The organism is Streptosporangium sp. NPDC048047, assembly GCF_040653115.1.
GTDB lineage: Bacteria > Actinomycetota > Actinomycetes > Streptosporangiales > Streptosporangiaceae > Streptosporangium.
Genome location: NZ_JBEZNH010000020.1, coordinates 57,672 through 111,002 on the forward strand (window position 1 = coordinate 57,672; position 53,331 = coordinate 111,002).

Annotated in this window: 59 protein-coding genes (1 of these 59 cut by a window edge); 32 read left to right on the forward strand and 27 right to left on the reverse strand. The window is 71.3% G+C overall.

The genetic code is table 11. The features are described 5' to 3' along the window. Nucleotides 1–800, reverse strand: partial view of an MFS transporter gene (locus AB0D67_RS19160; protein WP_362936876.1) — the 5' portion only. 448 nt of this gene lie to the left of the window's left edge; the window shows 800 of its 1,248 coding nt (coding positions 1–800); its start codon is at nt 798–800; its stop codon lies off the left edge, out of view. A gap of 58 nt (nt 801–858) precedes the next feature. After that, nucleotides 859–1,512 (reverse strand): pyridoxamine 5'-phosphate oxidase, encoded by a 654-nt coding sequence (gene pdxH, locus AB0D67_RS19165; protein WP_362936879.1) that lies wholly within the window; start codon nt 1,510–1,512, stop codon nt 859–861. Nucleotides 1,513–1,681: 169 nt separating this feature from the next. On the opposite strand from pdxH, the gene AB0D67_RS19170 reads away from it, so the two are divergent. Further along, complete coding sequence (locus AB0D67_RS19170) at nt 1,682–2,788, forward strand: citrate synthase 2 (protein WP_362936882.1); 1,107 nt, start codon at nt 1,682–1,684, stop codon at nt 2,786–2,788. 170 nt (nt 2,789–2,958) lie between these two features. After that, nucleotides 2,959–4,068, forward strand: coding sequence for a phosphoserine transaminase (gene serC, locus AB0D67_RS19175; RefSeq protein WP_362936885.1), 1,110 nt, complete (start codon nt 2,959–2,961; stop codon nt 4,066–4,068). Between the two features lie 47 nt (nt 4,069–4,115). On the opposite strand, the gene AB0D67_RS19180 is transcribed toward serC, so the two are convergent. Further along, nucleotides 4,116–4,778, reverse strand: coding sequence for a response regulator transcription factor (locus AB0D67_RS19180; protein ID WP_362936888.1), 663 nt, complete (start codon nt 4,776–4,778; stop codon nt 4,116–4,118). Beyond that, a complete protein-coding gene (locus AB0D67_RS19185; protein WP_362936891.1) occupies nt 4,775–5,902 on the reverse strand; it encodes a histidine kinase in 1,128 nt (375 codons plus the stop codon). The genes AB0D67_RS19180 and AB0D67_RS19185 overlap by 4 nt, the downstream gene beginning before the upstream one ends. Before the next feature lie 218 nt (nt 5,903–6,120). Between AB0D67_RS19185 and AB0D67_RS19190 the strand changes: the two genes are divergently transcribed. Continuing rightward, nucleotides 6,121–6,531 carry a DUF6223 family protein gene (locus tag AB0D67_RS19190; RefSeq protein ID WP_362936894.1) on the forward strand — a complete coding sequence of 137 codons (411 nt, stop codon included), beginning with the start codon at nt 6,121–6,123 and terminating at the stop codon, nt 6,529–6,531. Between the two features lie 93 nt (nt 6,532–6,624). Here AB0D67_RS19190 and AB0D67_RS19195 read toward each other — a convergent pair whose 3' ends face one another. The 9 genes from AB0D67_RS19195 to AB0D67_RS19235 all read right to left on the reverse strand — a co-directional run bounded on the left by AB0D67_RS19195 (nt 6,625) and on the right by AB0D67_RS19235 (nt 15,012). Beyond that, nucleotides 6,625–7,233 carry a UTRA domain-containing protein gene (locus AB0D67_RS19195; RefSeq protein WP_362936897.1) on the reverse strand — a complete coding sequence of 203 codons (609 nt, stop codon included), beginning with the start codon at nt 7,231–7,233 and terminating at the stop codon, nt 6,625–6,627. Between the two features lie 187 nt (nt 7,234–7,420). After that, nucleotides 7,421–8,074, reverse strand: a complete 654-nt coding sequence (locus AB0D67_RS19200; RefSeq protein ID WP_362936900.1) for a rhomboid family intramembrane serine protease — start codon at nt 8,072–8,074, stop codon at nt 7,421–7,423. Nucleotides 8,075–8,411: 337 nt separating this feature from the next. Continuing rightward, nucleotides 8,412–9,176 (reverse strand): crotonase/enoyl-CoA hydratase family protein, encoded by a 765-nt coding sequence (locus tag AB0D67_RS19205; RefSeq protein WP_362936903.1) that lies wholly within the window; start codon nt 9,174–9,176, stop codon nt 8,412–8,414. A 25-nt stretch (nt 9,177–9,201) separates the two neighbouring features. Beyond that, nucleotides 9,202–9,975: an SDR family NAD(P)-dependent oxidoreductase gene (locus AB0D67_RS19210; protein ID WP_362936906.1), complete on the reverse strand. Its 774-nt coding sequence runs from the start codon at nt 9,973–9,975 to the stop codon at nt 9,202–9,204. A gap of 37 nt (nt 9,976–10,012) precedes the next feature. Further along, nucleotides 10,013–10,360, reverse strand: a complete 348-nt coding sequence (locus AB0D67_RS19215; protein ID WP_362936909.1) for an STAS domain-containing protein — start codon at nt 10,358–10,360, stop codon at nt 10,013–10,015. 114 nt (nt 10,361–10,474) lie between these two features. After that, on the reverse strand, nt 10,475–11,278 hold the full coding sequence (locus AB0D67_RS19220) for an ABC transporter ATP-binding protein (protein ID WP_362937121.1): 804 nt from the start codon (nt 11,276–11,278) through the stop codon (nt 10,475–10,477). 44 nt (nt 11,279–11,322) lie between these two features. Next, nucleotides 11,323–12,087 (reverse strand): cobalt ECF transporter T component CbiQ, encoded by a 765-nt coding sequence (cbiQ, locus tag AB0D67_RS19225; protein ID WP_362936912.1) that lies wholly within the window; start codon nt 12,085–12,087, stop codon nt 11,323–11,325. Continuing rightward, nucleotides 12,087–13,106: an energy-coupling factor ABC transporter permease gene (locus AB0D67_RS19230; RefSeq protein WP_362936915.1), complete on the reverse strand. Its 1,020-nt coding sequence runs from the start codon at nt 13,104–13,106 to the stop codon at nt 12,087–12,089. The genes cbiQ and AB0D67_RS19230 overlap by 1 nt, the downstream gene beginning before the upstream one ends. Nucleotides 13,107–13,176: 70 nt before the next feature. Continuing rightward, nucleotides 13,177–15,012, reverse strand: a complete 1,836-nt coding sequence (locus AB0D67_RS19235) for a glycosyltransferase family 2 protein (RefSeq protein WP_362936918.1) — start codon at nt 15,010–15,012, stop codon at nt 13,177–13,179. Between the two features lie 440 nt (nt 15,013–15,452). Between AB0D67_RS19235 and AB0D67_RS19240 the strand changes: the two genes are divergently transcribed. Both AB0D67_RS19240 and AB0D67_RS19245 read left to right on the forward strand, forming a co-directional pair. Beyond that, complete coding sequence (locus AB0D67_RS19240) at nt 15,453–16,127, forward strand: hypothetical protein (protein WP_362936921.1); 675 nt, start codon at nt 15,453–15,455, stop codon at nt 16,125–16,127. A gap of 234 nt (nt 16,128–16,361) precedes the next feature. Further along, nucleotides 16,362–17,108 carry a hypothetical protein gene (locus AB0D67_RS19245; RefSeq protein WP_362936924.1) on the forward strand — a complete coding sequence of 249 codons (747 nt, stop codon included), beginning with the start codon at nt 16,362–16,364 and terminating at the stop codon, nt 17,106–17,108. Nucleotides 17,109–17,141: 33 nt separating this feature from the next. On the opposite strand, the gene AB0D67_RS19250 is transcribed toward AB0D67_RS19245, so the two are convergent. Then, nucleotides 17,142–17,573: an anti-sigma factor antagonist gene (locus tag AB0D67_RS19250; RefSeq protein ID WP_362936927.1), complete on the reverse strand. Its 432-nt coding sequence runs from the start codon at nt 17,571–17,573 to the stop codon at nt 17,142–17,144. Between the two features lie 430 nt (nt 17,574–18,003). Between AB0D67_RS19250 and AB0D67_RS19255 the strand changes: the two genes are divergently transcribed. Beyond that, the gene (locus AB0D67_RS19255) at nt 18,004–19,254 is read left to right on the forward strand and encodes a glutamate--cysteine ligase (protein WP_362936930.1); all 1,251 of its coding nucleotides are present in this window, start codon (nt 18,004–18,006) and stop codon (nt 19,252–19,254) included. A 75-nt stretch (nt 19,255–19,329) separates the two neighbouring features. On the opposite strand, the gene AB0D67_RS19260 is transcribed toward AB0D67_RS19255, so the two are convergent. The 3 genes from AB0D67_RS19260 to AB0D67_RS19270 form a co-directional block, all read right to left on the reverse strand. Further along, complete coding sequence (locus AB0D67_RS19260) at nt 19,330–20,496, reverse strand: FAD-dependent monooxygenase (protein WP_362936933.1); 1,167 nt, start codon at nt 20,494–20,496, stop codon at nt 19,330–19,332. A 200-nt stretch (nt 20,497–20,696) separates the two neighbouring features. Further along, complete coding sequence (locus AB0D67_RS19265) at nt 20,697–23,909, reverse strand: BTAD domain-containing putative transcriptional regulator (RefSeq protein ID WP_362936936.1); 3,213 nt, start codon at nt 23,907–23,909, stop codon at nt 20,697–20,699. A 63-nt stretch (nt 23,910–23,972) separates the two neighbouring features. Beyond that, the gene (locus AB0D67_RS19270) at nt 23,973–24,602 is read right to left on the reverse strand and encodes a CGNR zinc finger domain-containing protein (RefSeq protein ID WP_362936940.1); all 630 of its coding nucleotides are present in this window, start codon (nt 24,600–24,602) and stop codon (nt 23,973–23,975) included. A 47-nt stretch (nt 24,603–24,649) separates the two neighbouring features. On the opposite strand from AB0D67_RS19270, the gene AB0D67_RS19275 reads away from it, so the two are divergent. Beyond that, a complete protein-coding gene (locus AB0D67_RS19275; RefSeq protein ID WP_362936943.1) occupies nt 24,650–25,045 on the forward strand; it encodes a nuclear transport factor 2 family protein in 396 nt (131 codons plus the stop codon). Between the two features lie 111 nt (nt 25,046–25,156). Here AB0D67_RS19275 and AB0D67_RS19280 read toward each other — a convergent pair whose 3' ends face one another. Continuing rightward, nucleotides 25,157–26,023 (reverse strand): helix-turn-helix domain-containing protein, encoded by an 867-nt coding sequence (locus AB0D67_RS19280; protein WP_362936946.1) that lies wholly within the window; start codon nt 26,021–26,023, stop codon nt 25,157–25,159. Between the two features lie 160 nt (nt 26,024–26,183). Between AB0D67_RS19280 and AB0D67_RS19285 the strand changes: the two genes are divergently transcribed. Beyond that, nucleotides 26,184–26,840, forward strand: a complete 657-nt coding sequence (locus tag AB0D67_RS19285; protein WP_362936949.1) for an NAD(P)H-dependent oxidoreductase — start codon at nt 26,184–26,186, stop codon at nt 26,838–26,840. 43 nt (nt 26,841–26,883) lie between these two features. Further along, nucleotides 26,884–27,186, forward strand: coding sequence for a hypothetical protein (locus AB0D67_RS19290; protein WP_362936952.1), 303 nt, complete (start codon nt 26,884–26,886; stop codon nt 27,184–27,186). A gap of 30 nt (nt 27,187–27,216) precedes the next feature. On the opposite strand, the gene AB0D67_RS19295 is transcribed toward AB0D67_RS19290, so the two are convergent. Further along, nucleotides 27,217–27,774: a TetR/AcrR family transcriptional regulator gene (locus AB0D67_RS19295; protein ID WP_362936955.1), complete on the reverse strand. Its 558-nt coding sequence runs from the start codon at nt 27,772–27,774 to the stop codon at nt 27,217–27,219. A 57-nt stretch (nt 27,775–27,831) separates the two neighbouring features. On the opposite strand from AB0D67_RS19295, the gene AB0D67_RS19300 reads away from it, so the two are divergent. Then, nucleotides 27,832–28,809 carry a DsbA family oxidoreductase gene (locus AB0D67_RS19300; protein ID WP_362936958.1) on the forward strand — a complete coding sequence of 326 codons (978 nt, stop codon included), beginning with the start codon at nt 27,832–27,834 and terminating at the stop codon, nt 28,807–28,809. Nucleotides 28,810–28,876: 67 nt separating this feature from the next. On the opposite strand, the gene AB0D67_RS19305 is transcribed toward AB0D67_RS19300, so the two are convergent. Continuing rightward, the gene (locus AB0D67_RS19305; protein ID WP_362936961.1) at nt 28,877–30,553 is read right to left on the reverse strand and encodes a family 43 glycosylhydrolase; all 1,677 of its coding nucleotides are present in this window, start codon (nt 30,551–30,553) and stop codon (nt 28,877–28,879) included. On the opposite strand from AB0D67_RS19305, the gene AB0D67_RS19310 reads away from it, so the two are divergent. Then, the gene (locus AB0D67_RS19310; RefSeq protein ID WP_362936964.1) at nt 30,552–30,974 is read left to right on the forward strand and encodes a substrate-binding domain-containing protein; all 423 of its coding nucleotides are present in this window, start codon (nt 30,552–30,554) and stop codon (nt 30,972–30,974) included. The two genes, AB0D67_RS19305 and AB0D67_RS19310, sit on opposite strands and share 2 nt — an antisense overlap. Before the next feature lie 14 nt (nt 30,975–30,988). Here AB0D67_RS19310 and AB0D67_RS19315 read toward each other — a convergent pair whose 3' ends face one another. Next, entirely contained in the window at nt 30,989–31,645 is a 657-nt protein-coding gene (locus AB0D67_RS19315) for a hypothetical protein (RefSeq protein WP_362936967.1), read from the reverse strand. A gap of 144 nt (nt 31,646–31,789) precedes the next feature. Between AB0D67_RS19315 and AB0D67_RS19320 the strand changes: the two genes are divergently transcribed. The 7 genes from AB0D67_RS19320 to AB0D67_RS19350 all read left to right on the forward strand — a co-directional run bounded on the left by AB0D67_RS19320 (nt 31,790) and on the right by AB0D67_RS19350 (nt 35,252). Next, a complete protein-coding gene (locus AB0D67_RS19320; protein WP_362936970.1) occupies nt 31,790–32,227 on the forward strand; it encodes a MarR family transcriptional regulator in 438 nt (145 codons plus the stop codon). Next, a complete protein-coding gene (locus AB0D67_RS19325; RefSeq protein ID WP_362936973.1) occupies nt 32,224–33,069 on the forward strand; it encodes an alpha/beta hydrolase in 846 nt (281 codons plus the stop codon). The genes AB0D67_RS19320 and AB0D67_RS19325 overlap by 4 nt, the downstream gene beginning before the upstream one ends. A 139-nt stretch (nt 33,070–33,208) precedes the next feature. Next, the gene (locus AB0D67_RS19330; protein ID WP_362936977.1) at nt 33,209–33,487 is read left to right on the forward strand and encodes a CopG family transcriptional regulator; all 279 of its coding nucleotides are present in this window, start codon (nt 33,209–33,211) and stop codon (nt 33,485–33,487) included. Continuing rightward, nucleotides 33,484–33,906, forward strand: a complete 423-nt coding sequence (locus AB0D67_RS19335; protein ID WP_362936980.1) for a hypothetical protein — start codon at nt 33,484–33,486, stop codon at nt 33,904–33,906. The genes AB0D67_RS19330 and AB0D67_RS19335 overlap by 4 nt, the downstream gene beginning before the upstream one ends. Nucleotides 33,907–34,027: 121 nt before the next feature. Then, nucleotides 34,028–34,297: a hypothetical protein gene (locus tag AB0D67_RS19340; RefSeq protein ID WP_362936983.1), complete on the forward strand. Its 270-nt coding sequence runs from the start codon at nt 34,028–34,030 to the stop codon at nt 34,295–34,297. A gap of 92 nt (nt 34,298–34,389) precedes the next feature. After that, nucleotides 34,390–34,803: a ribonuclease domain-containing protein gene (locus AB0D67_RS19345; protein WP_362936987.1), complete on the forward strand. Its 414-nt coding sequence runs from the start codon at nt 34,390–34,392 to the stop codon at nt 34,801–34,803. Nucleotides 34,804–34,883: 80 nt separating this feature from the next. Continuing rightward, on the forward strand, nt 34,884–35,252 hold the full coding sequence (locus tag AB0D67_RS19350) for a barstar family protein (RefSeq protein ID WP_362936990.1): 369 nt from the start codon (nt 34,884–34,886) through the stop codon (nt 35,250–35,252). Between the two features lie 106 nt (nt 35,253–35,358). Here the strand turns inward: AB0D67_RS19350 and AB0D67_RS19355 are convergent, their stop codons facing one another. Further along, nucleotides 35,359–35,742, reverse strand: a complete 384-nt coding sequence (locus tag AB0D67_RS19355) for a DoxX family protein (RefSeq protein ID WP_362936993.1) — start codon at nt 35,740–35,742, stop codon at nt 35,359–35,361. A 179-nt stretch (nt 35,743–35,921) separates the two neighbouring features. Between AB0D67_RS19355 and AB0D67_RS19360 the strand changes: the two genes are divergently transcribed. From AB0D67_RS19360 to AB0D67_RS19380, 5 genes are all read left to right on the forward strand, one after another. Next, entirely contained in the window at nt 35,922–36,902 is a 981-nt protein-coding gene (locus AB0D67_RS19360) for an RNA polymerase sigma-70 factor (protein WP_362936996.1), read from the forward strand. Between the two features lie 278 nt (nt 36,903–37,180). Next, entirely contained in the window at nt 37,181–38,053 is an 873-nt protein-coding gene (locus AB0D67_RS19365) for an LLM class flavin-dependent oxidoreductase (protein ID WP_362936999.1), read from the forward strand. 133 nt (nt 38,054–38,186) lie between these two features. Then, nucleotides 38,187–38,900, forward strand: a complete 714-nt coding sequence (locus AB0D67_RS19370; RefSeq protein ID WP_362937002.1) for an ATP-binding cassette domain-containing protein — start codon at nt 38,187–38,189, stop codon at nt 38,898–38,900. A gap of 32 nt (nt 38,901–38,932) precedes the next feature. After that, entirely contained in the window at nt 38,933–39,715 is a 783-nt protein-coding gene (locus AB0D67_RS19375) for an ABC transporter permease (RefSeq protein ID WP_362937005.1), read from the forward strand. Between the two features lies 1 nt (nt 39,716). Next, a complete protein-coding gene (locus tag AB0D67_RS19380; RefSeq protein ID WP_362937008.1) occupies nt 39,717–41,006 on the forward strand; it encodes an erythromycin esterase family protein in 1,290 nt (429 codons plus the stop codon). A gap of 149 nt (nt 41,007–41,155) precedes the next feature. On the opposite strand, the gene AB0D67_RS19385 is transcribed toward AB0D67_RS19380, so the two are convergent. Beyond that, the gene (locus AB0D67_RS19385) at nt 41,156–41,746 is read right to left on the reverse strand and encodes a hypothetical protein (protein WP_362937011.1); all 591 of its coding nucleotides are present in this window, start codon (nt 41,744–41,746) and stop codon (nt 41,156–41,158) included. A 1,112-nt stretch (nt 41,747–42,858) separates the two neighbouring features. On the opposite strand from AB0D67_RS19385, the gene AB0D67_RS19390 reads away from it, so the two are divergent. Continuing rightward, entirely contained in the window at nt 42,859–43,335 is a 477-nt protein-coding gene (locus AB0D67_RS19390; protein ID WP_362937014.1) for a lamin tail domain-containing protein, read from the forward strand. Nucleotides 43,336–43,395: 60 nt separating this feature from the next. Here AB0D67_RS19390 and AB0D67_RS19395 read toward each other — a convergent pair whose 3' ends face one another. The 3 genes from AB0D67_RS19395 to AB0D67_RS19405 all read right to left on the reverse strand — a co-directional run bounded on the left by AB0D67_RS19395 (nt 43,396) and on the right by AB0D67_RS19405 (nt 44,773). Continuing rightward, complete coding sequence (locus tag AB0D67_RS19395) at nt 43,396–43,596, reverse strand: hypothetical protein (RefSeq protein ID WP_362937017.1); 201 nt, start codon at nt 43,594–43,596, stop codon at nt 43,396–43,398. A gap of 205 nt (nt 43,597–43,801) precedes the next feature. Then, nucleotides 43,802–44,317 (reverse strand): hypothetical protein, encoded by a 516-nt coding sequence (locus AB0D67_RS19400; RefSeq protein WP_362937020.1) that lies wholly within the window; start codon nt 44,315–44,317, stop codon nt 43,802–43,804. A gap of 216 nt (nt 44,318–44,533) precedes the next feature. Then, a complete protein-coding gene (locus AB0D67_RS19405; protein ID WP_362937023.1) occupies nt 44,534–44,773 on the reverse strand; it encodes a DUF2283 domain-containing protein in 240 nt (79 codons plus the stop codon). Nucleotides 44,774–45,491: 718 nt separating this feature from the next. On the opposite strand from AB0D67_RS19405, the gene AB0D67_RS19410 reads away from it, so the two are divergent. From AB0D67_RS19410 to AB0D67_RS19445, 8 genes are all read left to right on the forward strand, one after another. Beyond that, a complete protein-coding gene (locus AB0D67_RS19410; RefSeq protein ID WP_362937026.1) occupies nt 45,492–45,959 on the forward strand; it encodes a DIP1984 family protein in 468 nt (155 codons plus the stop codon). Nucleotides 45,960–46,248: 289 nt separating this feature from the next. After that, nucleotides 46,249–46,539 carry a hypothetical protein gene (locus tag AB0D67_RS19415; RefSeq protein WP_362937029.1) on the forward strand — a complete coding sequence of 97 codons (291 nt, stop codon included), beginning with the start codon at nt 46,249–46,251 and terminating at the stop codon, nt 46,537–46,539. A 12-nt stretch (nt 46,540–46,551) separates the two neighbouring features. Further along, nucleotides 46,552–46,884 (forward strand): tyrosine-type recombinase/integrase, encoded by a 333-nt coding sequence (locus AB0D67_RS19420; protein ID WP_362937032.1) that lies wholly within the window; start codon nt 46,552–46,554, stop codon nt 46,882–46,884. Nucleotides 46,885–47,196: 312 nt separating this feature from the next. Next, nucleotides 47,197–47,736 (forward strand): GIY-YIG nuclease family protein, encoded by a 540-nt coding sequence (locus tag AB0D67_RS19425; protein ID WP_362937036.1) that lies wholly within the window; start codon nt 47,197–47,199, stop codon nt 47,734–47,736. A 218-nt stretch (nt 47,737–47,954) separates the two neighbouring features. After that, on the forward strand, nt 47,955–48,617 hold the full coding sequence (locus tag AB0D67_RS19430; protein ID WP_362937039.1) for a hypothetical protein: 663 nt from the start codon (nt 47,955–47,957) through the stop codon (nt 48,615–48,617). Nucleotides 48,618–49,081: 464 nt separating this feature from the next. Continuing rightward, the gene (locus AB0D67_RS19435; RefSeq protein ID WP_362937042.1) at nt 49,082–49,609 is read left to right on the forward strand and encodes a DUF4145 domain-containing protein; all 528 of its coding nucleotides are present in this window, start codon (nt 49,082–49,084) and stop codon (nt 49,607–49,609) included. A gap of 223 nt (nt 49,610–49,832) precedes the next feature. Then, on the forward strand, nt 49,833–50,759 hold the full coding sequence (locus AB0D67_RS19440) for a hypothetical protein (protein WP_362937045.1): 927 nt from the start codon (nt 49,833–49,835) through the stop codon (nt 50,757–50,759). 650 nt (nt 50,760–51,409) lie between these two features. Beyond that, complete coding sequence (locus AB0D67_RS19445; RefSeq protein WP_362937048.1) at nt 51,410–51,910, forward strand: hypothetical protein; 501 nt, start codon at nt 51,410–51,412, stop codon at nt 51,908–51,910. A gap of 563 nt (nt 51,911–52,473) precedes the next feature. Here the strand turns inward: AB0D67_RS19445 and AB0D67_RS19450 are convergent. Beyond that, nucleotides 52,474–53,205 carry an XRE family transcriptional regulator gene (locus AB0D67_RS19450; protein ID WP_362937051.1) on the reverse strand — a complete coding sequence of 244 codons (732 nt, stop codon included), beginning with the start codon at nt 53,203–53,205 and terminating at the stop codon, nt 52,474–52,476. Nucleotides 53,206–53,331: the final 126 nt, after the last annotated feature.

Below are 53,331 nucleotides of genomic sequence, written 5' to 3' on the forward strand. Positions count from 1 at the left end.
AGCCAGCCGAACGCGATCGGCGAGCCGCCGAACCGCTCGGCCACGATCTGGGGGAACAGCGCCCGGGGCAGGGCGAAGGCCATGGCGATGATGTCCACGACGAACGACATCATCACGATGGGGTGGCCGGAGACGTAGCGCAGGCCGTCCAGGACGGACCGGAGGCCGGGGCGGGTCACCTCGCCGAGCGGCGCCAGGCCCGGCAGCCGCAGCGTGGCGTAGAAGCCGGCGGTGAACAGCACGGCGTCGGCCAGGTAGGCGGCGGCGAGGCCGCCCCGGGCGAGCACGACCCCGGCGACCAGCGGGCCCACGACGCTGCCGACGCCTCCGGCGAGGTAGTTGAGCGTGTTGGCGGCCGGGACCATCTCCGGCGGGACGAGCCTGGGGATGATCGCGCCGCGGGTCGGGCCGGTGATGGCGAAGCCGGTGGCGTGCACGGCCGTGGTCGCCAGCAGCAGCCCGACGTTCGCGGTGCCGAGGACGGCCTGGGCCAGCAGGGCGAGCGTCGCGGCCCAGGCGATGACCGATCCGGTCAGCAGCAGCCTGCGCCGGTCCACGGCGTCGGCGACGGCGCCGCCCCACAGCCCGAAGACGATCAGGGGGATGAGGTTGGCCGGGCCGAGCATGCCGACCCAGAACGAGGAGGAGGTGATGTCGTAGATCTGGGCGCTGACCGCCACCGCGGTGAGCTGGAAGCCGATGAACGACACGCCCTGCCCGGCCCAGAGCCGCCGGAAGGCCGGGACGGCGAGCGGACGGGTGTCCACCGCGAGCCGCCGCACCATGTCCCCGAACGCCACGATTCCCCCTCATCAAGGCTGATATATGCGGATATATCAGCAACGAGAGAGTAATGCGTCAGGGAGCCAGGCGTTCCACGACCCATCCGTCACCCGCGCGCCGGTACCGCAGGCGGTCGTGCATCCGGGAGACCTGGCCCTGCCAGAACTCCACCTCCACCGGCGCGACCCGGAACCCGCCCCAGAAGTCGGGCACCGGCGGATCCTCCGGCCAGCGCGCGGCCAGCTCGGCGTAGCGGGCGTCGAGCTCCTGCCGCGAGCCCACCACGGCCGACTGCCGCGACGCCCAGGCGCCGATGCGCGAACCGTAGGGGCGGGAGCGGAAGTAGGCGGCCGACTCCTCGCGCGGCAGCCGCGTCACCGTGCCCTCCACCCGCACCTGGCGGCGGATGGGGTGCCAGGGGAACAGCAGGCCGGCCCTGGGGTTCTCCCGGAGGTCGCGGCCCTTGCGGGACTCGTAGTTGGTGTAGAAGACGAACCCCCGTTCGTCGTAGCCCTTCAGCAGCACGGTGCGGGCCGTCGGCAGCCCGCCCGCCGAGCAGGTGGCGAGGATCATGGCGTTGGGTTCGGGGAGCCCGGCGTCCAGGGCCTCACCGAACCAGACGGTGAACTGCGTCACAGGATCGGGCGCGAGATCCCCCTCCGACAGAGGGTCGCCCTCGTAGGTACGGCGAAGGCCCGCGAGCGACGGCGGGCGCGAGGTGGCATCCACGGTTCGGTATTCTCCCGTGGTTGAACCAAGAGCATGCGCGCGCCCCCTACCTGGGACGATCGCGTTCCGGCGGGTCCGGGGCCACACCACTGTCCCCCACAGGGTTGAATATGACCCGCCGGTATCTCGACATCAAGGCTTTGACTTCAAGAAAGGGAGGCGGCCGAGAATGTCCGACTTCAAACCCGGGCTCGAAGGCGTCGTAGCTTTCGAGACGGAGATCGCGGAACCGGACAAAGAAGGGGGCGCCCTTCGCTACCGGGGCGTCGACATCGAAGAGCTGGTCGGCCGCGTCTCCTTCGGACACGTGTGGGGCCTGCTGGTCGACAACGAGTTCCAGCCGGGCCTGCCCCCGGCCGAGCCGTACCCCATTCCTGTCCACTCCGGTGACATCCGCGTCGACGTGCAGAGCGCGCTGGCCATGCTGGCCCCCGCGTACGGCTTCAAGCCGCTGCTCGACATCGACGACGACGAGGCGCGCGACAACCTCGCGCGCGCCAGCGTGACCGCCCTCAGCTTCGTCGCCCAGTCGTCGCGCGGCCTCGGCCAGCCGATGGTCCCGCAGAAGCGGATCGACGAGTGCGAGAGCATCGTCGAGCGGTTCATGACCCGCTGGCGGGGCGAGCCCGACCCCGCCCACGTCAAGGCCATCGACGCCTACTGGGTGTCGGCGGCCGAGCACGGCATGAACGCCTCCACCTTCACCGCCCGCGTCATCGCCTCCACCGGCGCCGACGTCTCGGCGGCGCTGAGCGGCGCCGTCGGCGCCATGTCCGGTCCGCTGCACGGCGGCGCCCCGGCGCGCGTGCTGCACATGATCGAGGGTGTCGAGCAGGTCGGCGACGCCAAGAAGTACGTGCAGTCCGAGCTCGACAAGGGCCAGCGCCTCATGGGCTTCGGCCACCGCGTCTACCGCGCCGAGGACCCCCGCGCCCGCGTGCTGCGCCGTACGGCCAAGGAGCTGAACGCGCCGCGCTACGAGGTCGCCGCCGCGCTGGAGAAGGCCGCGCTGGAGGAGCTGCACGCCCGCAAGCCCGACCGTGTGCTCGCCACCAACGTCGAGTACTGGGCCGCGGTCATCCTCGACTTCGCCGAGGTCCCCTCGCACATGTTCACCTCCATGTTCACCTGCGCCCGCACCGCGGGCTGGGCCGCCCACATCCTGGAGCAGAAGCGCACGGGCAGGCTCGTCCGCCCCAGCGCCAAGTACGTGGGTCCCGCGCAGCGTTCGATCAACGACGTCCCCGGCGCCGCCGAGGTCGTCCGCTCCGCCTGAGCCGTCGCGGCCGGCTTTCCGGACCGGGCTCCCCCGCCCGGCCCCGTCGGCCCTCCCCCGCGGCCGCCGCGCGATCCCCTCGCGCGGCGGCCGTTCCGCTTGTCAGACACGAATGTCTCATCATGCGGACCTCGTACGAGTCACGCGGCATGGCTCAGTAGTCTGGCGGGGTGGCTGACATCGTGATTCCCACTGACATCAAGCCCGCCGACGGCCGCTTCGGCTGCGGGCCCTCGAAGGTGCGCCCCGAGCAGCTGTCCGCTCTGGCCGCCTCCGGATCGGCCCTGATGGGCACCTCCCACCGCCAGAAGCCGGTCAAGTCGCTCGTCGGGCGGGTGCGCGCGGGCCTCTCGGAGCTGTTCTCCCTGCCCGAGGGGTACCAGGTCGTCCTCGGCAACGGCGGCACCACCGCGTTCTGGGACATCGCCGCCTTCGGGCTCGTCCGGGACAGGTCGCAGCACCTGCACTTCGGCGAGTTCTCCTCCAAGTTCGCCACCGTCACCGCCAGGGCCCCGTGGCTGGGCGACCCGACGGTGATCAAGTCGGACCCCGGCAGCCATCCGCAGGCCCGCGCCGAGGAGGGAGTGGACGTCTACGCCCTCACCCACAACGAGACCTCCACCGGCGTCGCCATGCCGATCCGGCGGGTCGGCGAGGACGGCTCGCTGGTCCTGGTGGACGCCACCTCCGGCGCCGGCGGCCTGCCCGTCGAGGCGGGCGAGTTCGACGTCTACTACTTCGCGCCGCAGAAGAGCTTCGCCTCCGACGGCGGCCTGTGGATCGCCCTGATGTCCCCGGCCGCGCTCGCGCGGGTCGAGGAGATCGCGGCGAGCGGCCGATACGTGCCCGACTTCTACAGCCTGCCGACGGCGATCGACAACTCCGCCAAGGACCAGACCTACAACACCCCGTCGGTCGCCACGCTGTTCCTGCTCGCCGAGCAGATCGAGTGGATGAACGGCAACGGCGGCCTGGCCTGGACCACCGCCCGCTCGGCCGAGTCGGCCCGCCGCCTGTACACCTGGGCGGAGAAGACCTCCTACACCATCCCGTTCGCGGGTCCGGAGTTCCGCTCCAACGTGGTCGGGACCATCGACTTCGCCGACGGGGTGGACGCCGCGCAGGTGGCCAAGGTGCTGCGCGCCAACGGCATCGTCGACACCGAGCCGTACCGCAAGCTCGGCCGCAACCAGCTGCGCGTCGCGATGTTCCCGGCCATCGACCCCGACGACGTCGAGGCCCTGACCGTCTGCATCGACCACGTGGTCGAGCGTCTCTAGGTTCCGTTCCCGCGGCCCGGCTAGGGGCCGGGCCGCGGGGGAAGACCTCAGGAGCCGTTCGGGACCACCAGGCCGGACTCGTAGGCGAGGACCACGAGCTGGGCGCGGTCGCGGGCGCGGAGCTTGGTCATGGCGCGGTTGACGTGGGTCTTCGCGGTCATCGGGCTGATCACCATGTGACCGGCGATCTCGTCGTTCGACAGTCCCCGCGCGACCAGGGCGACGGCCTCGCGCTCGCGGTTGGTCAGTTCCCCCAGCGCCGCGACGGCGCCGGTGCGGGGCGGCTGGGCGACGTACCGGTCGATCAGCCTGCGGGTGATCGACGGGGCGAGCAGCGCGTCGCCGCGCGCGGCGACGCGCACGGAGTGCAGGAAGTCCTCCGGCAGGACGTCCTTGACGAGGAACCCGGCCGCTCCGGCGCGCAGCGCCTCGAAGACGTGCTCGTCCAGGCCGTAGTTCGTCAGGATGACGACGTGCACCCCGGCCAGGGCCGGGTCCGCGGCGATGCGCCGGGTCGCCTCGATGCCGTCGAGGACCGGCATCCGGACGTCGACGAGCGCGATGTCGGGCAGGTGCTCCCTGGCCAGCTCCAGGCACTCGCTCCCGTCACCGGCCTCCGCCACCACCTCGATGTCGTCCTCCAGATCGAGGAGCGCGCGGAACCCGCTGCGGATGAGCGGCTGGTCGTCGGCCAGCAGGACACGGATCACGACACCCCGTCCACGGGAAGCTCGGCCTGTACGGTGAACCCGCCTCCGGCGCGCGGCTCCGCGCGCAGGCGGCCGCCGAGGGCGGTGACCCGCTCGCGCATCCCGAGCAGCCCGACGCCGGGCGCCGGGGCGTCGTCCGGCGTGGCCGCGCCGTCGTCGTCGACCCGGATGACCAGGGCGCCGGGACGGTAGTCGATGCGGACCGACGCCGTCGCGGCGGCGGCGTGCCGGGCGACGTTGGTCAGCGACTCCTGGACGATCCGGTAGGCGGTCCGGTCCACCGCGGCCGGCACGTCGTGCCGGCGTCCCCCGACCGTCAGTCTCGCGTCCAGGCCGGTCGCGCGGGCGCGCTCCACCAGTTCCGGGACGTGGCCCAGCCCGTGCGGCGGGGTCCTGGCGTCGTCGCGCAGCACCTCCAGGGTCGCGCGCAGCTCCCGGGCCGCCTCGCGGCCGGCCTCCCGGATCGCCAGCAGGGCCTCCGGCACCTCTTCGCCCCGCCTGCGGGCCACGTGGACGGCGGCCTCCGCCTGCACCTTGATGACGGAGATCTGGTGGGTGAGCGAGTCGTGCAGCTCCCGCGCGATGTGCAGCCGCTCCTCGTCGGCGCGGCGCCGCGCGGCCTCCTCCCGGGTGCGCTCGGCCTCCTCCGCCCGCCGCTCGGCCTGCCGCAGCGCCTCTCCCGCGGCGCCGGCCGCGATCAGCCAGGCGAGCTCCAGGGCTCCCCGGGCCCGCGCGAACGCCTCACCCGTGTCATGCATGCCCGAGACCAGGGCCGCCACGGGCAGCAGGCCCAGCATGGCCACGCTCGCCCCCACCGTGACGGCCCGGTGTCCCGCCCGCACGGCGGCGTACACCGCGAACAGGTACGGCACGGCGGGCACGTCGAAACCGGCCGCCTGGTAGCCCACCGCGCACAGCCCGGTGACGGCCAGGACGGGCACCGGGGCCCGGCGGCGCGCGGCCAGCGCCAGGCCGCCGGCGACCAGCAGCGCGTAGCCGAGCAGGTACGGACCCGTGGCGGGGTGCCGCCCGGACAGCCCCGTGACCAGCAGCACCGCCGCCATGCCGACGGCGATCGCCCAGTCCATGGCGTCCGCCCGCGCCCCGGACCGTCCTGTGCTCATGCGCGCACCCTAACCCGACGCCCGCGCGGGCGACTCCTCCGTACGGATGACCGCCCGGCTACCGCGCCCGCGGTATCCCCACGTCGGCCGCGTCAGCCTCGGCGGCCGGCTGCCGCGGCGGCGGCAGCGCGGATCGTCCGCGTCCGGCGGACGACCGGCGGCGGGCCCGGCGGGCATGATCGGGCGACGTCCAGTCGTAGGGGGAGAGGAAACACCTCATGTCCGTCCATCACCTGCTCACCGCCGCCGGAGCCACCCTGACCGAAGGTTCCGGGCATGCCGCGTCGGCGGCCGCGCACGTCCTGGCCCAGCCTGCCGGCGTCGGCGCCTACACCCTGACCGCCGGGCGTCTCTGGTCTCTGGTGGCCATCGTGCCGGCGCTGGCCGGCGTGGTCACCGGCGGGCTGGCCCTGCGCTCCGCCGGCCGTACCGACACCACTCGGAAGGCCACCGCGGCCCTGGCGTCGGGGCTGGTCGGCGTGGTCGTCGGCGGGCTGGTCGTGATCAACTCCGAGGGCGGTCCCGGCACCGGCGGCGGGATCGTCGGGGGTTACCTGGCCCTGGCACTGGGGGCGGCCGCCATGATCGTCGGCTGGCGGGCCCTGGCCCGCTCCCGCCGCGCCGCCTGACCGGCCCGGAGACCGCGCCGCGTGACCGGGCCGGAGACCGCGTCGCGTGGCCGAGCCGCGTGACCGGGCGGGAAGCCGTGCCGTACGGCCGGCTCAGAACTCGTCGGCGCCGGTGACCTGGGCGATGGGGAAGACGTGCCGCGAGGCCGCGCAGACCGTCTCCAGGACGTGCACCGGCGTGCCGTCGTCGCCGTAGGCGGCGCGCACGATCCGCACCACCCACTCCCCCGGGTCGAGCCGGAGCGCGGCGGTCTCGGAGCCGGTGGCCGGCAGGGCGACGAGATACTCCTCGGCGTGACCGAAGCGGTGCCCGAGCGCCTCGATCCCGGCCTGCAGGGTCGGCGTGACGAAGCCGGGCGCGCAGATCGGGGTGCCGCCGAAGACGTCGAGGCGGAAGAAGCTCGTGGCGATCCGCACCGGCACGTCGTCGGCCAGCAGCAGCTTGCGGCGCGCCAGGACCTCCGTGCCGGGCTCGACGCGCAGGGCCTCGGCGATGTGCCCGGCGGCCGGTTCCGGGCCGACGTGGAGCATCTGACGACCCGGACGGACGCCCTGGGCGCCCGCCTCGGTCATGAAGAGCGACGCCGAGCCGCGCACCGCGGGCTCGGTGGGCAGCGCGCGCCTCACCAGCACGCCGCGGGGCGCCGTACGGCGTCCTCCGGGGGCGTCCGCGGCGCGGTCGTCGGGTGTGGTGTCGTCCACGGATGCTCCGCTCCCCCGGGGCCGGCGTTCGTCCGGACCACTCTAGCCAGGCGTCCCGTCCGGACACCCCGGCCGGCCCCGCCGGGCAGCCGCCGTACGGTCCCCGCTCCCGTCCGGACACCCCGCCCGGACATCCCGTCCGGCGCCCGCCGTATGGTCCCGGCTCCCGTGCCGCACGCGGGACGTCTCAGTAGGCGGGCAGGGCGCGGCGCCTGCGGCGCAGGACCCCCGCCGCCACGATCCCGCCTAGCAGGCCGAACAGGTGTCCCTGCCAGGAGATGCCCGCCTGGCCGGGCAGCACGCCCCAGATGATCGAGTAGTACGCCACCGCCACGCCGATGCCGATCACGATGTCCAGGGCGCGGCGGTCGAACAGGCCCCGGGCCAGGACGAAGCCGAAGTAGCCGAACACCAGCCCGCTCGCGCCGACCGTGACGTACGTCGGCGGGCTGGTGAACCACACGCCCAGGCCGCTGATCACGATGATGATCAGGCTGGCGGCCAGGAAGCGGCCGATGCCGCGCAGCGCGGCGAGGAAGCCGAGGATCAGCAGGGGCAGCGAGTTGGCCATCAGGTGGCCGAAGCCCGCGTGCAGGAACGGGGCCAGGAGGATGCCCGACAGTCCCTCCGGGTTCCAGGAGCGGATGCCGTAGGCGTCGAAGTCGGCGGGCAGCACGTAGTCGGCGATCTCGCTCGCCCACATGACCGCGACGAGGAGGATGTTGACCACCGCCGCGCCCGCGGCGCTCGCGGCCAGGTCACCGGCCCGGCGGCGGAACCGGGCGGTGGAGGACGGGTTGGACGGGCCGGTCGGGCGGACCCCGGTCGGGTGGTCGTTCATGCACTCTCCTGGCCGTCGGAGCCTCGCGTGGACATCACGTGCCCCCGCCCGGGTTGCCCACACCTTTACGGTATGCACTTCACGGCGGAAATGCGCTCATCTTCGGGACCCGTTTCCCGGCGGCGGAAGCGCCGGCGGGAAACGGGTCCGGGACGGCCCGAGAGCTCGCTGCCGGGAGACGGCCCGGGGCGACCGGGCGGGCAGGCCCCGGACGGCCCGAGAGCGCGCCGCCGGGAGACGGCCTGGGACGGCCTGGCAGGAGGCTCCGGACGGCCGGGGAAGAGCCGCCGGGAAACGGCGGGCCCCGGAACGGCCGGGAGGCGTGCGGCGCGGAGCGCTACTCGCCCCGCCACCGGGGGGTGCGCTTCTCCGCGAAGGCCGCCGCGCCCTCCATGGCGTCCTTGGAGCCGAACACCGGGTTGATGATCTCCTGCTGGCGCGCGAACATCTCCTCGGTGCTCCAGTCGGCCGACTCGACGATCACCCGCTTGGTCGCGGCCAGCGCCAGCGGGGCGTTCGCCGCGATCCGCCGGGCCAGCTCGACCGCCCTGGCCAGCGCCTCACCCGCGGGCGTGACGTGGTTGACCAGGCCGGCCTCCCGCAGCCGGGAGGCCGGGAAGTGGTCGCCGGTGAGGGCGATCTCCATCGCGAGGTGGTACGGGATGCGCCGCGGCAGCCGCATGACCCCTCCGGCCCCGGCGACCAGGCCGCGCCTGGGCTCCGGCAGCCCGAACTTCGCCTCCTCGGAGGCGATGACGATGTCGCAGGCCAGCGCCAGCTCGAACCCGCCGGCCAGGGCATAGCCCTCGACCGCGGCGATGATCGGCTTCTTCGGGGGAGCCTCCACGAGACCGCCGAACCCCCGGCCCTCCACGACCGGGAAGTCACCGGTCAGGAAGCCCTTGAGGTCCATGCCGGCGCAGAACGTGCCGCCGGCGCCGGTCAGGACGTAGGCGGCGACGTCCTTGCGTTCCTCCAGCTCGTCCAGGGCCGCGGCGACGCCCCGGGCCACCGCGCCGTTGACGGCGTTCCTGGCCTGGGGGCGGTTGATCGTGATGACGGCGACGCCGTCCTCGACGTCGACCAGAACCTCGTCAGACACCGGTCACTCCTCCCTGGGCTGGAAACTACTTGGGCTGGAAGCGGATGCCGCCGTCGAAGCGGACGACCTCGGCGTTCATGTAGTCGTTCTCGATCAGCGCGCGCACCAGGTGGGCGAACTCCGAGGGCCGGCCCATCCGCTTGGGGAAGACCACCGGCGCCACCAGCTTGGCCTTGAACTCCTCGGCGTTGCCCGAGAAGCCGTAGATGGGGGTGTCGATGATGCCGGGGCAGATCGTGTTGACGCGGACGCCGATGGCGGCCAGGTCGCGCGCGGCCGGGACCGTCATGCCGACGATGCCGCCCTTGGACGCCGAGTAGGCCACCTGGCCGGTCTGGCCCTCCAGCGCCGCCACCGAGGCGGTGTTGACGACCACGCCGCGCTGGCCGTCCTCGTCGGCGGGCTCGGTCTTGGCGATGGCCGCCGCGCCGATGCGCATGAGGTTGAAGGTGCCGATCAGGTTGACGTCGATGACCTTGCGGTAGGAGGCCAGGTCGTGCGGGGAGCCGTCGCGGTTGACCGTACGGGTGGCCCAGCCGATGCCGGCGCTGTTCACCACGACGCGCAACGGCTTGCCCGTCGCCACGGCGGCGTCCACCGCGGCCTGCACCTGCTCCTCGTCGGACACGTCGGTCTTGACGAACAGGCCGCCGAGCTCGTCGGCGATGGCCTTGCCGCGCTCCTCGTTGAGGTCGGCGATGACGACGGTGGCGCCGTGCGCGGCGAGCTCGCGGGCCGTGGCCTCGCCGAGACCGCTGGCGCCGCCCGAGATGATTGCTGCTGCTCCGTTCAGGTCCATGAGCGGACTTTAACGCGGGGACCGAATGAAGTTCTACTCAGGGTGGCCAAATCTCCCCCACGGCGCCGTCCACGTCGGGGTAGACCTTGATGCGCCGGTCGAGACCGGTGGTGCGCAGGATCCGCGCCACCGGGGTCTGCGGCGAGGCCAGGCGGACCCCGCCGCTCTGGGCCGTGGTCAGCCGCCACGCCTCGATCAGCACGGACAGGCCGCTGGAGTCCATGAACGACAGGTCGGTGAGGTCGAGGACGAGCCGTGGGCCGTCGAGCGTGATGGCGTCGCGGATCTCGTCTCTCAGGAAGGGAGCGGTGAACAGGTCGAGCTCTCCCTCGACGGCCACCACCACGGCGTCACCAACGGGACGGCGAGCCAACCGCAGCTTCATCACTCCTCCTCGGGACCCGTGAGGCAGCCCCCACTTTACTTCGGCATCACCGCCCGTGAGGTCCCACGACCGTGCGGATCATCCCGCTGGATCAGGAGCTTTCCCTACAATCCATCACATATCACCGGCGCCGCCCGCGCGTCCCATGCCGGCGCCGTCCGGGATCGCGAAGCCGTACGGCAGCTCCAGGCGGTGGGCGGCGAGCAGCTCCGGGTCGGCGAGGATCTCCCGCGTCGGCCCGTCGGCGGCGATCACGCCCCCGGAGAGGATGAGCGAGCGCTCGCACAGCTCCAGCGCGTACGGCAGGTCGTGCGTGACCATCAGCACGGTCACGTCCAGGCTCCGCAGGATCTCGGCCAGCTCGCGGCGGGAGGCCGGGTCGAGGTTCGACGACGGCTCGTCCAGCACCAGGATCTCCGGCTCCATGGCCAGCACGGTCGCCACCGCGACCCGGCGTCGCTGGCCGAAGGACAGGTGGTGCGGCGGCCGGTCGGCGGCGTGCAGCATGCCCACGCGCTCCAGCGCGGTGACGACCCGGTGCTCCAGCTCGTCGCCCCGGACGCCCATGTTGGCCGGGCCGAAGGCGACGTCCTCGCGGACGGTCGGCATGAAGAGCTGGTCGTCGGGGTCCTGGAAGACCAGCCCGACCCGCCTGCGGATCTCCTTGAGCGAGTCTCCCCCCACCGGCAGCCCGGCCACGGTCACCGTGCCGTGGCCGGCGGTCAGGATGCCGTTGAGGTGCATCACCAGCGTGGTCTTGCCCGCGCCGTTCGGGCCGAGCAGCGCCGCCCGCTCCCCCCGCTCCAGGCGGAGGTCAACGCCGAACAGCGCCTGCGTGCCGTCCGGGTAGGCGTACGCCAGCCGGCTCACCTCCAGCGACGGCACGGCGGCCGTACCCGTCTCCGCGCCCGTGCCCATCTCCGGACCCGCGTCGGCGCCCGTACCCGCGCCCGTCCCAGCGCTCACGCCAGCCCCCAGACTCCCAGCAGCGCCGCGAGCGCCACGCCAGGCAACATACCGGCGGCCAGCCACTGCCGCGACGAGGCGGACGCGTCGGCGAGCACCGGCATCGACCCGGTGTAGCCGCGGCTGAGCATCGCCAGGTGCACCCGCTCGCCCCGCTCGTAGGACCGGATGAACAGCGCGCCCGCCGACCTGGCGATCACCGGGATGTGCCGGACGTCCCGCGCGGCGAACCCCCGCGACTCCCTGGCCACCCGCATGCGCCGCATCTCGGCGAGGATCACGTCCAGGTAGCGGAGCATGAACATGGCGATCTGCACCAGCAGCTGCGGCAGCCTGAGCCGCTGCGCGCCCAGCAGGATCATCCGCGGGTCGGTGGTGGCCGCGAGCAGGACGCTCGCCAGCACCCCCAGGGTGGCCTTGACCAGGATGTTCCACGCCGCCCACAGCCCGGCCACGCTGAGCGACAGCCCGAGGAACGGCGTCCGTCCGCCGGACCCGACGAACGGCAGGGCCACGGCGAACACCACGAACGGCACCTCGACCGCCATCCGCCGCAGCAGGAAGCCCGGCGGGACCCGCGCGATCACCGCCACGGCCGCCAGCAGCGCGCCGTAGCAGGCGAACAGGCCGAACCACTCGCGCGGGGTGGCGACCACCACCAGCGCGAAGCACACCACCGCCGCCAGCTTGCACTGCGGCGGCAGCCGGTGGACGGGTGAGTCTCCCGGCAGGTGGAGGCGGTGGTGGTGCCCGGCGCCCATCAGGCCGCCGCCCCCTCCCGCGTACGGCGCCGCACGGCGGTGAACAGCCCGCCGCCGACCGCCAGCGTCACCCCGGCGCCGAGCAGGCCCGCCACCCCGACCGGGAGGCCGCCCTGCTCGCCGTAGTCGGCCAGCGGCTGGTCGCCCAGCGCGTGGTCGGTGGCGCGGTCGGCGAAGCCCTTGTCCTCGGCGACCCGCTCCAGGCCGTCGGGCGAGGCGGAGGCGTAGAAGCTGACGCCGCCGGCCAGCACCGCGGTCAGCGCGATGGCGGCCGGGGCGAACCAGCCGAGACGCCGGCGCGGGGCGGTCGTCGTGTTCCCCGTGTTCCCGGCCTCGACCTCCTCGCCGCCGGGACCGCGCAGGACCAGCGGGGCGGCCAGGCCGCGCGCGCCGTACACCAGGTCGGGGCGGACGGCCAGGACGGTGCTGACGGTGACCGCGGTGATCAGGCCCTCGCCGATGCCGATGAGCGTGTGCACGCCGCCCATGGCCGCGGCGACCGTGCCGACCGCGACGGGCGCGGTGCCGCCGAGCCAGAACAGCAGGGTGAACGCCAGCGCCGTGACGGGCACCGAGAGCAGCGCGGCGGCGAAGGAGGCGGCGACGACCGCCCCGCGGCCGCGCGCGACCCGGGTGACGAGCCGGAAGACGCCCCAGGCCACGAGGACCGAGACGATGCCCATGAGCGTGATGTTGACGCCCAGCGCGGTCAGGCCGCCGTCCGCGAAGAAGAAGCCCTGCACCAGGAGCACGACGGCCATGCACAGCACCGCCGTGTACGGTCCCACGAGGATCGCGGCGAGCGCGCCGCCGAGGAGGTGGCCGCTGGTGCCCGCCGCCACCGGGAAGTTCAGCATCTGGACGGCGAAGACGAAGGCGGCGACCAGGCCCGCCATCGGGGCCGTCCGGTCGTCGAGCTCGCGGCGGGCGCCGCGCAGCGCCACCGCCACCCCCGCCGCGGCGACGACGCCGGCCGACAGTGATACGGCCGGGGTGAAGAATCCATCGGGTACGTGCACGGCGAACCTCCCAAGTGCGGCATCGCCCCCATACTTTAGGCCATCGACTTGTAGTTGCAATTAAGTGGCATTAACGGAGCAGTCTCCGGACGAACGTCCCGGGGGTGAGGGTCCGCACCGCCGTGCTCAGCCGCCCCTTGCCCGCCGTCGCGTAGGGGCGGACGTTCCGCCGGACCAGGCCGCGCCACCAGGTGCGCGGCGGCGCGATCGCCTCCGCCGACGCCTCGATCCGGAAGAGCGCGGGCGGGCCGCCGAGATCGAGCTCCAGGTAGGCGTCCCAGGTACCGGGCCCGAGCCGGCTCGCCGCCTGCCGCACCGCGAACGCGCCGCCCTCCCCGGCGACGACCGGCTCGCGGCGCTCCCGGCCCGAGCACCGCTCCCGCCAGACCAGGTGCCGTACGGCGCGCGCCGCCGGCCGGGCCGCGCCCACGCTGACCTCCCCGTCGATCGCCAGCCGGTGGCCGAACATCCAGCGGGTCCGCGTCAGGCGCACGTTGCCCGGGACGCTGACCACGTGGCCGCCGACGTCGACGCTGAGGTTGCCGTGCGGCCGGGTGAAGTACGGCAGCGCCACGACGCCGCCCGTCACCCGGGGCGTGGGCGGGACGACCAGCCCGGCGCGGTCGGCGCCCAGCCGGGCCAGCCGGGCGACCCCCTCGCACTCGATCCGCACGTGGACGTCCCAGACGCCGGAGGACAGCGCCGCGACGTCGATCGGCCCGACGAAGCCCTCGGGCCCGCCGGTGACCGGGACCACGACGTCGCGGGGCCGCTCCGGGCCCTCGTGACGCCGCCGCAGGACCAGTGCGAGGCCGCCCACCTCCGGCTCCGGGCCGTCGCCCCCGACCGGCGCGCCGAACGCCACCCGGCCGGAGACGGCCAGCCGCCCCTCGGCGTCCCAGCGCAGGCCGGTGAGCTCGCGCCGGATCGCGGCCGACTCGACGTGCGCCAGCCGGACGAGGCGGTCGATGTCCCGGAGCGCGGCGAGCCGGCTGCGGTCGATGGCCCGCAGCCGGTCGCGGACCCCGTCGGTCAGCCAGCGGTCGCACAGGTCGGCCACCTCGGCGGCGATCTCCTCCCGCCGGGCGGGGCCCGCCTCCAGGAACGGCCTGCCCAGGCTGCCGAAGGCGTCCATCCGGAAGTGCCGCCGCAGCAGGTGGTCGCGGAGCGCCCCCGGCCGGACGTGGGAGGTCATCACCTCGATCGGCTTCCTGATCATCCGCAGCCAGGCGACCGGGTCGCGGCTGTCCGGCCGCTGCATGATGCTGCTGCCGTCGGGCCGGTCGACCAGGTGGTAGCAGTCGTAGTCGGCGACCACCGAGATCACCTCGGCGTGGCAGTAGGCGTGGGTGGTGAAGACCACGTCCTCGCCCACCAGCAGGCTCTCGTCGAAGCGGATCGCGTGGCGTTCCAGCATCTCCCGGCGGAACAGCTTGAAGCAGCTCAGGCTGTTGTAGACCGCGCTGTCGCCGAGCGGCACCCGGTCGGCGTTCTCGTGGAACATCGAGACCGGCGCGCGCCGGCCGTGCCCGACGATCTTCCCGAGGACGATGTCGGAGCCGTTGCGGTCGGCCATGGCGAGCATCCGCTCCAGCGCCTCCGGGCCGAGGTGGTCGTCGGCGTCGCAGAAGAACACGTATCTGCCGCGGGCATGGGAGAGCCCGACGTTGCGGGGACGGCCCGCGCCGCCGGAGTGTCCCTGCCGGAGGACCCGCACCACTCCGGGATGGCACGCGGCGTAGAGGTCGAGCAGCTCGGCGCCGCCGTCGGTGGAGCCGTCGTCCACCACGACGATCTCCCGGGAGACCCGCTGGACCAGGATGGACGTCAGGCACCGGTCGAGGTAGGGGCGGCAGTTGTGGACCGGCACGACGACGCTGACGTCGATGTCGCGCAGCACGTCCACGTGGGGCGGGGCCCCCGCGCGGGCCGTCCCCCGGCGCCCGGCCCCTCCCGCGGGGCCCGCTCCCGTCGTCTCCCCGGCCTCCCCGCCATGGCCGGTCCGGACTCGCTGAAGGATCGTCCCCGTCACCGCCGCGCCCCTCGTCGGTTACTTTCCGCTTTCTTGGCGTTACAGTATGCGTCGTGGAACCCTCCGCCCGTGGCGGATCCGCGGTGTTGGTCCGCCGGTCTTCGGGCCGCCGCGCCATCGGAGGCGGAGAACACCCGGTTCGTACGGTTCGCCGCCGCACCGGCGTCCGGCGGGCGGGTCCGCGGGGGACCACCGTGGTGATCGTGTCAGGGACACCGGACCGTTCCGGGGCGGGACCCGGGGCCGGCGGCCTGTATGCATTCATGATCACGGCATGAGTTTGCCTTGCCGCCCCACCAGCCAATCTCCACGACATGAACGTGACACCGAACACCCACGGCATGACCGGAACACACGTCCACGACGCGACCGGGGCGCCGGACGGCGACCGGCGCCCGGAGGGCCGCCCCGCCGTCTCCGCCCGCGCGCTCGTCCTGGCGGCCTGCGCGATGTCGCCCGCGCTCTGCCTCCCCCTCCCCGCCTCGGCCGCCGCGCCGGTCGCCGGTCCGGCGGCCGCCTCCGCCCCGGCCGTCGCGGTCCCGGCCGCCGGACCGGAGGGGCCCGCCGACGGAAGCGCGCCCCTGCGCTTCCGGCTGCGGTCTACGGCGAACTCCAGCCAGGTCAACGGCGGGGCCCGGGAGTTCAGCATCGGGGTGGACGTGCAGAGCCTCAACAAGGGACCCGTGACGCTCGTCGGGATCGGCCGCAGCGGCCCGGGGCTGCGGCTGATGTCCGCCGACGACAGCCCCCAGACGGTCCAGCCGAAGGAGCGGGTGAGCTACGAGCTGCGCTACCGGGTGACCGACTGCGACGCCGTGCCGCGGAAGGACTGGCCCGTCCCGGTCCGCGTCAGGCAGGGCACGGGCCGGCGGGTCGTCGAGGTCCCGCTGGCCGGGTTCGACCGGGACGCCATGGAGGGCGGCGAGGGATCCTCGGCGACCGTCCCCTGGCAGGCGGCCATGGCCGGGGAGGTGTGCCGGATCTTCTGACGGCCTCCCGTACGGACGTCCCGACGGCGCCCGGCGTCTCCCGGAGACGTCGAGGGACGGCTCCGGCCGGGTAAAACGTTCCACGGTTCGGTGCGGAACGGCGTCCTCCGCCGGGCGGCCCGGAGTACCTTCGGGGTGCTCCGGGCCTTCCCCGAAGCCGGCGCCGTACGGCCAGGCGGCCCCGTTCCGCGTCCCCTCCCGCCAGGGCGGAGAGGCCCCGCGTGGAGGTGATCGATGACAGTCGTCGCGGCGGTGCTGCTCGCGACCGGCCTGGCGGTCTCCGGCTGCGAGGCCGGCGGCGCCGGGGTGCCGGGAGGACTCGCCGGGCCCGTGCCGCCCGGCGGTCCGGGCGGCCCCGGGGGCTCCGAGCGGCACGAGACCGTCTCCTACGACGTCGCCGGCCCGCTGACCGGCCTGAGGGTCGCGACCGCCGGGACCATCGAGGTGACGGAGACGTCCCGCCCCGGGGCCCACGTCACCGAGAGCCTGCGGTGGACGGACCGCAGGCCCGTCACCCGGCATCCCGTGCTGGACGGCACGCTGACGCTCGACTACACGTGCCCGCCGGTGTCCGACGGGATCGGCCGGACGTGCGTCGTGGACTACCGGGTGGAGATCCCGCGCGGCCTGCGGGTCAAGGCCGACAGCGGGGCCGGGCGGATCGGGCTGCACGGCCTGTCGGGCCCGGTGGAGGCGAGCTCGGGGGCCGGTGACGTCGTGGCCGACGGCCTGACGGGCCGGCAGGTGTCCGCCGCGGCCGGGGCCGGCGCCGTACGGCTGGGGTTCGCCGGTCCGCCCGACGCGGTGGACGTGCGGACCGGCACCGGCGACGGTGTGGTGCGGCTGCCGCCCGGGACCTACCGGATCGTCACCGGCACCGCCACGGGGCTCACCCGGGTCGCCGTCGCCGACGACCCGGCCTCGCCGCGGCTGGTCCGGGTCCTCACCGGCACGGGGAACATCGACGTCTCCCCCGCGTGACCCGGCTCGTCCCCGCTGCCGGCGGATGGCGCCTCAGCCTTCGGATGACCCTCCGGGGACGGTGACCGCCCTCCCGGGCCTCCCGGGCCTTCTGGGAGCGGTGACCGCTCGGAAGGCGTCGACGAAGGTCGGATGGATGTCGAAGACGTTGTGCAGCCCCGTGGCCAGCAGCAGCCGCTCCAGGCTTCCGTGGACGCCGCTGAGCGCCAGCCGCAGCCCCTGGTCCTCGCTGCGGTGCAGCGCCAGGACCAGCTCGCTCATCCCCACCGAGTCGCAGAAGGAGACCTCCGCCAGGTCCACGACCAGCGCCGGGGCGGCGGGCCGCTCCGTGGCCTCCCGCAGCCGGTCGCGCAGCACCGGCGCCGAGCCCAGGTCGAGCTCCCCGCGGGCGCGGAGGATGACCACTCCGTCACGCGTCTGGGACGAGATGGTGAGCGCCGTGGCGCTTTGCGGCTGGGACGCCATGATCATTTCCTCATATCCGTATTCCGTGATCCGCAACAGGTGACGGGCGCATCCGCCGCCGGACGCGGCGGAACACGGGGATGTCACCCTCGTGACCGGCCGAATCGCTGGACGAACGCCGAAAAAAACGGTGTTATCCGCTCGTGGACCCCCTCATCCGCACGCGATGGCCGACCGTCGCCGGCGACCGGTCCCGCTCCACACCGGATCACGCCGGAGTGGAGGCAACCACGCCTCCCTACCCGATCACCGTCCTGTCACACCGGTTCCGGGAGACGTCAGCCTTTCAGTCGTCTCCCAATGGCATCCCCAAAATCAGGAGAAAGACCCCAAAACTAGCCATAAATCCTGTTTTAGGGATGGATGTCCGGGCAGGCGTGCCTCGCCCGGGGCCTCCCAGGCAGGTCCGAAGAAGGAGCCCCGATCCGCCGTGCCCGATCGCCACGACCCGCAGCAGGAATCCCCGTTCACGGCCACGCGGGAGCCGGGCACGCCGACGGCCACCGTCCCCGGGAGGGCCACCGCCTCCGAGCTCACCCTGGGCATCGAGGAGGAGCTCCTGCTGATCGATCCGCGGACCGGCCTGGCGCTGCCCCTCGCGGAGGAGGTGCTCGGACGCGTGACCGGCCCGGCCCGCGACCGGATAGTGCCGGAGCTGACCCGGATGCAGATCGAGGTCAACAGCGGCGTCCACACCGGGCTGCGCGACCTCGCGGACGACCTGCTGCGGCTGCGCGACGCCGCGGCCGAAGCCGCCGCGGGGGCCGGAGCCGCTCCGGCCGCGTGCGGCACGTGCCTGGCCGGGGACGGCGGCATGCCGCCGCTGACGGACTCCCCCCGCTACCACCGCATCCACGGGCACTACCGGGCGCTGCTGCGGGGCCAGGTCGTGTGCGGCTGCCACGTGCACGTCGGGATCCCCGACCGGGAGGAGGCCGTCCAGGTCATGAACCACGCGCGGCCCTGGCTGCCGACCCTCCTGGCCCTGTCCGCCAACTCCCCCGTCTGCGACGGCGTCGACACCGGGTACGCGAGCTGGCGGGCCACGCTGTGGTCCCGGTGGCCGAGCGTCGGGCCGCCGCCCGTCTTCGAGTCCGCCGCGCACTACGACGCCCTCGTCGAGACCCTGTGCGAGAGCGGGACCATCCTGGACCGCGGGATGCTCCACTGGCTGATCAGACCTTCCCACCACCTGCCGACCCTGGAGTTCCGCACCGCCGACACCTGCGCCACCGTGGAGGAGGCCACGGTGCTGGCCGGGCTGGTCCGCGGACTGGTCGCCGCCCTCCTCGCCGACGTGCGGCGCGGCGTCCCGCCGCCCCCGGTCGACCAGACGCCGCTGCTCGCCGCGTACTGGCGGGCGGCCCGCGACGGCATCGAGGGCGACGGGGTGGAGCTCCCCTCCGGCCGCCGGGCGCCTGCGTGGGAGCTGGCCGGCCGGCTGCTGGACCGCGCCCGCCCCGGCCTGGAGGAGAGCGGCGACCTCGGCCTGGTGGCGACCGGGCTGGACCGGATCCGGCGCCTCGGCTCCGGCGCGGCCCGCCAGCGCGCCGCCTACCACCGCCGCCGGCGGGTGACCGACGTGGCCGAGCTGGTCGTCCGGCAGACCCTGGCCGTCCCCGGTTTCCTCACCGGCCTTCCCCCGCGGCCGCGCCCGGCCGCCGCCGACCTCCCCTTCTGACGGCGGGCGCGGGGGCGGAGGGGGCCGTTCCCGGCGGAGGGGGCCGTTCCCGGCGGCGGGCGCGGAGGCCCGGTGTCACCTCGCGGCGGAGGCCGCGACCAGCGACGGATAGTCCTTCAGCTCGATGTCCGTGGCGAACCGGTCGGTCAGCTTCACCATGAGCGCGAACATGAGCCGACGCCGGAACATCCAGTTCCGCATCCTGATCCTCCCGCGGGTCGACGGGGCGAGGAAGGCGCCGGCGTCGCCCTTCCGGGTCACCTTGGCGTAGCCGCGGAGCAGCTCCTCGTACCCGCGGAACCCCGCCCGGTGGTCGCCGCCGGCCAGCGCCAGCTCCCCGGCCAGCACGTACGCGCCCACGAGGGCCAGACCGGTGCCGAAGCCGCCGAGGGTGTTGCCGTAGGCCGCGTCGCCGAGCAGCACCACCCGCCCACTGGCGTACCGGTCGATGTGGACCCGGCTGATCGAGTCGAGATAGAGCTCGCGGGCGTGCGGCAGACGAGCGAGGATCTCGGGCACCCGCCAGCCCGCGTCCCGGTAGGCGTCGGCCAGGATCCGCTTCTGCGCCTCGACGTCGTAGCGGTCGTAGTCGAGCCGCGGGGAGGCGAAGACGAAGAAGGCGGGCGACTTGGGGCCGCCGAGCGAGACCATCCGGCCGGGCTCGTTGTACATCCCGGTGCCGAGGTCGGCGCCGAGGTCGGCCAGCGCGTAGTGGTACCCGAGGAAGCGCACGTACTCGGACTCGGGGCCGAAGGCCAGCCGCCGCACGTTGGAGTGGATGCCGTCCGCGCCGACCACCAGGTCGAAGGTGCGCGGCGCGCCGCACTCGAAGGTGACGTGCACGCCGTCCGCCGTCTCGGTGAGCGAGGTGATCGAGTCGCCGAAGACGTACTCGCAGCGGCCCGCCGTCCTCTCGTACAGCAGGTCCGACAGGTCGCCTCGGAGGATCTCGACGTCGCCGCCGGTGAACTCGCCCGGCAGGACCGCCAGCCGCCGTCCGGCGGCGTCGACGATGTCCTGGTCGGTGCCGCCGGTCTGACGGCGCCGCACCTCCTCCAGGACGCCCATCCGCCTCAGCACGGAGAGCTGGGTCTCGCCCTTGAAGTCGACGGCCTGCCCTCCGGGGCGCAGCGAGGGCGCCCGCTCGACGACGGTGACGGCGCAGCCGTAGCGGTTCAGCCAGTAGGCGAGTGCGGGGCCGGCGATGCTCGCGCCGGAGATGAGGACCGTGGTGTTCTTCATGCCTCCGACCTTCGCCGGGGGCGCTGACAGCCCGCGGACCACCGGCTGACACCCGCGCTCCCCGGCCGCCGCGCACTGTCAGCCGCTGTCAGCGCCGCCGCGTCCCCGCACGTCCGCACCCCGCGTCTACACGGGTTCATCCTCGAGTTCCGCGTCTCCGTGTCCTCACCCCCGGATCCCCGCGCGTCCGCGCCCCGCGTCTACACGGGTCCGCCGTCCTCGTCCGCCTCGGCGGCGAGCATCGCCCGCGCCTCGTCACGGCCCATGGCGGCCCCGCGGGCGAACGCCGCCGCGAACGCCTCCGCCCCGGCGAGGTCCCTCGCGTCCACGGCGGTCCGCGCGACGTCGCGGTCCCCCGCCACGGCCAGGCCGCGCAGCGCCACCGCCGCTCCCAGCAGCAGGGCGGCCCGCTCTCCCGCCTCCCGCGCGCTCTCCCCGGTCCGCGCGAGGCCCGCCGTACCCGCCGCGGCGTCCCCGGTCGTGGAGCCCCCGGCGGCCGTCGCCGGCTCTCCCCCGTGCCTCGGCAGTACGGCGTCCGCCCACCCTTCGGCGGCGGCGGCGAGGTCCGGCGTCAGCGGTGACCTGCGGGCCTCGGCCAGCGCCCGCCGGTGCCGGAGCCGTGCCCCGGCGACGTCGCCCTCTGCCGCGGCCAGCCGCCCGAGCGCGGTGAGCGCCCGCGCCCGCGCCCCCGCCGCCAGGGTCCCGCCCTCCGCGACGCGCAGCGCGGCGCCGGACAGCCGGCGGGCCTCGGCGAGGTCACCCCGGTACCAGGCGATCCGGCCCAGGCCCAGGTGGACCTCGGCGGGCGCGTCCGGCCAGCCCGCCTCGCGGGCGAGCTCCGCGGCCCGCCGGTAGTCGCCGTCGGCGGCGGCGAGGTCGCCCTGGCGCACCAGCGCCTCGGCCCGGTGCGCGAGCAGGTCGGCGCTCTCCTCCAGGGCTCCGAGCTCCTCCATGAGCCGCAGCGCCTCGTCCCACAGTTCCCGGGCCCGCGCCCACTCGCCGCGCGACCCCGCGATCAGGGCCAGCCCGTCGAGCACCTGGGCGGTCCCCCAGCGCTCGCCGAGGTCGCGGAACCGCGGCAGCGCCTCCGTGAACTCCCGCTCCCCCCGGGCGACCTCGCCGCCGAACACCGCCAGCAGGGCCCGGCTCAGCCGTCCCAGCGCCCGGTTCCACGGGTCGGAGCCGAGCAGCCGCTCCGCCCCGGGCCCGATCGGCTCCGGCAGCCCCCACGGCCCGGCGAGCATGCCCCACAGCGCCACGGTGAACGGGTGGCGCGTCGGCCGGTCCAGCGACCGCATGATCTCCCCGGCCCGCTCCCAGTGCTCCGCCGGCGCCCGCGGCATGGCGTGCGCCACGCACACGACGTACTCCTCCTCCAGCCCCCCGGGCGGACCGCCGGCCGCGTCGAGGAGTTCGGCGGCGGCCTCCCCGGCCTGGCTGCGCCGCCCGCTCAGCCACCAGTAAGCCGCCAGCGCGGCGACCAGCCGCATCGCCGTCTCCCGGTCCCCGTGTACGGCCCAGCGCAGCGCGGCCATCAGGTTGCCGTGCTCGGCCGACAATCGCTCCAGCCACTCGAGCTGCCCGGCCCGGAGCAGGTGGGGGCCGGCGCGTTCGGCGAGGCCGAGGAAGTGGCGGGCGTGGGCGGCGCGCAGGCGCTCCTCCTCCCCGGCTTCGGCCAGCTTCCCGGCGCAGAACAGCAGGATCGTGCTGAGCATCCGGTAGCGGTCGCCGTCCGCCTCGACCAGCGACCTGTCCACCAGGTCGGCCAGCAGTCCGGCGGCGTCGTCCACGCCGCAGACCTCCTCGACCGCTTCCAGGGACGCGCCGCCGGTGAACACGGCGAGCCGCCGGGCCAGCGCCCGCTCGTCGGGGGTGAGGAGATCCCAGCTCCACTCCACCACCGCGCGCAGGGTCCGGTGCCGGGCCGCCGCCGTACGGTCGCCGCGCGACAGCAGCCGGAACCGGCCGTGCTCGGCCAGCCGCGCGGCGATCTCCTCGGCGGTGAACGACCGCAGCCGCGCCGCCGCCAGCTCGATGGCCAGCGGCAGGCCGTCCAGCGCCGCGCAGATCCGGACGACCGCGGCCGCGTTGCCCGGCTCCACCTCGAAGCCGGGCCGTACGGCGGCCGCCCGGTCGGCGAACAGGCGGACGGCGGGGTAGGCGGCCGCGTCCCGCGGCGGCGGGTCCGGGGGCGGGACGGCCAGCGGAGCCAGCGGCACCAGCGTCTCACCGGTGATGCCGAGGGGCTCGCGGCTGGTGGTGAGGACGCTCAGCCCCGGGCAGTCGGCCAGCAGCTCGCGGACCAGCGCGGCGGTCCCGGCGACCACGTGCTCGCAGTTGTCGAGGACGAGCAGCGTCTCCCGGCCGGCGAGCGCCGTCACCAGGCGGCCGACGGGATCGGCCGCGCGGGGTGACTGGAACCCGGCCTCGCGCAGCCCGAGCGCGCCGAGCACCGCCCGGGACACCTGGTCGTCGCCGGCGGCGGAGGTCAGGTCGGCGAAGCACGCCTCGCGCCGGTCCCTCCCGGCCGCCTCGATCGCGAGCCGGGTCTTGCCGATGCCGCCCGGACCGGTGATCGTGACGAGCCGGGAGCCGCGCAGCGCGCCGAGCCGCTCCAGTTCCGGCTCGCGTCCCACGAAGCTGGTGAGCTGGGCCGCGAGCCGCCGCCTCGGCGGCGGTGCGGGCTCGGCGGCGCGCAGCACGGCCAGGTGGACGGCCGCCAGTTCCGGGGAGGGGTCGGCGCCGAGCTCCTCGGCGAGGGTCCGCCGGGTCTCCTCGAAGACCTCCAGCGCCTCGGCCTGCCGTCCGGCCGCGTGCAGGGCCCGCATGAGCTGGCCCCTGAGCCGTTCCCGCAGGGGGTGCGCGTCCGCCAGCCGCCGCAGCCCGGCCACCGAGGTCCCCTCGGGGAGGGCGAGCTCGGCCTCGGCGAGATCCTCCGCGGCGACGAGCCGCAGCTCCTCCAGGTGCGTCTCCCGGGCCCGGCGGAACGATCCGGGCGGCAGGTCGGCCAGGGCGGGTCCCCGCCACAGGCCGAGCGCCTCGCGCAGCATGCCCGCCGCGGCCTCGTGACGGCCCTCGGCCAGCAGCCGCCGCCCCTCGCGGGCGAGCCGTTCGAACCGGTGGACGTCGACGTCGCCGGGATCGGCCGCGAGGCGGTACCCGGTCCCGTGGAACTCCACGGTTCCGGCGGGCAGGCTCCGGCGCAGCCGGGACACCTGGGCCTGCAGCGCGTTCGCGGCGCCGGCCGGGGGGTCGTCGCCGTACTGGCCGTCGATCAGCTCCGTCACGCCGACCACCCGGCCGGCGTTCAGCAGCAGCATCACCAGCAGGGCGCGCGGCCGGGGACCGCCCACCGGGATCTCCTCACCGGAGGCGGACCGCACCTCCAGTGGCCCCAGAACGCCGAACCGCACGGCATTGATTGTCCCCCATATCCGGTGTGTTCCGCCGACCTGGAGCCTCAGGGCTCTTCGGCCCTACGGCTCCTCCGGCGCGGATCGCGGGGCGCGGTCGCGGCGGGTGCGGAGCTTGTGCCGGTTGCCGCAGCGGTCCATCGAGCACCAGCGGCGGGCGCCGGGACGGGAGGTGTCCAGGAAGACGAGGAGGCAGCGCTCCCCGCCGCACACGCGCACCCGGGAGGCCATCGGCCCGCCGAACAGCTCGACGGCGTCCCTGGCGACCGCGGACAGGAACTGCGTGCCGGTCACCGGCGTCGCCCAGCCCAGCCGGAAGGACGGCGTGATCAGGGGTGCGGGAGGCGGGGCGGCGGCGAACTCGTTGAGCACGGCGAGCGCGCCCCGCGGATCGACGGCGGGCGCGCCCTCCGCCTCCGCCGCGCCCTCCGTCCCCGTCGCGCGCTCGGCCAGGGCCTGGATCGCGGCGCGCAGCCGTTTGGCCCCGGCCAGGTCGGCCTCGCCGACCACGATCCGGTCCGGCAGGCCGAGCCTGGACCGAGGGATCCAGGCCGCCAGGTCCTCCGGCGTGTGCAACCGCTCCCACTGCGGGAGCGCGCCGGTGAGCAGGAACTCCAGGCACAGCGTCCCCGCGTCGAAGCGGAAGGTCTGACCGTCCCTGGGTGTCAGGAGGATGCCGCTTGCGTTGTTCACCCCGCCAGTCTAGCCTCTGACACCAGTTAAACCGGTGTCATCATCCGGTGCGAACGAGAGGCGGGGTCATGCGGGAGATCATCGATCTGATGGACCGGGCGTGGGAGGCCAACCGGAACGGCGACGCCGCCTTCTACGACGGCTTCCTCACCGACGACCCGGTCAGCGTCTCACCGTGGGGCGTGGTGACCGACCGGGACGCGATCCTGAAGGGGTTCGCCGAGAACCGGAACCCCTACACCCGCACCGAACAGTCGGACCACCGGGTGATCACGCTGGGTCCCGGCAGCGTCGTGCACACCAGCAGGGTCGAGATCGACATGCTGGTGAACGGCACCGACCCGCAGACCATGACGGTCTTCGCCACCACCGCGCTGACCCGGAGCGCGGACGGGGCCTGGAGGGCGGCCCTCTTCCAGATCACCCCCGAGCCCGCCCACTGACGCGGGTCACCGGACCGGCCGGGCGGATCCCGCGCCGGCCGGTGGCCACCCGGCGCCGGATGACCGCCGGACCTGGTCGGAAGCGCGGTGCCGTACGGTCGCCGGGCCGCGTCAGCCGGCCACCGCGCGCAGCGCGCCGGGTGCGCGGCCGGCGAGACGGTCGAGGGCGGCGGACGTGGCGTCGTCGGCGGGGAGGTACACGACCAGGCGTTGGTCGTCCGCGCCGGACGGGTTGAGCGCCTCGCACACCAGCCGCAACTCACCGACCTCCGGGTGGACCAGCCGCTCGGCGCCCATGTCCCGGGAGTGCACGGCAGGAGCGGCCGGGACCGCCATCCGGGCGGCGAACGACGCGCCGGCGACGCCCGTCAGCTCCTCGGCGAACCCGGCGAGGTGCGGATCCGCCGGGGAGCATCCGGCCCGCAGGACGGCGATCCGCTCATCGGCCACCCGGTCCCAGTCGGGGTAGGCGGCCCGGGCGCGGGGATCGGTGAACAGGTGACGGACGACGTTGGGCGACCGGCCGTCCAGGAGCCCGATCGGACCGGCGAGCCGCTCGTAGCCGCCGGTGAAGGCCAGCACGTCCCCCAGCCGGTTGAGCAGCACGGCGGGCGCGGGGTCGAGCCGGTCGAGCAGCGCCCGCATCGTGGGGCGGACCGACCGGTCAGGCGGCGCGGTTCCCGGACAGGCCAGCAGGTCACCGCTGACCGTCTTGGCGGCGCGCAGGAGGCAGAACCGCTCGTCCGCGGAGAGGCGCAGCGCGTCGGCGAGCGCGGTGAGCACCTGCGGGGACGGATGCCGGTCGCGTCCCTGCTCCAGCCGCGTGAGGTACTCGACGCTGACTCCGGCGAGCGTGGCCAGCTCGGCCCGGCGCAGCCCGGGGGTACGCCGCCGCATGCCTTCGGGGAGCCCGACCTCGGCGGGCGTGACGGCCTCGCGGCGGGCGCGCAGGAACATGCCCAGTTCGTTGTCACTCACATCCAGAACGTACCGCCCGGTACCGGTACCGAGGGTGGCCCCACGAGGGCCAGCCTCCGGCCGGTCTCCCTCCGCCGCGTACGGCCCGGCAGGTTGGTGGTCGTCCACCGGCGCGTCCTCTCCGACGCCCCGGAACCGCGAGCACGAGGAGACACCCCAGATGATCCGCATAGCCGTCGTCGTCGGCAGCACCCGTCCCGGACGCCGGGGCGCGGGCGTGGCCCGCTGGGTCGAGGAGGCCGCCGGACGGCACGCCGCCGTCGCGTCCGGCGAGGCGGCCGTCGAGCTGGTCGACGTCGCCGAGTACGGCCTGCCGCTGCTGGACGAACCCCTTCCGGCGATCTTCGGCGACTACCGCAACCTCCACACCGTGCGGTGGGCCGAGACGATCCGCTCGTTCGACGCGTTCGTGTTCGTCACCCCGGAGTACAACCACTCCGTCCCCGCCGCGTTGAAGAACGCGATCGACTACCTGTACGCCGAGTGGCACGACAAGGCGGCCGGGATCGTCGGGTACGGCGTCGAGGGCGGGATCCGCGCCGCGGAGCACCTGCGGCTGGTCCTGGCCGAGACGAAGGTCGCGGTCGTGGGCACCCAGGTGGCGCTGTCGATGTTCACCGACATCGTCGTCACCGATCCCGCCGACCCCGGCGTGCTCTCCCCGACGGAGCGCCAGCAGAAGGCCATGACGACCATGATGGACGAGGTGGTCGCGTGGTCCCGTGCCCTGCGGCCGCTGCGCGAGCCCGCCGGGACGGGGGACGGTCTCCCGCCGGTCTCCCTCAGCGCGGCGCGATCGGGCGGTTCGGCACAGTGATCTACGACGGCCCACGACGCGGAGGAAACCGGCCATGTGGGTGATGATCCGTTACCGAATCCGGCCGGATCGGCTGGAGGAGCACCTCGAATCGTTGCGCGCCGTACAGGAGGAGATGGCGGCGCTCCGCCCGGAGGGCCTGCGCGAGGCGGTCTTCCGGCTCGCCGACGAGGTGGGCTTCGTGCACCTCGTGGAGGTCGAACACGGCCCGGAGGTACTGGGCCGGATGGAGACCTTCAGACGCTTCCGCGCGACGCTCGACGAGCGGTGCGACGAGCCTCCGGTCATGACCGAGTTGCACCCCTCCGGCGCGTACCGCTTCCCCGGGCTGCCCGCGTTTTTCTGACCGGGCCCGTACCAGGCGCCGGGCGGGACGTCAGGCGCGGAAGAGGCGCCAGAACGCCAGCGCGATCTCATCCGCGGGCGCCGGGGGGTCGCCGGTGACCCAGTGCGCGATCACACCGGTGAGTGCGCCGGCCAGGTAGGCGGCGTGCGTCTCCGCGGGGACGTCGCCGGGCCCTCCGGCGCGGGACCCGCCGGCGAGGCGCCCGGCCAGCTCGGCGGTGAGCCGTTCGCGCATGCGCGTGACGAACAGCGCGCTGCCCTGGGGTCCCAGCATCCGCCGGTACAGCGGGGCCGCGGCGGCCACGTGACCGAACAGGACGGTCAGCGGCTCGGGGGTCCGGTCGCGGGGCGCGTCGCGCGGGCACAGCGCGGCGGCCCGGGCCACCTGGGTCACCGCCTCCTCCATGGCGTCGGTCACGAGCGCGTCGACGTCGGGGAAGTGCAGGTAGACCGTCGCCCGGTTCACCCCGGCGCACCTGGCGACCTCGGACACCGTGATGGCGCCCACGTCCTTCTCCGCGGCCAGGGTGAGGACCGCTGTGCGCAGCCGCGCGCGGGTGCGCCGTACTCGGGGGTCGTCCGCCTTCATGCCGGGACTATACAACAGGTGTTGCATAATAGACACATGTCGTATAAGTTGCCCGTCATGCGAATCGAGATCTGGGCGGACGTGGTCTGCGGATGGGCGTACATCGGCAAGCGGCGGCTGGAGGCGGCACTGGCCGACCCGGTCTTCGACGGCGTCCCCGTCGAGGTCGTGTGGCGGCCGTTCCGGATCGACCCCACCGCGCCGGCGCGGTCCGTCCCCCTTGAGGAGGCGCTCGCCGACCCCGCGGTGGACACCGCGCTGCGCGTCTGCGCGCCCGGCCTGTCCCCGGGGGAGAACCGGACGCGGGTCTCGGACATCGCCGCCGCGGAGGGGATCGGCCCGCGCTGGGGCGCGGCCTGGCGGGCGAGCAGCCATGACGCGCACCGCCTGCTGTTCCTCGCCTACGAGCACGGCGGCGCGGAGCTGCAGAACGCCGTGGCCGAGCGGGTGATGCGGGCCCACTTCGTCGACGGCGACGACATCGCCGACCGCCGGACCCTCGCCGCCGCCGCGGCCGAGGCCGGCTTCGCCGACGGCGGCGCGCTGCTGGAGACCGGAGCGGGTGAGGACGAGGTGCGGGAGCTGCTCCTCGTCGGCAGGGCGCGCGGGGTGACGACCTCTCCGACGATCGTCGTCGGTGACCGCGCGCTGGCCGGCGCCCAGCCCGCCGAGGTGATCCGGGACTTCGCCGCCCGGGGCGGCCACCGCCGCGAGCTGCCCGAGGAGGTGGAGCGGCTGCGCCACGCCGAGGCCCTCCTCGACCGGCGCGACCCGCTCGGGGCGCTGGTCCTGCTGCGGCCCCTGCTCGGCGCGCACGGCGACGACCGCAACGTGCTGATGCCGGCCGCCCGCGCCTACTTCGCCTCGGCGCAGCTCGGCCGGGCCCGCGCCACGCTGGAGCGGCTGGTCGCCGTCGCGCCGGACGACTCCTACGCCCGGCTCCTGCTCGGCCGCACCCTGCGGCGGCAGGGCCTCGCGGAGGAGGCCGCCGCGCACCTGAACATGGCCGCCGCCATGTCCCCGGAGTACGGCTGAGCCGCGCCCGCCCACGGGCGTCCGGGTGGACGGGACACGTCCACCCGGCGACCCGGCCCCACTCCCCTCATGGGGTGCCGGCTGTGACGTCGAACCGCCGGAAGGAGGCGCGGGCCGTCCCGTCCCTGGTGGCGCGATCCGCTCCGCCCGTGGTGAGGCGGACCGTCCCGTCCGTGGCCGCGCGGCCCGCTCCGCCCGTGGTGGCGCGGACCGTCCCGCCCGTGGCAGGGCGGGCCGCCTCTCCCGCCTCTCCCGCCTCTCCCGCCGCGAAGAGCCCGAGGACCGCGCCCACCCACACGCCCGGCACCGCGTCGAAGACCCCGCCCGTGCCGATGTCCCCGCCGGCGCCCTCGCCGGCGCGGAAGACGCATCTGCCGCGGGCGTCCACCTCGACGCGGAGCTCGGCCTCCGGCCGTTCCAGCGGCACCGGCGGCGCCAGGTCCCGCTCCGCCTCCCCCTCGCCCGCCGTACGGCAGGCCAGCACCGGCCCGGCGGCGGTGAGCTCCACCCCGAGCCAGGCGTAGGCCCGGCCGAGGACCACCAGCCCGGCACGGGCGCCCGGCTCGGCGTCCAGCGTCAGCCGCGTGACGGCGGCGAACGGCCCGGCGGGCAGCCGCTGCGCCAGGATCCCGCCGTGTTCGCGCAGGTCATCGGGACCGGGAAGACAGGTGAGCGTTAACATCCCATCGCCGGACGAACACTGTCCCGGGCGCGGGTTGACCGGCCGGTGCCACTGCGGGCCGGGCTCCGGGCCTGCGAAGTCGTCGCTGACCGGCGGGGCGGCGGGCTCGCATCCGGCGACGGGCTTGCGCCCGCCCGGCACGGGACGCCCGCCGTCGCCGACGACCGGCCAGCCGTCGGCGTCCCAGCGCAGCGGCTGCAGGTGGACGACCCTGCCGAAGGGCCCTCGGTCCTGGAAGTGCAGGAACCAGTGCGAACCGTCGGGGGCGTCCACCCACGCGCCCTGGTGCGGCCCGTTGACGTCGGTGTCCCCCTGTCGCAGCACGATCCGGTCCTCGTACGGCCCGGCGATGTCGCGGGCTCGGAAGACCGACTGCCAGCCGTCTGCCACTCCCCCGGCGGGCGCGAAGATCCAGCAGTGGCCGTCACGCCGGTAGAGCTTGGGCCCCTCCAGCGTCCGGTAGCCGGGCAGCCGGTCGCCGTCGACGACGATCCGGCCCTCGTCCAGCAGCCGCGTGGCGTCCGGCGTCATCCGGTGCAGGGTCAGCCGGTTGTTCACCCCGGCGCGGCTGCGGGCCCAGCCGTGCACGAGGTAGGCGCTGCCGTCGTCGTCCCAGAACGGACACGGGTCGATGAGGCCGAGCCCGGCCTTGAGCAGGCGGGGTTCGCTCCAGGGGCCGCGCGGGTCGGCGGCGGTGAGCACGTGGACGCCGCGGTCGGGGTCACCGTAGAAGATCCAGAACCGGCCGTCGTGGTGACGCAGCGAGGGCGCCCAGACCCGTTGGCCCGGCTCCGGCCTGGTCAGCCCGGCGAGCGTGGGCAGGGCGTGCCCGATGACGGTCCAGTTGACCAGGTCGCGCGAGTGCAGAATCGGCAGGCCGGGCACCTTGGAGAAGCTGGAGGCCGTCAGGTAGAAGTCCTCACCGACGCGGATCGCGTCGGGGTCCGACCAGTCGGCGTCGAGCACGGGGTTGCGGTAGGTGCCGTCTCCGAGGTCGGCGGTCCGGGGACCGGTCCTTCCGGTCCGGGGGCCGGTCCTTCTGTCCGTCGGGGCGGTGGGCATGGCCGGATACTCCTTCGTGGGCTCCACGGGCGCCGGCCGCGCGCCACGCGGCCGGTCTGCTGGAAACCCTGCGGCAACGGGACTCCGGGGTCAACGGCGCCCCGCCCGGCAGGCCACCGTCGCGATGTTCGGCGCCCTGCCGGTCCCGCCGACCGCCGTCTTCGCCTGCTCCGACGCGATGGCCGTCGGGGTCTTCCAGGCCCTCGCCGGACTCGGTCTGCGCGTACCCGGCGACGTGAGCGTGATCGGTTTCGACGACTCGGTGGCGGCGGTCCACGTCACCCCCGCGCTGACCACCGTCCGCCGGCCCTGGCCCGAGCTGGGCGCCGCCGCGCTGGCCGCCCCGCTGCCGGGGGATCCGCCGGTCCGGGTGGAACCGCCCACCGGCATCGTCGTACGGCACAGCACCGCTTCCGTCTGACCGCCCGCCCGCGGCTACGGCCGCGGCTCGCCGTACCAGCGCCAGGAGGTCAGGCGGGGGCGGCCGGGAAGCTCGCCGCGCCCGGTGGCCCACAGCAGGGTGGCCCAGGGGCCGGTGTCCCTCGGGGCGTCCGGGAACAGCCGGGCGAGCACCCGCTCGCACAGGCCGGCGGGCGGCGCCCAGCCGAGCCCGAGTCCCCCGGCAACGTCGTGGATGTGCACCAGGGCCTCCACGATCCCCATCGCGGCGAACCCCTCCGGGTCGGAGGCCCCGAAGACATGGTGGGCACGGACCTCCGGCGGCGTCGTGCGCACCATGGCGGACAGCAGCGCGCCGCTCGTCTCCAGCACCTGCGGCAGCGCCTCCGGGCCCGCCGCGCGGTCGGCGTGGACCGCGTTCCGCGGGCCACCGGGCCTGAGCCGCTCCAGACGGAAGGGCACCTCGCGGTCGCCGGGCGGTGTGCGGAGGCCGAGCTGCACGGCGTAGGCGAAGAGGTCGTCGCTCAGGTGCTCGACGGTCTCCCAGCGGGTCCACTCCAGCGAGCCCGCCATGTCGTCCCACGCGGTCACGGGCACGCGGCGGACGACCTCCACGGCGAGCCGTACGGCCTCGTCGACGTCGTCGGCGGTGACGGGGGACCGGGGCGGCGCGGTTTCGCGGGGCTGTGACATGCCACGGACCATACCGCCGCGCGGACCCTCACCCGGACGGCCGGAACCACCGTCGGCCACGGCCCGCCGCCGCTTCTCCGTCTCCTGGAACGAAGAGCCGGAAAGTAACTTGCATTGGCTAAGTTAGGTTGCTAACTTATCGGCATGGAACGCAGCCTGAGCCTGAGCCTCCACGTACTCACCGCCCGGCTGGACCGGGCCGCCGACCGGATCCTGCGGGCGGAGTACAACGTCTCCTACAGCCGCTTCGTTGCGCTCACCCTCGTGGGGGAGCTGGGAGCCTCGACGCAGCGGACCCTCGCCGAGTACCTCGGCGTGACCGAGCCGTCGGTGAGCCGCATGACCTCGGTCCTCGCCGCCGACGGGCTCCTCGACGTCCGGCCCGACCCCGCCGGGGGGAACCGCCGGCGGCTCAGCCTCACCGACGAGGGGAAGCGGCTGGTCACCTCCATCCAGCAGGACCTGGAGGGCAAGCTGGCCGGGATCGTCGCGCGCAGCGGCGTGCCGTACGACGAGTACGCCGAGCACACCGCGCGACTGCTGGCGACGTTCGAGGGACTGGAGAGGGAGACCGGAAAATGAGTGAGAACCTTCAGACCCCGCTCTCCAGCCTGCGCACGGCCGTCTCGGCCGACGGCACGGCGATCGGCTACCGGACCATGGGCTCCGGGCCCGACCTCATCGTGCTCGGCGGAACACTGAAGACCGCGGAGGACTACCTGCCGCTGGCCGCCCCGCTGGCCCGGTCCTTCACGGTGCACGTCGTCGACCGGCGAGGCCGCGGCGCCAGCGGTCCCCAGGGGCCCGGCTACTCCCTGGAGAAGGAGGTGGAGGACCTCATCGCCGTCCAGGCGGACACCGGGGCGCGACTGGCGTTCGGGCACAGCTACGGCGGCCTCGTCGTCCTCGAGACCGCGCGGTCGCACTCCCTGTTCGACCGCATCGCGGTCTACGAGCCCGGGGTGGCGTGCGCCCCCGTCCCCACCGCCTGGTTGGCCCCCTTCCGGGAGCGGCTGGCCGCCGGAGACCCCTACGGGGCGTTCATCCACTTCGTCCAGGGGTCGGGCGGCGCGCCGGCCTTCATGACCAAGCTGCCGCACTGGTACCTGCGGATGGTGTTCCGCGCGGCGTTCCGCGGACCGGCCTGGCAGCGGATGCGTCCTCTTCTGGAGTCCTGCGCGCGCGAGCACGAGCAGATCGCCGCCCAGTACGGCCGGCTCGCCGAGTTCGCGGACGTCACCGCCCCGGTTCTGCTGCTGGTGGGCGGCCGCACCCCGCAGAGGCACCGGGAGGAGTTCGTCATGCTCCGCGACACCCTTCCCACCGCCGTGCTCGAAACCCTGGACGGCCTCAACCACATGGGCCCGTCGGAACGGAAGCCGGCCCCGGCGGTGGCCGAACGGATCCTGCCGTTCCTCCTGTGAGGCCCGGCCCTCCCGCGACGACTCGGCCGAACGCCCGCGGTTCGGCTCGCCCGCATGCCGTCATCGGTGAGAGGAAGGCACGGCGAAAGCACGCCGAAGCGCTGGTAAGGACATCGATACCGGGAGTATGGTCACTGATATGGCGACCAAGAAGATAACGGTGACGATTCCCGAAGAACTCCTTGATGAGATCCGCACGGATGCGGCCGAGCGGGGATTGTCGGCGTACGTCGCCGAGGCGTTGCGCTTCAAGCGTGACCGGGATCGGCTTCTGGAGGTGGTGAACTGGCTGGAGGAGGAGTACGGGCCGGTCACCGAGGACGAACGCGCAACGGCACTGCACGAACTGGAAGACCTTGATGCCGAGCACGAGCGCCGCCGCGCCGGAGGGAAGCGGAACGCGGGAGAGGCCGCGTGAGGAAACGAAGCGGCGAGCGTGAGCAGCCGTTACGGATCTTCGTATTCGACCGCCAAGCCTTGTCCCTGGCCGTTCGGGGTGACAGAAAAATGATCGCCTGGCTCGATCTCGCGGCCCGGGGACAGGCGGAGGTGGTGACGTCTCCGATGACCGTGATCGAGGCGTACGACGGCAGGATCACCGAGCAACGCTGGGACTGGGTCCTTTCCCGGATCAACGTCGCCGACATCGGAAAGGACGAGGCTCGTCAGGCCCGCCGGCTTCTGGCGGACGCCGAACTGCACGGCCACAAGTACGCCATCGACGCGGTGCTGGCGGTCATCTCGCGACAGCAGAAGGGACAGGTGACCCTTTTCACCTCGGATATGGACGATCTGGAGAAGCTGGTCCCCGATTCGATCGTCCTGAAAAAGGTGTGACGTTCTCCGCTTCGCCATGTCGCAGGCCCATTCGAGCGCTTCCAGAAAGCCGGGCCTCAATATTCCGTCCGGTTGCCCAGGCCACGCCGTTCCTGGATGATCCGCACATAGCGGCAGACGCGTGCTGGTTCTCGCGGGCGTCGTCGCGGTGGGCGCGCTGGTCGCGGCCCTCCTGTTGCTGCGGGCAGCGGTGGACGACGGCGCCGGCGCGGAACACGTGGCCGCTGGCTCCACCACCGCAGCCCCGGCTTCCCCCGGCCCTGCCTCGGCTCCCCCTGCAGCCGGGAAGAGCGTCCTGCTGGATGTCGAGGGCGCCGTCATCGAAGAGTTCTCCGGCGACTGCGCCGACAAGGGAAGGCCCCGGGTGAACGCCTCGGCAGGTGTCGTGTGAAATTCATGGTTTCGTAGCGCTCTGACCCTTTGTTCTGACTCGCCCTGTAAGAGATGCTGACGGTGCCCTCTCCCCCCAGCAAGGAGGACCCCGTGCCCCCCACGCACCGCTTCCGGCCGTCCTGGGCGAAGCGACTCATGGTCATGATCGCCGCCGTCGTGTCCCTGACCGGGATGACCACCGCCGTCCCCGCCCACGCGTCGGTCTACGCCTCCTGCACGATGTCCCGCTGCGCCGACGCGCGCTCGGCCGACTCGATCTGGGCAGGAAAGGGATATCCCACCACCGCCGGCTGGTATTCCTGGCCCGGCGGCAGGTACAACTACACCGGCGGTCGCTTCTACAACCGGGAGGGCCAGCTGCCCAGCGGCGCCACGTACTACGAGTACGACGTGTACTCCCGGGCGTACGGCGCCGCGCGCGACGCGTACCGGATCGTCGTCAACCGCAGCACCGGCGTGACCTGGTTCTCGCCGAACCACTACACCGACTTCTACCGCCTCTAGGCTCCGTTTCGCGGATCCTCGCCGTGGCGAGGATCCGCGGGGTGGAACCCGGAGCCTCTCAGAACCCCTTGGGACCTCTCATGACCTCCACCGCACGTCCGCTGCCGCCGTGGCTGACGGTGACCACCGCCCCGGCCCCGGCGGTGGTCGACGGGCGGGCCTGCCGGACCCGCGCGGCCTTCTTCGAGGAGGCGGCGCGGGCCCTGCGCCTGCCGGACCACTTCGGCCGCAACTGGGACGCCCTCACCGACTGCCTGCGGGACGTGGGAGAGGTCCGGCTGATCGTGGAGCACGCGGAGGAACTGCTGGACGCCGAGCCGTCCGAGCAGCTCGCCGTCCTGCTCGCCGTACTGGCCGGCGCCGCCGAGGACGGGCTCACCACGGTGCTCCACACGGACCCCGCGAAGAAGCCCCTGCTCCGCGAGCGCATCGCCGCCGCCCTCCCCTGACCCGGCCGTGCGGTTGCCGTACGGCTCCCCACCGGGACACGGCCACCCACATGCCCCGCCGTCCGTCGAGCCGCTCCGGGCAGCGGCGGCCGGACGCCGTACCGGGTCAGCCGGTGAAGGACCCCGGGCCGAAACGGCCCCACGCCACGAACACGGCCATGGCGAGATAGACCAGGTCGGGCACGATCGTCGCCCTCTCCCCACGGCGGAGACGCATGGTCGCCGCGCCGGCGAACAGCAACGCCACGCAGACGGCGGTCACAGGCACCATGACCGGCGCGACGCCGAGTACGGCGGGCAGGATCAGACCCGCCGCGGCCAGGATCTCAAGGACTCCGATGCCGCGGAGAGCGCCGGGGCTGAAGTCCAGCACCCATTCCCCGGCGTGACCCACGGAGGCGATCTTCTCCCTGGGCACGAACATCTTCGAGGTGCTGACCAGCAGGACGGCGGCCAGCAGTCCGGCGATGATCCACAGCGCGAGGTTCATGAGGATCTCCATACGAGGTTGTCGACGGTTTCCGTTCTCCGGACAGAAGATGCCGACGACCCGAACCCTGTGACAGCGTGGTCATGTGACATACGCCATCGATCCCGGGTGTCACAGAACGGCGGGGACCGGCATCTCGTGTACGGCGTGATCCGAGGGCGAACAGGCAGGAGCCGGTCATGAGCGAGTACGGCGAGCGCGCGGCGGGCACAGCCGGACCGTCCGGCCGTGGCGACCGCGTGGATCCCGCCACGGAGGTGTTCCTCGCGCACCGCAACCTGCTGTTCACGGTCGCCTACGAGATGCTCGGCTCGGCCGCCGACGCCGAGGACGTCCTGCAGGAGACCTGGCTGCGATGGGTGGGCGTCGACCTGGACACCGTGCTGGATCAGCGTGCGTACCTGGTCAAGGTCACCACCCGGCAGGCGCTCATGCGGCTGCGCACGCTCGGCCGGCGGAAGGAGTCCTACGTCGGGCCCTGGCTGCCCGAGCCGCTGCTGACCGCACCCGACGTGGCCGAGGACGTCGAGCTGGCCGAGAGCGTCTCGATGGCGATGCTGCTGGTGCTGGAAACGCTTCAGCCGACCGAGCGGGCGGTGTTCGTGCTGCGCGAGGTGTTCGGCCTCGGCTACGACGAGATCGCCGACGCCGTCGGCAAGAGCCCGGCCGCCGTACGGCAGATCGCCCACCGGGCCCGGACGCACGTCACCGCCCGCCGGCCGCGGGGCGCCGTGTCCCCGGCCCAGACCCGCGACGCGCTGGCGGCGTTCCAGCGGGCCGTCGAGACCGGTGACCTGCAGAGCCTGCTCGACATCCTCGCGCCGGACGCCGTCCTCCTGGGCGACGGCGGCGGAGTCGTGCAGGCCGTGCCGCGGCCCGTCGTGGGGGCCGACAAGGTGGCCCGCCTGCTGGTCATCGGGCCGGGAAAGGTCGATGCCGCGATGTCCCTCGAACCGGTGCAGGTCAACGGCAACCCGGCGTTGCTCGTCCGGTTCGGCGGACAGATCGACACCGTCATGGCGATCCGCGTCGACGACGGCCTCGTCACCGGGCTCTACGCCGTACGCAACCCGGAGAAGCTGTCGCGCATCGCACGGAAGACTCCGCTGAGCCGCCGGCGGTTCCCCTCGCTCTCGGTCAGGTCGGAGAGCACGTCGTAGTCCGGAGCCGACAAGCCGGAGTCGCGCTGGAGGTCGCGGACGATCTGCGCGTCCAGCAGCAGGCGCATCCTGCGGTAGCCCGTCCACGCTCGTTGCTCCCGGTCGCTCAGCCAGCGCGGCGGCGCGTCCACACGTCCCAGCCTGGAGCGTTGGTTGACATGTAACCGATCAGCGGCCTAGTTTTTCGGTTACATGTAAACAAAAATGATCCGGTGTGGCGCCTTCGGTCCCGGCCGTACGGGACACCGGGCGCTTCCCCGGTGAAAGGCGGTCACATCATGGGTGGATCACTGTTCGGGGTGGGACTCTCCCCCGCGGCCGGCCCGGGAACAGACCCGGTCCGCGACGCCGTGGCGGCGGAGGAACTGGGCTTCGACTTCGTCTCCACGTCCGATCACCCGTGCGGCGACTCGCCGACCCATGAGACCTGGACGATGCTGACCTGGGTCGCCGCGGCCACCTCCCGGATCCACATCGCGACCCGCGTGCTGGGCGTGCCCTACCGTCCGCCCGCGATGGTCGCCAAGATGGCCGAGACGTTGCACCGGCTGTCCGGCGGCCGCCTGATCCTCGGGCTCGGCGGCGGCCACTCCGACGACGAGTTCCGCGCCTTCGGCCTGGACGTGCCCTCACCCCGCGAGAAGGTCGACGGGATGACCGACGCCATCCACATCCTGCGCGGCCTGTGGTCGCAGCAGCGGTTCACCTACCGGGGCGACCGCTACCACACCCAGGCCGCCGAGCTGGAGCCGAAGCCGGACACCCCCATCCCCATCTGGCTCGGCACCTACGGTCCCCGGGCGCTCGCGGCCACGGGACGGCTGGCCGACGGCTGGATCCCGTCGCTCGGCTTCGCCCCGCCCGAGCAGGCGGCGGCCATGCGCGAGCGTGTCCTGGCCGCCGCCGCCGAGGCCGGCCGGGATCCGGCGGAGATCGCCTGCGTCTACAACGTCCCGGTGTGGATCGACGGCCCCGAGGACGACGCGGCCGTCCTCGGCGGCCCCGCGCAGGCGGTGGTCGAACGGCTGACCGGCTTCGCGAAGCTGGGGTTCACCTCGTTCAACTTCATGCCGGCCGGTCCCGAACCGCACACGCAGACCGAACGCCTCGCCCACGAGGTCCTTCCGGCACTGCGCGCCGCCCTGTCCTGACGCCCCCTGCCGACCCGGGTCCAGGACCGGGTCGACCCGGGTCGAGATCCCGGGCGACGAGCCTGGACCCGGGTACGGCGGCCCTCGCCCCAGGACCGATGACCGGCGGCCCCGCCTGCGGTGAACTGGACCAATGATCGAGTTCAGCCACGTCAGCAAGGTCTACGGAGAGGTGAGGGCACTCGACGACGTGTCCTTCACCGTCGAGGCGGGGAGCGTCACCGGGTTCCTCAGCCCCAACGGCGCCGGGAAGTCGACGGCCCTGCGCGTCCTCCTCGGCCTCTCCCGCGCCACCTCCGGCTCGGCCACCGTGCTGGGCCGGCCGTACGCCGAGCTAGACAGCCCGGCCTACCAGGTCGGCACGCTGCTCGACGCCGGCGCCCAGCACCCCGGCCGCACCGGCCGGGAGATCCTGACCCTGGGCGCGATGACCCTCGGCCTGCCGAAATCGCGGGTCGACGAGGTCCTCGACATGGTCGGGCTGAGCGCCCGCGAAGGCGGCCGGACCGTCCGCGGCTACTCGCTCGGGATGCGGCAGCGGCTCGGCATCGGCCACGCCCTCCTCGGCCGTCCTCGGGCGCTCGTCCTGGACGAGCCCGCCAACGGCCTCGACCCCCAGGGACTCCACTGGATGCGCGGGCTGCTGCGCGGACTGGCCGAGTCGGGATGCGCGGTACTGCTGAGCTCACACCTGCTGCACGAGGTGGAGCGGATCGCCGACCGCATCGTGATGATCGGCCACGGCCGCGTCCTCGTCCAGGGCTCCGTCGAGGAGCTCGGCCGGGGCCGGAGCCTTGAGGAGACCTTCCTCGAACTGACCGCGGGCACCGGCCGGCACCCGGCATGACCACCCCCGACACCCTCGCGTCCAGGAGCATCATGAGCGACACCACGACCGTCGGCCCGGACACCGCCGGCATCGGCCGGACCCGGACACCGACCCCGTTCCGGCGGCTGCTGGCCGTCGAGACCCGCAAGCTCTTCGACACCCGCAGCGGAAAGATCATGACCGCGGTCATGGTCGTGCTGACCGTGGGCGCCATCGCCGGACGGGGCCTCTACGCCGGCCCGCGGCTGGAGGTCCTGATCGGCACCGCCGGGCTCAGCCTCGGCACCCTGCTGCCGGTGCTCGGCATCCTCACGGTGACCGGCGAGTGGAGCCACCGCACCGCCCTGACCACCTTCACCCTCGAACCCCGGCGCGGGCGGGTGCTGGCGGCCAAGTGCCTGCCGCCGCTGATCGCCGCCGTGGCGGCCTCCGCGTTCGCGATCCTGGTCGCGGTGCCGGTGACGGCCGCCGTCTCCGCCGTCCGGCACGTCCCGGCCGACTGGGACCTCACGCCCGTGGCGCTGCTGGGCTGGACCGCCGCGAACGTCCTCGTGGTCGCGATGGGCCTCGCCCTGGGCATGCTGCTGCTGAACGCCCCCGCCGCGATCGTGATCTGCCTGTCCGCTCCCGCGCTGTGGAGCGCGGTCGCCAGGATCGGCTCCGTCGGCGAGACCCTGGCCGGCTGGCTCGACCTGAACACCACGGCCGGCCCCCTGATGGAGGGGCACATGACCGGCGGCGACGTCGCCCGGCTGGCCGCCTCGGTGTCCTTCTGGATCGTCGTCCCGCTGGCGACCGGTACGGCGCGCGTGATCCGCAAGGAGATCGGCTGAGATGGGAGACGCCCGCACCCGCACGCCGCTCACCGCCACCCTGGCCGCGCTGACCGCGCTGGCCGTACCGCCCATGCTGGCCGCGACCGGCTGCGCGGCCACGAAGGTGGACACCTCCCACGTGACGTCCGACGCCGTGGTCGCCGTCGGCGAAGCACCGCTCGACACCGCCGCGTCCAGACGCCTGGTCGGGATCGGTGAGGCCACCCACGGCAACAGGGAGTTCGCCCAGGTCCGCCTGTCGATCATCCGTACCCTGGTGCGCGAGCACGGTTTCCGCGCCATCGCCCTGGAGGCCGACTTCGGCGGCACCGCCGCCGCCGACGACTACGTCAGGGAGAACCGGGGCAGCGCGGAGGAGGCCGCCACCGCGCTCGGCTTCGACATCTACCGGACCAGGGAGACCGCGGACCTCCTCACCTGGATCCACGACCACAACGCCACCGTCTCCGACGCGGACAAGGTGCGCCTGTACGGCTTCGACATGCAGCGCTACGACCTCAACAAGAAGCGGCTGCTGAGCTACCTCGCCCAGGTGGATCCGGCGCTGGGCCGGCAGGCGGAGACGTCACTGGCCGACCTCACCGACGCCGGCCGGGCCAGGCAGGACGAGAAGAAGACGGCCGCCGCCGCCACGGCCGCCGAGCGGATCGTCGCCCAGATGAGAACCGGCCGGGAGAGGTACGTGAAGGCCTCCTCTCCGGAGGCGTTCGTCCTCGCCGCGCACCACGCCGAGACCATCCTGCGCGGCGCGCGACTGCAGACCTCCGGCGACCGGTACGCCGCCAAACGTGACGCCTGGATGGCCGAGAACGTCACGTGGATCACCGACGTCGAGGCCGGCCAGGGGCGGAAGCAGCTCGTGCTGGCCGGTCACAACGGCCACATCGACAAGAGCGGTGCGGCGTTCTCCTACGAGTCGATGGGCCGGCGGCTGGCCGCCGCGTACGGCGGCGACTACTTCACGATCGGCACCGACTTCGGCGAGAGCACCTTCATCAGCAAGGACGAGGCCTCCGGGGAACGCAAACGATTCAGCGTGACCAACCCCTCCCCCCTGGCCAAGCTGTTCGGCAGCGAACCGCTGGGTTACGTGGACATCAGGCGGGCCTCGGCGCAGCCCGCCAACCGGAAGCTGCTCAACACGGAGATCCCGATGGGCAGCGTCGGCGACGCCTTCCAGGCGGACTACAGCGGCGTGCTCGCGGCCTACACCGTGAAAACGGTCCCCGCCAAGGCGTACGACGCCCTGGTCTACGCACCTCACGCCTCGCCGGTCACCCCGCTGTGACCTCGGAACCGGCCGGTTCGCGGAACAGCAGGTGGCCGGGTCCGACAACCGCTCCGGCGGGGTGTGGATGATCGCGCCGGGCGCCGGGCGAGACCGCTCCGGTGGTCCTGCAGGGACGCCCGCCCGCGGCGGGGCCTCCGTGGCGGATCTCAGTGGTTCGCCCGCTCGAAGTACCCGAGGGCCGCGCCGACCGCCCTGCAGGACTCGACGTCGTCGCCGCCCGGAACGATGCGGTACGGATGCCAGACCTCTACCCGACCGGCCCCGACCCGCGCGTACAGGCAGGTGCCGTCGACCCCTTCCCTGAGGGCGACACCGATCGTCCCGTCCCTGACGGTGATCTCCTGCGTGATCCTCCGATCCAGGTCCAGCCGCGACACGGCCTGCCGGACCTTCGCCGGATCCGCCTGGCGGGGCAGGGTGTCCCGCAGCCGTTCGACGATCCGGGCGGGAAACCTGGGCGGGCCGGGGAAACGCAGGGGCGTTCGCCGGGGGCAGTCGACGTCGTCGACGACGACGTCGGATCGGTAGACGCCGATCTCGAAGCACCTGACGGCATCCGGCAACGGGGTGGACGCCCCAGGACGGGCTCCGCCCGCCGCACCCGTGGCCGTGCCCACGACCCGCACCACCAGCCTCAGCGGATCGGCTCTGTTCCGCTTGTCACCGCCGATGGCCAGAAGGTCCACACCCTCTCGCCGGGAGACGAAGAACCCGAAGTCCTCCGTCTTCCAGGACATGACGTTCCCAAGCGCCTCGGCCAGGCTTTCCGCCTGTGCCCGGGCGTTCTCCTCAGCGGCGTCACCGGTGGTGCCGCACCCCGACATCAGAAGGACCAGAACGACCGAGCAGAGAAAAGGGCGCACATGTCATCCGTACCCCATGACGACACGGCGGGCCGGATGATCCCGCATCGACCGGTGAACGACCACCCTCTTCTGGTGACGCTGACCTTTCAAGCTCAGTGCCATAGGCTCTTGCGCATTCCAAATGGCGGGAGAGACGAATGGAACGTTGCGAGCGGTGCGATTTGTTCGTCGGCGAAGGCTGTGCGTGCGCCGTGTCCGGGGCTGATGCGCCACGCCGGACGCCAGGCGCCGCCGACCAGGTTCGCTGGGTGAAGTTCGCGCCGGACACCATCCTGATCTCCTCCAGGAGGATGGCCCACCTGCCGGGCGCTTGTGATCACATGAGCGAGTCCGATGTGGTCGCTCCAGCCTGGGGGTGGGTCCGCGCGCCGGAACCCGGCGCCTGGGATCGCATCAGCCCCGGCAGCCCTGTCCAGGCCACCGAGGGGAATCTTCGCCTGGCGGCCGTCGCCAGATGCACGACGTGCTCGAACAGCCTGAGGTGAACCGGCATCGACCGTCCGGCCGGACCGGAGCCGTGATCGCTCGCCACCGGCGACGGCACAGCGGCCTCGGCATGCCGATCCCGATAGTGGGCGGGAAACGGCCATCGCGGCATGAGAATCCGGAAACGCGATTCCACAGGGCTCGGAGCGGACCACAACCTCGATGAAATTCGGAGCGGCTCAAAAACCGCACCGGAAGACAGCCCGGCCTCAGGCCTTTCGAAACGACAGGACCTACGAGGGCACGGCTCCCGTCATCGACGCCCCCTGCGGGCTTGAACCGATGCCGATGAAAGAGACCTGCGGGCTTGAACCGATGCCGACGGAAGAGAACCGCACCCACGCGTACGCCGGCCGGTAGCCCGCCGGTTCCCGCTGCGCCGGACGAAATCCGGCCGATCCTGCGAGATGCGGAGAAAACCGAGTTCACATGCCAACCTGCACCGCGGGGCAACCGTCTCACATTTGCCTCATACCTCACACGCCGAAGGATCCACGGTGCGCCCCCTCCCTCTCGCCCTGTTCGCCGCCGCTCTGACCCTGCCGTTCGTGTCCATCGCACCGGCGCAGGCCGCCACGCTCCCCGCGGTCCAGTTCGTGAAGATCTACTACAACTCCCCGGGGTCACCGGACAACGGAGCGAACAGCAGCCTGAACGGCGAGTGGGCTCAGCTCAGGAACACCACCCGGAAGGCGATCAACCTCAAGGGGTGGACCCTTCGCGACAAGACGGCCGCGCCGGACCACGTCTACACGTTCGACGCGTTCACCCTCGGCGCCGGGAAGACGGTCACGGTAAGGACCGGCAAGGGCAGGAACACCTCCACCACCCGCTACTGGGGCCGGTCCGGGGGGACGTTCGCCTACATCTGGAACCAGGCCTCGGACACGGGCTATGTACGCAACCCGTCCGGAAAGCTCATCGACTCCTGCTCGTACAACAACTCCCGGGCCGCGTCGGTCAACTGCCTGTAGCCGTAAGGAACGGGCCCGCCGGCCGGCACATCCCCTCCCGGAAGCAGCCGGGAGTCGGAATCACTCGACGGGCAGGCCCCACGTCTCCCGACGGGCAACAACATCCACAAGAGCGACGGAAGGAAGGGTGCCCTCCAGTGCGGCATCGCGAATCCGATCCGCCTCGGGATCGGTGTCGAGCATCGCCTCGCACCACCAACGGCGCAGGATCACCTCAGCCTGGTCCAAGGGCGCCTGACCGAGCTCACGGTAGAACTCCATCCGCCGGCCGCCTTGGAGGGCGGCGGCGATCCCATCGACGGTACGAGGCACCCGAGGCTCACCGGGAACGTGTGGGCGTACAGGCTGATCACTCATACCGTGAGGACAGCTGCCGGAAGGCGTCGTATCGGGGAGACAGCCCGAATTCCAGAAGCGACGGGGCCTCTGTCATCCCCCGCCTCATCGGGCACGGCCGGCAGGCTCGTCACAAGGACATCCAGCAGTAGAGCAGCTGATCGTCATCTCTCGCACGACGCGCCAGGCCGACGAGATCCTTGGTGAGCGACAGCATGTACCCGTCGTCATCATCGGTGAAGCGGGAGAACTCCTCGATGCCCGCCCACTGCTCCGCCAGCATCGGCAGGCGGGCGTCGTCCACACCGGCGAGCATGTCACGAGCCTTCGCCGGCAGTTCCGTGATGCAGGTCCCTTCGAGGTACGGAGAATCTTCGGGCAGGGCATCCCACTCCTCGTCGCTTCGCGGCGCGGCCTCCGGAGGTGGGTACAGCACCACTGTCTCGACCAGCCCCAGGGAATAGTCGACCTGGCCGGCGAACGCGACGAGCTGACCCAGGATCACATCGGGGTCGATCCATTTGGTCACCACCACATCGAACTCCGGAACTCCACGCGAGGCATCGGCGATCTCGCGGGAATGCTCGGGCTGGACGGTCGCCGCAGCACGGTCCGCGGCGCGGTAGTACTCATAGAAGACACCCATGTAAGCGCTCCTGTCCGGGGTCCATGGCGACATGGCCGCCTTGTGGCAGGTGGACACGCTAGGGCACGCGACTGACATTACGAGTGGGCACGGCTCCCCCGAGGCGAAGCGCCTTCCCTGGCCGATGGTGGACATCGAATGGGTCCTCGGCCCCCTGCCCTCGCCGGGCGGCTTCGGGCCGCAGTCACCGGCGTCTTCGCTCAGGCGGTCGAGGGCTCAGCCTGAGTCCTCGTTCTCTCCCGAGTGCTCTCCCTCGGAGGGCCCTTGTTCGTGTTCGAGGCCGTGCTCTCCCGGCCAGGCGGCGAGGATCTCGATGCCGATCACCTTGCCGTCCTTGTCGAGGTCGAAGTTCACCATCGCGTCGTCCGCCGTGACCGTCCTCACCGCGCCTCCCGGAGGGATCGGGCCGTGCAGGTAGACGTAGGTGCCTTCGGCTTCCGGATCGTAGGTCCACATACCGGGATGCCTCTTCAAGGACGCCGTTCCTCCTGCTGTTAGCAAAGGTGTTGGCAAGATCGCGAAATCGCCTCGACAAAAGAAAAACCCCTGACGGCATATCGCCTGCTCAGGGGCCTTCTTCGCTGCGAGCCGACGAGGGGAATCGAACCCCTGACCTTCTGTTCACAAGGGAAGGGCAGACGTCTCGTCAACGGCATCCCCGCCTGCTCAGGCGGTAGATGCGGGCCGGTGGTGGGTGATCGTGTAAGGCGGCGTCGCTGTATCTCGCTGCTGTGCGAACATCTGTGTCCTGTCCCGTGCACGCTTGACGCTTCGGCCCCGCCTGAGGCTTTACATGATCACGACATGGCTATCGACTCAAACTCTGCGCGGACCAGCCATCATGTCGCCGGCAACGCTTCTGCTCATGCAGATGAGCGCGTGTTGCGCGGTTCGACCCATCTCCACGCGGGCGGCCCGACCGCTTGCTCGGCGCCGTGGACCCAGGCGCATTATCCGTGTGCATCCGGCGGCACCCCTGCCCCCGGTGGTCGGGGCGCGCGCCGGCACGGCGATGCCGGGCCCGGGTGTCCGTGCGCCCGACGTTGCGAGCCATCGGCGATCCGTGGAGCAGCGCGGCCCCAGAAGGTGTGGTTCCGATGCCCTGCCCATTGACGCAGCCGCATCGACGAAAATGGAAGGCGCTGGCCGATCTTCGCTGCCCATAATGGTTGGTATGAAGCTTGCTGAGGCACTTGCGCTTCGCGCGGATGCGGCGCGCCGTGCCGAACAACTGCGCGCCCGCATCGCCGCCAGCGCCCGCTACCAGGAGGGCGAGGCGCCCGCCGAGGATGCCGCCGCCCTGCTGACCGAAGCCGGCGAGGTCCTCAGTGAACTGGAGTCGCTGATTCGACGGATCAACCGCACCAACGCCGCCACCCGGCTTGAGACAGGCGGCACGCTGACCGACGCGCTGGCCCGCCGCGACGTGCTGCGGCTGCGGCACGCCACAGTCACCTCCGCCGCGGATGCCGCCGCTGGTGACGGGCAACGTGGGTTCCGGCAGCTGCGCTCGGAGCTGAAGATGATCCCAGCACTGCCGGTGGCCGCGCTGCGCACCCAGTCCGACGACCTCGCCCAGCAGATACGCGAGGTCGACACGCTCATCCAGCGCACCAACTGGGAGGTCGACCTGCTGGACTGACAATTCAGGTGCGGAGCAGGTAGCCGACGTGGAGGCGTGCACGAACCCGCGAGCCGGCGGGCAATCCGGCTCACTCCTGGCGCGCCGAGGGCAGGCGCAGGGGTTCGACTCCCCGGAACACACCGCATGCCCAGCACACCGCACAGGTGACGGCGCACAGGGCACGGCACACCACCGGGTGCAGATCCACGACGGCGAGGGCGGGCAAGGGGACTCCGCGCCCCGATCGCACAGCCGTTGTTCAGTCATGACATCAGAGATCCGACGACCATAGCCTGAACCGCGCCGGTTGAGGGGGCTGGTCCTGCTGGCGCTCGTCTTCGGGCTGCGTCGCGGTGAGGCGCTCGGGCTGATGTGGGACGGCTTCGATCCGGAAGCCGGAACCCTGCGGGTGACCCACGCCGTCAAGCGCATCAAGAACCGCGTTCCGGGGGCCGAGCGGAAGACCAAGCTCGTGCTCTCGGAGCTGAAGACCAGGAGGTCACGCCGTACGCTCTGCCTGACTCCGGAGCTGGTCGACGCGCTCAAGTGGCACCGGGCCGCGCACAACGCCGAGCGCCTCCAGGCCGGGCAGGAGTGAACCGAGCACAGGTTGATCTTCCCGACCGTCTTCGGCAATCCCTCGGACCCGGACACCTTCTCGCACCTGTTCTCCAACCTCGCGCGGAAGGCCGGCCTCGGGCACTGGCACCCGCACGAGCTGCGGCACTCGGGGGCCTCGCTCATGCTCGCCCAGGGCACCCCGCTGCACGTCGTCTCCGAGGCCCTCGGGCACGCGAGCATCGCGATCACCAAGGACGTCTACGGCCATCTCGTGGAAGGCGAGAAACGCGCGGCGACGGCGGCAATCTCCGGGGCACTGCTGGGCGGACAAAGGCCGGTGGCTCCCGGAGTGGCTCCCAAAGACGCCGAGAACACCGGCTGAGCACCGAATACACAGAAGGCCCCTGACGGCATATCTCCTGTTCAGGGGCCTTCTTCGCTGCGAGCCGACGAGGGGAATCGAACCCCTGACCTTCTGTTTACAAGGGAAGGGCAGAGTCCAGGCCGGGGCACTCACATGCTGGTCAGGTAGTAGATGCGGTGCGGTGGGGTGTGATCGCGTAAGACGGTGTTGCTGTACGGCACTGCTGTATGGCAGCGCGCGCAACCTTGGGGCGAGCATTGTGTCGGTGTGGTCGGCACCATGCCTTAGCGTCTCCTCATCTGCGTGGGTCCGTTGGGAGAAGCGATGAACATGAGTGATCTCCTGAAGCCTGACAAGTTGTGGTCGGCGGCGGAGGTGCTGACCCGGCCAAGCCCCGTCCCGGCCGTCCCCGGCGTCTACGGCTGGCACTTCGAGCGGTCCCCCGATCCCCAGTTGCCCTCCGGGCAACTGCTGTATGTCGGGATCGCCCCCCGTCGAATGGCGACCCGAGCCAGCAGACAAAACCTGCGTACCCGGGTCCGTTACCACTTCCGCGGTAACGCCGAGGGCTCCACCCTGCGCCTCACCTTGGGCTGCCTACTCGGCCTTGAACTCCGTCGGGTGGGCAGCGGCAAGCGTCTGACTTTCGGACAGGCCGGCGAGCAGGAACTGACGGCCTGGATGGCCGATAACGCTCGGGTCTGCTGGCTGCCACACCCCGAACCCTGGCTCGCCGAATCCGAATTGATCGTCCGACTGGATCTTCCACTCAATCTCGACCAGAATAGAAACCACGCCTTCCACCAGCACCTCAGCGCTCTGCGAGCCTCCGCGAGAACTCATGCCCGTGAACTTCCTGTCACCTGCTGAACAACTTTCCTAGCTGCGATCTGCCCTACCCTCGTAGATCTGGGTGGCCTCCAGCACCGGTTCTGGTCACTTGCGGACTGCGCCCACGTCTCGCACTACGACAAGAACAGTGTTCTCCAGAAGCTCGGCGATGCTCCGGAATAGCCGACAAAATGATCAGCGACTCGACTTATCAAACCGGTCGAGGCGCTGGTCGCTTGTGCCTCACACTGGCCTGCATGGACCCCTTCGCCGAGAGCGTCAATTACGCCCCTTTCAGCACCATCCCATGGCCGATCCCGAACGATGATCTTGCAGCCATGGACGATGCCGATGAGTGGTGGCTAGTCGCATGCATGGACTGGCCGCGCGATCGTTGGCTCGGATACATACTCGGATACCGGAAGGCGGCGGCGGTCCTCGTCGGTCATGTGACTGAGACGGGACACCATCAGGACACTCTGGTCTATCCGTTCCTGCTCTGCTGGCGCCACTATGTCGAACTCCAACTAAAAGTAGCAATCACCCTCTTGAGGCGCTGGCACGAAGAGCCGGCCGAGCTGGTCAGAACGCACAAGATCAATCTACTGTGGGGCACCGCAAAGAAGCTTCTTCTCCGCCAAGAACTCCCAGAAGAGGATCTTGAGGCGGTCAACAATACGGAGAAAATTCTCCTACAGCTTCACGGACTTGATCCCACCTCTGAGCACTCACGCTATCCCGTGAGAAATGACGGATCACACACCCTGGAATTTCTACCGCGCGTGCACATGAGGCGATTCCACGAGGCCATGGAGCGTGTTGCTCACTTCCTTGATGCTTGTGACAGCAAGCTAAGAGAGGACATCAATACCCGCGACGAGATCCGGGCAGATTACTCGCGGATGCATGGTGACGAGTGATGGCTTCGTCACCAAAGATTAAAAAGGTCCAACCGTCAACTATGCCGGGGTGTTTTGCCGTTCACAGCAGATGGCCAGGAGCGGCGCCAAAGCGCCGACCTTCCACTTTTCAGGCGGAGCGACCGTTCTCGCGGGGAGGTGGAGGCCATGGTCAGAGGGTGGTGGACGATGGCCGACATAAGCCCATGTGCGAAGACATCGCCGTCAGCGCTACTGTCGCTGCTTGGCATCCCCACTTCTCGTACGATCCCCATCATCTGCTATGAGATCACACGAGGTAAGTTGGTGGACTCTAGGGCAGACAGGATCTACGATCAGCAACTATGGCCACTGCGATATGCCCTCACTGCCGGGTTGCTGCGCACTTCACCCAACAGTATGTCTATGAGGTCCATCAAGACGAGTTTGACTTCCAAAACGTGATCATACATTCTTGCGCGCGTTGCGGTATGCCACTCGTTCAGGTGACCAAGGACAGCAGAACTATTGCGCGTTGGCCAGTCGCTTCGACAGGGCATCTCTTGTATCCGGATGTCCCAGAAGGCATTGCCGACCTCGCCCGGGAAGCCCATGCTTGCCTTGAAGCCGGCGCAACACGAGCGGCCGCTTTGATGGCACGGAGCACTGTTGAAGCCGTTGCCAAGGACAAGGGCATTACCAGCGGTAGCCTAATGCAGAAGATTGATCAGCTTCATAGAAGTGGTCACATATCCCAGCTGATCGCTGAAGCTGCTCACGAAATCCGGTTCGCTGGCAACGAGGCCGCTCACGGCCCCCTTGACATGGACCCCGTCAGCCGGGAGGACTCTGAAGCGATCAATCGCCTCATGGACAAGATCTTGGAGCGGGTCTATCACGAGCCTGCAGAGATCGAGTACATCCGAATGAAACGCACGCTTGGCCCGTCTGTGGGAGAGAGGCATCCCGACTACACCGCTGACGCTTTCGGCGCGCTGCCGGAAGCCGGATGGACCAGTCGTCCGCCCTTCTGAAGCGGGACCCTGAGGGTGCGGTGAGGAGCCGTAGTCACGCACCGACACACAGAGCCCCTCACATACCGCAATCAGCTATGGCTGGCCCTGTCCTGTGCGTCAGTGGCGTCAGACCTCAGGGCACCGATCCCGAGCACCGACAGCAGAGCGTAGTCGGAGGTTACCTCCACTGCTTTTGCGCCTTTCAGTACGATACCGGCCAAGGGATCGGCATAATCTCATCATGAACTGGAACCTTGCCCTCAGCTACCTCCAGACGCTCATATGGCCGATGCTGATCGTGGCCTTAGCTCTAGTCTTCCGGCATCCGCTGGCCAGGCTCGTAGGTCGCCTGCGAAAAGCTGGCGCTGCTGGTGTGGAGGTCGAATTTGAGCAGGCTGAGGAGGCCCTACGCCAAGCCGATACAGCTCTAGAGGTCACGAGTACACCTGACACTGAGCCACCGAACGAATCGCCACAACCCATCGAGGAAGCGAAAGAATCACGAGGTGGAGACGTTGATAGATGGCCTGATCCTCAACGCCCAACACCGCCGTCTCACGACGACAGACATGCCGAGGCAAACCGGCGCAAGGCTATAGAAAACGTTCTAGCAGAGGGAATAAGACTGGGTTGGGAATATGCAAAATATGGTGAATCGGCGCCACCAAAATTCGGGGTAGAGTGGACATCCTCTGGGACGCCAAGAATTATTGACAAGTCGGCAGAGGCTGGACAGAGAATCAAGGCCGCACAGGAGTACAAGGCGCGAATTGGGCGCGTACTAAGTCGTCAACTCAAAGAGTCCGAGACTCTACTTAAAGAGGGGAACTCTTGGTTCGGTCCGCATGATTATGTCTATCAGAGCGACTCTGGAGAAATCTGGATTGCAATAGAATATGACCTTGATAGCAATGTCGATCTGATACATCGTCTACACGAAACCTTTTCGAGCCAGCAGCGTTACCTCGCAAAGAAAGATACCAGGCTTCTCGGGATCATCTTCATTCATCACCGAAAAGCTCCAGCGCGGATACTCAACATCATTAAGATGCTCTGGACAGCCGACCATTCTCACGAAGTACAGTTAGTTCGCTGGACAGATTCGAGCGATGACTACGGTATTATAGAGGCCGTGTATTCCCTAGACGATAGTTACATCCCCTTCTAACGGCAGGGGGTGAGTCTCTAGATCAATTGCCTACATTGCGCGTTTACTGCCGCAATGCTTTTCGCTCGCTTACCCCTCCGCGGAGGGCTGCTCTCACACGGGTTTTGCTGCTGAGCTGGCTAGCATTTTGCGGGTGCCGCCGCGAAAGTACTGGTGGACCGCCCGCCAAACTATAAACGAGCCGAGTGGACGCATGCTCGAGTCGCGATGATTAATGCCAGAAGTGGCGCGAATCTCGCCCCAAGAAAGGATAGTACCAAACAGTGGGCGGCAACGAATCTATGCCGAATAGCACCGAAGATGGATGGCAAGCTCTCGCTCATGCCCTATTCAATCTCGCCGGATCCATTCATAATAGCCTAGAGATCAACCATGCGTATTGCACAGATGGATCTCCGGCTTGGGTGGAAATAGAAAGCGAAAACTTTTCCGATAGTTGGGGGGTACGTCCAACCCGTGCAGCGAACATGACAGCCACAATGTTTATTGGGTCAGCAGTCGATCACCTTGCCGGGCTTGCAACACTCCTCAAGTCCCCTCACGCCATACATGCTCTTTTTACTGTAGCGAGAGCATGCTTGGAGAGTGCGAGTCTTGCATGGTTTCGACTTGATCTCGATATAGATGCACGGGAACGAGTTAGGCGATACATGAACGATCGGCTGGCCGCCTTATATGAGGTACGAAAGTTCACGGAGGACCAATCGATCAAAGCCGAGAAAGATGCAATAGTAGATCAGATCATCGATTGCGCGCTACACAAGCAATTCACGATCAACATGGTGGGTGGTAATCGATTTCTAACTCCCCCAAGGCCAAGTAAGACCCAGAGGGCGCGAGATGTACTGGCCGACGCAATGCTTCCAAACAATAGAGCCTACCAATTCCTTAGCGCTATTGCCCATAGCGAATATCATGGCCTCGCATGGGCATTTGATGAGGAGGTTCTAGAAGAGCATACAGAAGGGGGCCACTCTGGGCATCCTGTACTTACTGATGAAAAAGCGGCAAAACTGCTACTACCTGCGCCACTTTCTTTCGTAGCGATGGGGTCAAGAATGTATAACCATTATGGATGGAATGACAACGAATTTAGGCAAGCTGTCGATGTCTTCATTTCCATCTGGGGGGCTAGTGCCGATCGAACATGATCATGTGGCGGCCGTATCTCAACCTGGTCATTGTGTGACCTGGACCGTCTCGCTACCCCTTTGGCTGGCGGTCATCTCCTCGTCGGGCAGGTGTAGCCATGCTGGGCCGGACGCCTGGGGTCAAGTCGTCGTTCGCGTGTACATGCGTCCCGGTGACCTTCCATGCCTGCTGGTTGGCCTGCCCGCACTCGACGGCTTGACCCCAGGTGGCAGGTCTGGCATCCCTCAGGGTGGCCGGCGAGGAGATGACCGCCCGGCCACCCGCACCAGTTCATCTCTGAGGAGGGCCGGGGGTGCAGGGGGCAGAGCCCCTTGCGGTTCTTCGTCTGCTCCTCGGCAAACGAGTCCGTGTCGTCCTGGCCCTGCTGCTGGCTGTGATGGTCTTCGCTCGTCTGAGACGTCTGCTCGCGGTGATAAGGGAGCGCGCGGGCGGCGCCGGCCGGGACCGGCCGAAGAGCCGCAGCCCGGCCGGCTGGCCGACCGGTGCGCGACGCGGGCCGCCGTAGGCGGGCCGCTTTAAAAGCGAACAGATAAGTTACGTTCGATCTTGGAGCGAAGGGCTGTCAGGCCGTCTGAGCTGCCGTTTCGGCGCTGGTCCAGACTCGTTCGAAGCTGCTGAGGTAGGTCGTCGCAGCGTTGCCGTTCTCAGTGCCGGTCAGGTAGATGACGGGTGCTTCGGAGGCTCGGGTGCCGTAGGCGTGGAGGTTGACCAGCAGGCTGCCGTCGGCGCGGTAGATGGAGTTGTACAGCACCGTGCGGTGCAGGCGGATCTCGATGCCCTCAACGTCTCGGAGGGGTCGATAGAGGGTCAGAGTGTTGCGGACGCGGGCGGCCATGACCTCGCCCCCGATGCCCTCCTCGACGCCCCGGGCGGCAACCTCCGGACTGTCGGGGTCGCCCAGGAGGATGCGGACCCGTACCCCTGCCCGTGCTCGCTGGGCGAGGATGCGTAGGAGGCCGGCGTCTTCGGCGAGGAACAGGCCGCTGTAGACGAGGATGCCGATCTCTTCGGCCGCGGTCTCGAAGAAGGTGCGCCAGACGTCGGCGGGTACGGCCCAGCGGTGCGGATAGATCGCTTTGATCTCGTCGGGGACGCGTCGGCCGCGGGTGGCGTCGGGCCATAAGTCGCTTTCCTCGGTTCCGAGGAGGTCGGCGACTGCGAGGCGGTGGCGGGGGTGGGGGATGCGGCCGCTGATCCAGCGGGCGACGGTCTTGGGGTCGACCGCCAGGCGGGCGGCGATGTCGACGGGTTGCAGTCGCGCCCGGATGAGGGCGTGCCGGAGGTTTTCGTTCATAGCAGGGACGCACCTTCCGCAGCAGGAGGGCCGGTGCCTGCGACGCTAACATAAGACGTCCCTAGACGTCCCTAACTTGCGGTGCCCGAGTCCCTGTCCGGCGACGAAGCTCATCGGCATGCGACC

What these genes read in the sequence shown, in the direction of transcription:
- AB0D67_RS19365 (WP_362936999.1), top strand. Translation starts at nt 37,181, where the DNA reads ATGGGTGGATCACTGTTCGGGGTGGGACTCTCCCCCGCGGCCGGCCCG.
- AB0D67_RS19330 (WP_362936977.1), top strand. Translation starts at nt 33,209, where the DNA reads ATGGCGACCAAGAAGATAACGGTGACGATTCCCGAAGAACTCCTTGAT.
- AB0D67_RS19380 (WP_362937008.1), top strand. Translation starts at nt 39,717, where the DNA reads ATGGGAGACGCCCGCACCCGCACGCCGCTCACCGCCACCCTGGCCGCG.
- AB0D67_RS19375 (WP_362937005.1), top strand. Translation starts at nt 38,933, where the DNA reads ATGAGCGACACCACGACCGTCGGCCCGGACACCGCCGGCATCGGCCGG.
- AB0D67_RS19395 (WP_362937017.1), bottom strand. Translation starts at nt 43,596, where the DNA reads ATGGAGTTCTACCGTGAGCTCGGTCAGGCGCCCTTGGACCAGGCTGAG.
- AB0D67_RS19445 (WP_362937048.1), top strand. Translation starts at nt 51,410, where the DNA reads ATGAACGATCGGCTGGCCGCCTTATATGAGGTACGAAAGTTCACGGAG.
- AB0D67_RS19450 (WP_362937051.1), bottom strand. Translation starts at nt 53,205, where the DNA reads ATGAACGAAAACCTCCGGCACGCCCTCATCCGGGCGCGACTGCAACCC.
- AB0D67_RS19310 (WP_362936964.1), top strand. Translation starts at nt 30,552, where the DNA reads ATGGCCGGATACTCCTTCGTGGGCTCCACGGGCGCCGGCCGCGCGCCA.
- AB0D67_RS19240 (WP_362936921.1), top strand. Translation starts at nt 15,453, where the DNA reads ATGAACGTGACACCGAACACCCACGGCATGACCGGAACACACGTCCAC.
- AB0D67_RS19360 (WP_362936996.1), top strand. Translation starts at nt 35,922, where the DNA reads ATGAGCGAGTACGGCGAGCGCGCGGCGGGCACAGCCGGACCGTCCGGC.
- AB0D67_RS19200 (WP_362936900.1), bottom strand. Translation starts at nt 8,074, where the DNA reads ATGAACGACCACCCGACCGGGGTCCGCCCGACCGGCCCGTCCAACCCG.
- AB0D67_RS19410 (WP_362937026.1), top strand. Translation starts at nt 45,492, where the DNA reads ATGAAGCTTGCTGAGGCACTTGCGCTTCGCGCGGATGCGGCGCGCCGT.
- AB0D67_RS19190 (WP_362936894.1), top strand. Translation starts at nt 6,121, where the DNA reads ATGTCCGTCCATCACCTGCTCACCGCCGCCGGAGCCACCCTGACCGAA.
- AB0D67_RS19425 (WP_362937036.1), top strand. Translation starts at nt 47,197, where the DNA reads ATGAGTGATCTCCTGAAGCCTGACAAGTTGTGGTCGGCGGCGGAGGTG.
- AB0D67_RS19285 (WP_362936949.1), top strand. Translation starts at nt 26,184, where the DNA reads ATGATCCGCATAGCCGTCGTCGTCGGCAGCACCCGTCCCGGACGCCGG.
- AB0D67_RS19210 (WP_362936906.1), bottom strand. Translation starts at nt 9,975, where the DNA reads ATGGACCTGAACGGAGCAGCAGCAATCATCTCGGGCGGCGCCAGCGGT.
- AB0D67_RS19170 (WP_362936882.1), top strand. Translation starts at nt 1,682, where the DNA reads ATGTCCGACTTCAAACCCGGGCTCGAAGGCGTCGTAGCTTTCGAGACG.
- AB0D67_RS19315 (WP_362936967.1), bottom strand. Translation starts at nt 31,645, where the DNA reads ATGTCACAGCCCCGCGAAACCGCGCCGCCCCGGTCCCCCGTCACCGCC.
- cbiQ (WP_362936912.1), bottom strand. Translation starts at nt 12,087, where the DNA reads ATGGGCGCCGGGCACCACCACCGCCTCCACCTGCCGGGAGACTCACCC.
- AB0D67_RS19290 (WP_362936952.1), top strand. Translation starts at nt 26,884, where the DNA reads ATGATCCGTTACCGAATCCGGCCGGATCGGCTGGAGGAGCACCTCGAA.
- AB0D67_RS19320 (WP_362936970.1), top strand. Translation starts at nt 31,790, where the DNA reads ATGGAACGCAGCCTGAGCCTGAGCCTCCACGTACTCACCGCCCGGCTG.
- AB0D67_RS19385 (WP_362937011.1), bottom strand. Translation starts at nt 41,746, where the DNA reads ATGTCCTGGAAGACGGAGGACTTCGGGTTCTTCGTCTCCCGGCGAGAG.
- AB0D67_RS19250 (WP_362936927.1), bottom strand. Translation starts at nt 17,573, where the DNA reads ATGGCGTCCCAGCCGCAAAGCGCCACGGCGCTCACCATCTCGTCCCAG.
- AB0D67_RS19370 (WP_362937002.1), top strand. Translation starts at nt 38,187, where the DNA reads ATGATCGAGTTCAGCCACGTCAGCAAGGTCTACGGAGAGGTGAGGGCA.
- AB0D67_RS19220 (WP_362937121.1), bottom strand. Translation starts at nt 11,278, where the DNA reads ATGGGCACGGGCGCGGAGACGGGTACGGCCGCCGTGCCGTCGCTGGAG.
- AB0D67_RS19325 (WP_362936973.1), top strand. Translation starts at nt 32,224, where the DNA reads ATGAGTGAGAACCTTCAGACCCCGCTCTCCAGCCTGCGCACGGCCGTC.
- AB0D67_RS19350 (WP_362936990.1), top strand. Translation starts at nt 34,884, where the DNA reads ATGACCTCCACCGCACGTCCGCTGCCGCCGTGGCTGACGGTGACCACC.
- AB0D67_RS19355 (WP_362936993.1), bottom strand. Translation starts at nt 35,742, where the DNA reads ATGAACCTCGCGCTGTGGATCATCGCCGGACTGCTGGCCGCCGTCCTG.
- AB0D67_RS19400 (WP_362937020.1), bottom strand. Translation starts at nt 44,317, where the DNA reads ATGGGTGTCTTCTATGAGTACTACCGCGCCGCGGACCGTGCTGCGGCG.
- AB0D67_RS19260 (WP_362936933.1), bottom strand. Translation starts at nt 20,496, where the DNA reads ATGAAGAACACCACGGTCCTCATCTCCGGCGCGAGCATCGCCGGCCCC.
- AB0D67_RS19405 (WP_362937023.1), bottom strand. Translation starts at nt 44,773, where the DNA reads ATGTGGACCTACGATCCGGAAGCCGAAGGCACCTACGTCTACCTGCAC.
- AB0D67_RS19185 (WP_362936891.1), bottom strand. Translation starts at nt 5,902, where the DNA reads ATGAGCACAGGACGGTCCGGGGCGCGGGCGGACGCCATGGACTGGGCG.
- AB0D67_RS19300 (WP_362936958.1), top strand. Translation starts at nt 27,832, where the DNA reads ATGCGAATCGAGATCTGGGCGGACGTGGTCTGCGGATGGGCGTACATC.
- AB0D67_RS19215 (WP_362936909.1), bottom strand. Translation starts at nt 10,360, where the DNA reads ATGAAGCTGCGGTTGGCTCGCCGTCCCGTTGGTGACGCCGTGGTGGTG.
- AB0D67_RS19440 (WP_362937045.1), top strand. Translation starts at nt 49,833, where the DNA reads ATGAACTGGAACCTTGCCCTCAGCTACCTCCAGACGCTCATATGGCCG.
- AB0D67_RS19430 (WP_362937039.1), top strand. Translation starts at nt 47,955, where the DNA reads ATGGACCCCTTCGCCGAGAGCGTCAATTACGCCCCTTTCAGCACCATC.
- AB0D67_RS19245 (WP_362936924.1), top strand. Translation starts at nt 16,362, where the DNA reads ATGACAGTCGTCGCGGCGGTGCTGCTCGCGACCGGCCTGGCGGTCTCC.
- AB0D67_RS19295 (WP_362936955.1), bottom strand. Translation starts at nt 27,774, where the DNA reads ATGAAGGCGGACGACCCCCGAGTACGGCGCACCCGCGCGCGGCTGCGC.
- AB0D67_RS19305 (WP_362936961.1), bottom strand. Translation starts at nt 30,553, where the DNA reads ATGCCCACCGCCCCGACGGACAGAAGGACCGGCCCCCGGACCGGAAGG.